The organism is Streptomyces sp. NPDC015171, from assembly GCF_043079545.1.
Taxonomy (GTDB): Bacteria; Actinomycetota; Actinomycetes; order Streptomycetales; family Streptomycetaceae; genus Streptomyces.
The window spans coordinates 328,531-384,974 of sequence record NZ_JBIBUO010000005.1 but is presented as its reverse complement, the minus strand read 5'-3'; the positions used below and the strand labels follow the sequence as shown (position 1 = coordinate 384,974).

55 protein-coding genes, 1 tRNA gene and 1 pseudogene (2 of these 57 only partly in view) are annotated in these 56,444 nt (G+C 71.0%); 22 read left to right on the top strand and 35 right to left on the bottom strand.

Annotated elements, in window-relative coordinates; genetic code table 11:
• On the top strand, nt 1-1,350 hold the 3' portion of the coding sequence (locus tag ACF073_RS17010) for a penicillin-binding transpeptidase domain-containing protein (RefSeq protein ID WP_392070639.1). The gene continues 315 nt to the left of window position 1, outside the view; the window shows 1,350 of its 1,665 coding nt (coding positions 316-1,665); the start codon falls outside the window, past its left edge; its stop codon occupies nt 1,348-1,350.
• A 10-nt stretch (nt 1,351-1,360) separates the two neighbouring features.
• Here the strand turns inward: ACF073_RS17010 and ACF073_RS17005 are convergent, their stop codons facing one another.
• Nucleotides 1,361-1,699: an SsgA family sporulation/cell division regulator gene (locus tag ACF073_RS17005; protein ID WP_392070637.1), complete on the bottom strand. Its 339-nt coding sequence runs from the start codon at nt 1,697-1,699 to the stop codon at nt 1,361-1,363.
• A gap of 191 nt (nt 1,700-1,890) precedes the next feature.
• Between ACF073_RS17005 and ACF073_RS17000 the strand changes: the two genes are divergently transcribed.
• The 4 genes from ACF073_RS17000 (at nt 1,891) to ACF073_RS16985 (ending at nt 5,748) form a co-directional block, all read left to right on the top strand.
• On the top strand, nt 1,891-2,946 hold the full coding sequence (locus tag ACF073_RS17000) for an energy-coupling factor ABC transporter permease (protein WP_392070635.1): 1,056 nt from the start codon (nt 1,891-1,893) through the stop codon (nt 2,944-2,946).
• A gap of 1 nt (nt 2,947) precedes the next feature.
• Nucleotides 2,948-3,709, top strand: coding sequence for a cobalt ECF transporter T component CbiQ (cbiQ, locus tag ACF073_RS16995; protein ID WP_392070633.1), 762 nt, complete (start codon nt 2,948-2,950; stop codon nt 3,707-3,709).
• Nucleotides 3,697-4,491 carry an energy-coupling factor ABC transporter ATP-binding protein gene (locus ACF073_RS16990; protein WP_392070631.1) on the top strand — a complete coding sequence of 265 codons (795 nt, stop codon included), beginning with the start codon at nt 3,697-3,699 and terminating at the stop codon, nt 4,489-4,491. Before cbiQ ends, ACF073_RS16990 begins: the two co-directional genes overlap by 13 nt.
• Before the next feature lie 96 nt (nt 4,492-4,587).
• Nucleotides 4,588-5,748, top strand: coding sequence for a serine hydrolase domain-containing protein (locus ACF073_RS16985; protein ID WP_392070630.1), 1,161 nt, complete (start codon nt 4,588-4,590; stop codon nt 5,746-5,748).
• A 33-nt stretch (nt 5,749-5,781) separates the two neighbouring features.
• Here the strand turns inward: ACF073_RS16985 and ACF073_RS16980 are convergent, their stop codons facing one another.
• The 8 genes from ACF073_RS16980 to ACF073_RS16945 form a co-directional block, all read right to left on the bottom strand.
• Nucleotides 5,782-6,057 carry a DUF1876 domain-containing protein gene (locus ACF073_RS16980; RefSeq protein WP_392070980.1) on the bottom strand — a complete coding sequence of 92 codons (276 nt, stop codon included), beginning with the start codon at nt 6,055-6,057 and terminating at the stop codon, nt 5,782-5,784.
• Nucleotides 6,058-6,147: 90 nt separating this feature from the next.
• Nucleotides 6,148-6,993, bottom strand: a complete 846-nt coding sequence (locus ACF073_RS16975) for an EamA family transporter (protein ID WP_392070628.1) — start codon at nt 6,991-6,993, stop codon at nt 6,148-6,150.
• Complete coding sequence (locus ACF073_RS16970; RefSeq protein WP_392070626.1) at nt 6,990-7,505, bottom strand: YbaK/EbsC family protein; 516 nt, start codon at nt 7,503-7,505, stop codon at nt 6,990-6,992. The genes ACF073_RS16975 and ACF073_RS16970 overlap by 4 nt, the downstream gene beginning before the upstream one ends.
• 58 nt (nt 7,506-7,563) lie before the next feature.
• On the bottom strand, nt 7,564-7,749 hold the full coding sequence (locus ACF073_RS16965) for a DUF397 domain-containing protein (protein ID WP_392070624.1): 186 nt from the start codon (nt 7,747-7,749) through the stop codon (nt 7,564-7,566).
• A gap of 36 nt (nt 7,750-7,785) precedes the next feature.
• A complete protein-coding gene (locus ACF073_RS16960) occupies nt 7,786-7,971 on the bottom strand; it encodes a DUF397 domain-containing protein (RefSeq protein ID WP_392070623.1) in 186 nt (61 codons plus the stop codon).
• Entirely contained in the window at nt 7,968-8,813 is an 846-nt protein-coding gene (locus ACF073_RS16955; RefSeq protein WP_392070621.1) for a helix-turn-helix domain-containing protein, read from the bottom strand. Before ACF073_RS16955 ends, ACF073_RS16960 begins: the two co-directional genes overlap by 4 nt.
• A 146-nt stretch (nt 8,814-8,959) precedes the next feature.
• Nucleotides 8,960-11,179: an MMPL family transporter gene (locus ACF073_RS16950; RefSeq protein WP_392070619.1), complete on the bottom strand. Its 2,220-nt coding sequence runs from the start codon at nt 11,177-11,179 to the stop codon at nt 8,960-8,962.
• 103 nt (nt 11,180-11,282) lie between these two features.
• Nucleotides 11,283-11,885, bottom strand: a complete 603-nt coding sequence (locus ACF073_RS16945; RefSeq protein WP_392070617.1) for a TetR/AcrR family transcriptional regulator — start codon at nt 11,883-11,885, stop codon at nt 11,283-11,285.
• A 152-nt stretch (nt 11,886-12,037) separates the two neighbouring features.
• Here ACF073_RS16945 and ACF073_RS16940 point away from each other — a divergent pair, with 152 nt between their 5' ends.
• Nucleotides 12,038-15,379 (top strand): S41 family peptidase, encoded by a 3,342-nt coding sequence (locus ACF073_RS16940; protein WP_392070615.1) that lies wholly within the window; start codon nt 12,038-12,040, stop codon nt 15,377-15,379.
• A 124-nt stretch (nt 15,380-15,503) separates the two neighbouring features.
• Here the strand turns inward: ACF073_RS16940 and ACF073_RS16935 are convergent, their stop codons facing one another.
• The 4 genes from ACF073_RS16935 to ACF073_RS16920 form a co-directional block, all read right to left on the bottom strand.
• Nucleotides 15,504-15,764 carry a hypothetical protein gene (locus ACF073_RS16935; RefSeq protein ID WP_392070613.1) on the bottom strand — a complete coding sequence of 87 codons (261 nt, stop codon included), beginning with the start codon at nt 15,762-15,764 and terminating at the stop codon, nt 15,504-15,506.
• Between the two features lie 88 nt (nt 15,765-15,852).
• Nucleotides 15,853-16,737, bottom strand: a complete 885-nt coding sequence (locus ACF073_RS16930; RefSeq protein ID WP_392070611.1) for an SDR family oxidoreductase — start codon at nt 16,735-16,737, stop codon at nt 15,853-15,855.
• The gene (locus ACF073_RS16925) at nt 16,734-17,741 is read right to left on the bottom strand and encodes an alpha/beta fold hydrolase (RefSeq protein WP_392070609.1); all 1,008 of its coding nucleotides are present in this window, start codon (nt 17,739-17,741) and stop codon (nt 16,734-16,736) included. Before ACF073_RS16925 ends, ACF073_RS16930 begins: the two co-directional genes overlap by 4 nt.
• The gene (locus tag ACF073_RS16920; protein WP_392070607.1) at nt 17,738-19,282 is read right to left on the bottom strand and encodes a flavin-containing monooxygenase; all 1,545 of its coding nucleotides are present in this window, start codon (nt 19,280-19,282) and stop codon (nt 17,738-17,740) included. Before ACF073_RS16920 ends, ACF073_RS16925 begins: the two co-directional genes overlap by 4 nt.
• Nucleotides 19,283-19,514: 232 nt before the next feature.
• Here ACF073_RS16920 and ACF073_RS16915 point away from each other — a divergent pair, with 232 nt between their 5' ends.
• A complete protein-coding gene (locus ACF073_RS16915) occupies nt 19,515-20,135 on the top strand; it encodes a MerR family transcriptional regulator (protein WP_392070978.1) in 621 nt (206 codons plus the stop codon).
• A gap of 27 nt (nt 20,136-20,162) precedes the next feature.
• Here ACF073_RS16915 and ACF073_RS16910 read toward each other — a convergent pair whose 3' ends face one another.
• Nucleotides 20,163-20,966, bottom strand: a complete 804-nt coding sequence (locus ACF073_RS16910; protein WP_392070605.1) for an exodeoxyribonuclease III — start codon at nt 20,964-20,966, stop codon at nt 20,163-20,165.
• 80 nt (nt 20,967-21,046) lie between these two features.
• Here ACF073_RS16910 and ACF073_RS16905 point away from each other — a divergent pair, with 80 nt between their 5' ends.
• Nucleotides 21,047-21,523, top strand: coding sequence for a GNAT family N-acetyltransferase (locus tag ACF073_RS16905; RefSeq protein ID WP_392070603.1), 477 nt, complete (start codon nt 21,047-21,049; stop codon nt 21,521-21,523).
• A 204-nt stretch (nt 21,524-21,727) separates the two neighbouring features.
• On the opposite strand, the gene ACF073_RS16900 is transcribed toward ACF073_RS16905, so the two are convergent.
• The 7 genes from ACF073_RS16900 to galU form a co-directional block, all read right to left on the bottom strand.
• Nucleotides 21,728-21,801: transfer RNA gene (locus tag ACF073_RS16900), tRNA-Ala, on the bottom strand.
• A gap of 196 nt (nt 21,802-21,997) precedes the next feature.
• On the bottom strand, nt 21,998-23,203 hold the full coding sequence (gene glpR / locus ACF073_RS16895) for a gephyrin-like molybdotransferase receptor GlpR (RefSeq protein WP_392070601.1): 1,206 nt from the start codon (nt 23,201-23,203) through the stop codon (nt 21,998-22,000).
• 178 nt (nt 23,204-23,381) lie between these two features.
• Entirely contained in the window at nt 23,382-24,077 is a 696-nt protein-coding gene (locus ACF073_RS16890; protein WP_392070600.1) for a GNAT family N-acetyltransferase, read from the bottom strand.
• 20 nt (nt 24,078-24,097) lie between these two features.
• Entirely contained in the window at nt 24,098-24,634 is a 537-nt protein-coding gene (locus ACF073_RS16885; RefSeq protein ID WP_392070598.1) for a molybdenum cofactor biosynthesis protein B, read from the bottom strand.
• A complete protein-coding gene (moaC, locus tag ACF073_RS16880; protein ID WP_392070597.1) occupies nt 24,631-25,110 on the bottom strand; it encodes a cyclic pyranopterin monophosphate synthase MoaC in 480 nt (159 codons plus the stop codon). The genes ACF073_RS16885 and moaC overlap by 4 nt, the downstream gene beginning before the upstream one ends.
• A 132-nt stretch (nt 25,111-25,242) precedes the next feature.
• Complete coding sequence (gene glp, locus ACF073_RS16875; protein WP_392070595.1) at nt 25,243-26,565, bottom strand: gephyrin-like molybdotransferase Glp; 1,323 nt, start codon at nt 26,563-26,565, stop codon at nt 25,243-25,245.
• Complete coding sequence (gene galU, locus ACF073_RS16870; RefSeq protein ID WP_392070594.1) at nt 26,562-27,473, bottom strand: UTP--glucose-1-phosphate uridylyltransferase GalU; 912 nt, start codon at nt 27,471-27,473, stop codon at nt 26,562-26,564. The genes glp and galU overlap by 4 nt, the downstream gene beginning before the upstream one ends.
• A 170-nt stretch (nt 27,474-27,643) precedes the next feature.
• Between galU and ACF073_RS16865 the strand changes: the two genes are divergently transcribed.
• The gene (locus ACF073_RS16865) at nt 27,644-28,189 is read left to right on the top strand and encodes a 5-formyltetrahydrofolate cyclo-ligase (protein WP_392070592.1); all 546 of its coding nucleotides are present in this window, start codon (nt 27,644-27,646) and stop codon (nt 28,187-28,189) included.
• A gap of 93 nt (nt 28,190-28,282) precedes the next feature.
• Here ACF073_RS16865 and ACF073_RS16860 read toward each other — a convergent pair whose 3' ends face one another.
• The gene (locus tag ACF073_RS16860; protein WP_392070591.1) at nt 28,283-31,138 is read right to left on the bottom strand and encodes a penicillin acylase family protein; all 2,856 of its coding nucleotides are present in this window, start codon (nt 31,136-31,138) and stop codon (nt 28,283-28,285) included.
• A gap of 213 nt (nt 31,139-31,351) precedes the next feature.
• Here ACF073_RS16860 and ACF073_RS16855 point away from each other — a divergent pair, with 213 nt between their 5' ends.
• From ACF073_RS16855 to mscL, 6 genes are all read left to right on the top strand, one after another.
• Nucleotides 31,352-32,857: a potassium/proton antiporter gene (locus ACF073_RS16855; protein WP_392070976.1), complete on the top strand. Its 1,506-nt coding sequence runs from the start codon at nt 31,352-31,354 to the stop codon at nt 32,855-32,857.
• 342 nt (nt 32,858-33,199) lie between these two features.
• Nucleotides 33,200-34,495, top strand: a complete 1,296-nt coding sequence (locus ACF073_RS16850; RefSeq protein WP_392070590.1) for an MFS transporter — start codon at nt 33,200-33,202, stop codon at nt 34,493-34,495.
• A gap of 67 nt (nt 34,496-34,562) precedes the next feature.
• Complete coding sequence (locus tag ACF073_RS16845; protein WP_392070588.1) at nt 34,563-34,892, top strand: FmdB family zinc ribbon protein; 330 nt, start codon at nt 34,563-34,565, stop codon at nt 34,890-34,892.
• 100 nt (nt 34,893-34,992) lie between these two features.
• Nucleotides 34,993-35,826, top strand: coding sequence for an S-methyl-5'-thioadenosine phosphorylase (locus ACF073_RS16840; RefSeq protein ID WP_392070586.1), 834 nt, complete (start codon nt 34,993-34,995; stop codon nt 35,824-35,826).
• Between the two features lie 251 nt (nt 35,827-36,077).
• On the top strand, nt 36,078-36,680 hold the full coding sequence (locus ACF073_RS16835) for a hypothetical protein (RefSeq protein WP_392070585.1): 603 nt from the start codon (nt 36,078-36,080) through the stop codon (nt 36,678-36,680).
• 138 nt (nt 36,681-36,818) lie between these two features.
• Complete coding sequence (mscL, locus tag ACF073_RS16830) at nt 36,819-37,313, top strand: large conductance mechanosensitive channel protein MscL (RefSeq protein ID WP_392070583.1); 495 nt, start codon at nt 36,819-36,821, stop codon at nt 37,311-37,313.
• 19 nt (nt 37,314-37,332) lie between these two features.
• Here mscL and ACF073_RS16825 read toward each other — a convergent pair whose 3' ends face one another.
• Nucleotides 37,333-37,509 carry a hypothetical protein gene (locus ACF073_RS16825; protein ID WP_392070582.1) on the bottom strand — a complete coding sequence of 59 codons (177 nt, stop codon included), beginning with the start codon at nt 37,507-37,509 and terminating at the stop codon, nt 37,333-37,335.
• A 292-nt stretch (nt 37,510-37,801) separates the two neighbouring features.
• On the opposite strand from ACF073_RS16825, the gene ACF073_RS16820 reads away from it, so the two are divergent.
• The 4 genes from ACF073_RS16820 (at nt 37,802) to ACF073_RS16805 (ending at nt 42,542) form a co-directional block, all read left to right on the top strand.
• Nucleotides 37,802-39,040: a low temperature requirement protein A gene (locus ACF073_RS16820; RefSeq protein WP_392070580.1), complete on the top strand. Its 1,239-nt coding sequence runs from the start codon at nt 37,802-37,804 to the stop codon at nt 39,038-39,040.
• Nucleotides 39,041-39,082: 42 nt separating this feature from the next.
• Nucleotides 39,083-40,108 (top strand): P1 family peptidase, encoded by a 1,026-nt coding sequence (locus tag ACF073_RS16815; RefSeq protein WP_392070579.1) that lies wholly within the window; start codon nt 39,083-39,085, stop codon nt 40,106-40,108.
• 309 nt (nt 40,109-40,417) lie between these two features.
• Nucleotides 40,418-41,638 (top strand): Ig-like domain-containing protein, encoded by a 1,221-nt coding sequence (locus tag ACF073_RS16810; protein WP_392070577.1) that lies wholly within the window; start codon nt 40,418-40,420, stop codon nt 41,636-41,638.
• A 157-nt stretch (nt 41,639-41,795) separates the two neighbouring features.
• A complete protein-coding gene (locus tag ACF073_RS16805; protein WP_392070575.1) occupies nt 41,796-42,542 on the top strand; it encodes a DUF6227 family protein in 747 nt (248 codons plus the stop codon).
• A 56-nt stretch (nt 42,543-42,598) separates the two neighbouring features.
• Here the strand turns inward: ACF073_RS16805 and ACF073_RS16800 are convergent, their stop codons facing one another.
• Entirely contained in the window at nt 42,599-42,850 is a 252-nt protein-coding gene (locus ACF073_RS16800) for a hypothetical protein (RefSeq protein ID WP_392070573.1), read from the bottom strand.
• A gap of 117 nt (nt 42,851-42,967) precedes the next feature.
• Nucleotides 42,968-44,065, bottom strand: a pseudogene (locus ACF073_RS16795) (PTS fructose transporter subunit IIC); the annotation flags it as partial.
• Between the two features lie 46 nt (nt 44,066-44,111).
• Here ACF073_RS16795 and ACF073_RS16790 point away from each other — a divergent pair.
• Nucleotides 44,112-45,737 (top strand): recombinase family protein, encoded by a 1,626-nt coding sequence (locus tag ACF073_RS16790; RefSeq protein WP_392070571.1) that lies wholly within the window; start codon nt 44,112-44,114, stop codon nt 45,735-45,737.
• Here ACF073_RS16790 and ACF073_RS16785 read toward each other — a convergent pair.
• The 6 genes from ACF073_RS16785 to ACF073_RS16760 all read right to left on the bottom strand — a co-directional run bounded on the left by ACF073_RS16785 (nt 45,731) and on the right by ACF073_RS16760 (nt 50,303).
• The gene (locus tag ACF073_RS16785) at nt 45,731-45,889 is read right to left on the bottom strand and encodes a hypothetical protein (protein WP_392070570.1); all 159 of its coding nucleotides are present in this window, start codon (nt 45,887-45,889) and stop codon (nt 45,731-45,733) included. The two genes, ACF073_RS16790 and ACF073_RS16785, sit on opposite strands and share 7 nt — an antisense overlap.
• The gene (locus tag ACF073_RS16780) at nt 45,880-47,367 is read right to left on the bottom strand and encodes a replication initiator (RefSeq protein WP_392070568.1); all 1,488 of its coding nucleotides are present in this window, start codon (nt 47,365-47,367) and stop codon (nt 45,880-45,882) included. Before ACF073_RS16780 ends, ACF073_RS16785 begins: the two co-directional genes overlap by 10 nt.
• Nucleotides 47,368-47,508: 141 nt before the next feature.
• The gene (locus ACF073_RS16775; protein ID WP_392070566.1) at nt 47,509-48,285 is read right to left on the bottom strand and encodes a DUF2637 domain-containing protein; all 777 of its coding nucleotides are present in this window, start codon (nt 48,283-48,285) and stop codon (nt 47,509-47,511) included.
• Nucleotides 48,286-48,334: 49 nt separating this feature from the next.
• Nucleotides 48,335-49,753, bottom strand: coding sequence for a cell division protein FtsK (locus tag ACF073_RS16770; protein WP_392070565.1), 1,419 nt, complete (start codon nt 49,751-49,753; stop codon nt 48,335-48,337).
• Nucleotides 49,750-49,929: a hypothetical protein gene (locus ACF073_RS16765; protein WP_392070563.1), complete on the bottom strand. Its 180-nt coding sequence runs from the start codon at nt 49,927-49,929 to the stop codon at nt 49,750-49,752. The genes ACF073_RS16770 and ACF073_RS16765 overlap by 4 nt, the downstream gene beginning before the upstream one ends.
• Complete coding sequence (locus ACF073_RS16760; protein ID WP_392070561.1) at nt 49,926-50,303, bottom strand: hypothetical protein; 378 nt, start codon at nt 50,301-50,303, stop codon at nt 49,926-49,928. The genes ACF073_RS16765 and ACF073_RS16760 overlap by 4 nt, the downstream gene beginning before the upstream one ends.
• Before the next feature lie 179 nt (nt 50,304-50,482).
• Between ACF073_RS16760 and ACF073_RS16755 the strand changes: the two genes are divergently transcribed.
• Nucleotides 50,483-50,893, top strand: a complete 411-nt coding sequence (locus ACF073_RS16755) for a GntR family transcriptional regulator (protein WP_392070559.1) — start codon at nt 50,483-50,485, stop codon at nt 50,891-50,893.
• Between the two features lie 1,896 nt (nt 50,894-52,789).
• Here ACF073_RS16755 and ACF073_RS16750 read toward each other — a convergent pair.
• The 4 genes from ACF073_RS16750 to ACF073_RS16735 all read right to left on the bottom strand — a co-directional run bounded on the left by ACF073_RS16750 (nt 52,790) and on the right by ACF073_RS16735 (nt 56,005).
• Nucleotides 52,790-53,590 (bottom strand): protein kinase, encoded by an 801-nt coding sequence (locus ACF073_RS16750; RefSeq protein WP_392070557.1) that lies wholly within the window; start codon nt 53,588-53,590, stop codon nt 52,790-52,792.
• A 7-nt stretch (nt 53,591-53,597) separates the two neighbouring features.
• Nucleotides 53,598-54,509: a radical SAM/SPASM domain-containing protein gene (locus tag ACF073_RS16745; RefSeq protein WP_392070556.1), complete on the bottom strand. Its 912-nt coding sequence runs from the start codon at nt 54,507-54,509 to the stop codon at nt 53,598-53,600.
• 116 nt (nt 54,510-54,625) lie between these two features.
• Complete coding sequence (locus ACF073_RS16740) at nt 54,626-54,799, bottom strand: hypothetical protein (RefSeq protein WP_392070554.1); 174 nt, start codon at nt 54,797-54,799, stop codon at nt 54,626-54,628.
• A 975-nt stretch (nt 54,800-55,774) separates the two neighbouring features.
• Entirely contained in the window at nt 55,775-56,005 is a 231-nt protein-coding gene (locus ACF073_RS16735) for a hypothetical protein (RefSeq protein WP_069779925.1), read from the bottom strand.
• Between the two features lie 123 nt (nt 56,006-56,128).
• Between ACF073_RS16735 and ACF073_RS16730 the strand changes: the two genes are divergently transcribed.
• Nucleotides 56,129-56,444, top strand: partial view of a helix-turn-helix domain-containing protein gene (locus ACF073_RS16730; RefSeq protein ID WP_392070552.1) — the start only. It continues 1,025 nt past the right edge of the window; only the first 316 of its 1,341 coding nucleotides appear in the window; it begins with the start codon at nt 56,129-56,131; its stop codon lies off the right edge, out of view.

The window sequence follows — 56,444 nt, the reverse complement described above, 5'->3', positions numbered from 1 at the left end:
CGCCTGAAGGACGTCACGCTCACCCCGGGGGCGGCGAAGGGCGCCGAGGTGCCCTTCTCCGTGAAGGCGACCGTGACCTACCAGCACATCAGCAAGCCGCTGACGTACCGCAGTTCGCTCACCGTCGTCCGCCGCGCGAGCGACGGCGAGCCGCTGGTCGACTGGCACGCGGCCGTGGTCCATCCGGACCTGAAGGACGGCGACACGCTGGTGACCGGCGCGTCCGGCACCCCGCCCGTCAAGGCGCTGGACCGCGACGGCGGCGAGCTGACGGCCGCCGCGTACCCGTCCCTGGGCACGGTGCTGGACGGGCTGCGCGAGAAGTACGGCAAGACGGCGGGCGGCACGGCGGGCATCGAGCTGCGCGTGGTGCGCGGCAAGGAGTCCAAGGCCGCCAAGCTGTCCGACAAGACGCTGCTGGAGCTGAGCAAGGGCTCCCCGGGCACGGTGAGGACGACGCTCAGCCCCGCGCTGCAGGCGGCGGCCGAGCAGCAGGTGTCCAAGCGCACCCGGGCCTCGGTGGTCGCCCTGCGCCCCTCGACCGGTGAGATCCTCGCGGTCGCCAACAGCGGGCACGGCTTCAACACGGCCTTCCAGGGCTCCCTGGCGCCCGGCTCCACGATGAAGGTCATCACGTCGTCGCTGCTGCTCGACAAGGGCCTGGCCTCGGCGGACAAGGCGCACCCCTGCCCGAAGACGGTCACCTTCGGCGGCTGGAAGTTCCACAACGACGACGACTTCGAGATCAAGGGCGGCACGTTCAAGGCGAGCTTCGCCCGGTCCTGCAACACCGCCTTCATCAGCCAGGCGAAGAAGCTGAAGAACGACGACCTGACCAAGCAGGCCCAGCAGGTCTTCGGGCTGTCGATGAACAACTGGGCGATCGGTGTGCCCACCTTCGACGGGTCCGTGCCGGTGCAGTCCGCCGCCCAGATGGCGGCCTCGCTGATCGGGCAGGGCGGGGTGCGCATGAACCCGCTGAACATGGCCTCGGTCGCGGCCACCGTGCGCACGGGCACCTTCCACCAGCCCTACCTGGTGGCGCCCTCCGTGGACCACCGCACGCTGGCGACCGCCCGGCGCACCATGTCCGCCAAGACGCTGTCCCAGCTGCGCGAGCTGATGCGGTACACGGCCGGGTACGGCACGGCCGCCGAGGCCATGGCGGGCCTCGGCCCGGACTACGGCGCCAAGACCGGCTCGGCGGAGGTCGACGGGCAGAAGAAGCCGAACGGCTGGTTCACCGCCTACCGGGGCGACCTCGCCGCCGCGGGCGTCGTCCAGGCGGGCGGGCACGGCGGCGACACGGCCGGACCGATCGTGGCCACGCTGCTCAAGAAGGGCGGCTGACCCCGGCGCCTCAGCTCGTCACGGGCTCGGCGGTGTACGTCCGGCGCAGAAACCTGACCAGCGCCTTCGAATCGAACTGCACGACCTCGACACCGTTGTCGGAATGGAATTCGACGACGGCCTGGACGCGCCCGCAGGGCCACACCCGGACCGCGCCGCTCTCGGCCGGTGCCCGCAGTCCCTCTTCGAGCAGCGCGCGGGCGAAGGTCCATTCGTGCGGGCCCGGCAGACCGACCCGTACCGAGCGCGGATCACTGTCGGGGTCGTACCGCAGCACCACCGGTACGGCCCCCGGGTCCTCCTCGTCCGTGACGATGTGGGCGCGCGCGTACTGTTCGACTACAGACATCGGATCGCCCTCTCACGCTGTGTGACCTATATGAAAGCTGTGCATCCGCTTTCCATCCAATGTCGCACATTTTCCCGTTCCCGCCCGGGGAAGTCCTCGATCTCGCTCCGATCTCGCTCCGGTCGCGCGAGCCGGAACAACCAGCGCCTGGTTCTTGCACATGCTTTGCAAGAGGCCCCTAAAATCGAACGGTGCACGTACCTGACGGATTCATCGACGCCCCGACCTCCGCGGTCACCGGAGTGGTCGCCGCCGGCGCCATCGCGGTGAGCCTGCGCGGCGCCCGCCGCGAGCTCGACGAGCGCACCGCGCCGCTGGCCGGCCTGGTGGCGGCGTTCATCTTCGCCGTGCAGATGCTGAACTTCCCGGTCGCCGCCGGGACCAGCGGGCATCTGCTGGGCGGGGCGCTCGCCGCCATACTCGTCGGCCCGTACACGGCCGTGCTCTGCGTATCGGTCGTGCTGCTCATGCAGGGCGTGCTGTTCGCCGACGGCGGCCTGACGGCGCTCGGCGTGAACATCACCGACATGGCCATCGTCACGACGGTCGTGTCGTACGCCCTCTTCCGCGGCCTGCTCGCCGTGCTGCCCCGCAAGCGGCGCTCGGTGACCGTGGCCTCCTTCGTCGCCGCGCTGGTGTCCGTGCCGGCCGCCGCGGTCGCCTTCACGCTGATCTACGCGATCGGCGGCACCACCGACGTCTCCCTCGGCAAGGTCGCGACCGCCATGATCGGCGTGCATGTGCTGATCGGCATCGGCGAGGCGGTCATCACGGCGCTCACGGTCGGTGCCGTCGTCGCCGTACGTCCGGATCTGGTGCACGGCGCGCGCGGCCTGCGGCAGCGGCTCCAGTTGCGCGTGGACGGCGCACTGGTGGACGCGCCGGCGTCCACGGCGCCCCTCGGGGTGCCCGTCCCGGCGCGCACCTCGCGGCGCACGCTCTGGGTGACGGGCCTCGTCACCTCCCTCGTCCTCGCCGGCTTCGTCAGCTTCTACGCCTCCGCCAGCCCCGACGGCCTGGAGAAGGTCGCGCACGACAAGGGGATCGACAGAAAGGCCGAGAAGCACGCCTCGGCCGACTCCCCGCTCGCCGACTACGGCGTCAAGGACGTCTCCGACGCCCGGCTGTCCGGCGGCCTCGCGGGCGTGATCGGCGTCGGCGTCACCGTCGTCGCGGGCAGCGCGGTGTTCTGGGCGCTGCGCAGGCGGCGCGGCCAGGACGTCTCCCCCGTGAACACCGGCCTCTGAGGTGGGCGCGGGGCACGCACACCGGCTCTACCGGCACGGGCACTCGCCCGTGCACACCCTGCCGCCGCACACCAAGCTCGCCGCCACGTTCCTGTTCGTGGTGGTCGTGGTGTCGACCCCGCGCGAGGCGATGTGGGCGTTCGCGGTGTACGCCGTGCTGCTCGCCGCCGTCGCGTTCCACGCGCGGGTGCCCGCCGGTTTCCTGCTCGCACGGCTGCTGATCGAGGTGCCCTTCGTCGCGTTCGCGGTGCTCATGCCGTTCGTGGCGGAGGGCGAGCGGGTGCACGTGCTGGGGCTCTCGCTCAGCGAGAACGGGCTGTGGGGCGCCTGGAACGTGCTGGCCAAGGGCACCCTCGGCGTCGCCGCCTCCGTCCTGCTCGCCGCCACCACCGAGCTGCGCGAGCTGCTGCTCGGGCTGCAGCGGCTGAAGCTGCCGCCGCTGCTCGTGCAGATCGCGTCCTTCATGATCCGCTACGGCGATGTCATCACCGACGAGATGCGGCGGATGCGGATCGCCCGGGAGTCGCGCGGCTTCGAGGCGAGGGGCGTGCGGCACTGGGGCGTGCTCGCCAAGTCCGCCGGTGCGCTGTTCATCCGCTCCTACGAGCGCGGCGAGCGCGTGCACCTGGCCATGGTGAGCCGGGGGTACGCCGGCGCGATGCCGGTCATCGACGAGTCGACCGCCTCCGGCGCGCAGTGGCGGCACGCCCTCACGCTGCCCTGCGCCGCCCTCGTCGTCTGTCTGCTGGGATGGGCGCTGTGACTACTGGGACGGGTGCTGTGAGTACTGCTACGCCTTCGCTGGAGGTCTCCGGCCTCGCCTTCGCCTACCCCGACGGGCACCAGGCCCTGTTCGGCGTGGACTTCTCGGTCGCGCGCGGCGAACGGGTCGCCCTGCTCGGCCCCAACGGCGCCGGCAAGACGACCCTGGTGCTGCACCTCAACGGCATCCTGAGCGGCGGCACCGGCACGGTGACCGTGGCCGGGCTGCCGGTCGGCAAGGAGCACATGGCCGCGATCCGGCAGAAGGTCGGCATCGTCTTCCAGGACCCGGACGACCAGCTCTTCATGCCGACCGTGCGGGAGGACGTGGCGTTCGGGCCGGCCGCCGCCGGGATCAAGGGCGCCGCGCTGGAGGAGCGGGTGCGCACCGCTCTGGAGCGGGTCGGGATGCAGGACTTCGCCGGCCGGCCGCCGCACCACCTGTCCTTCGGGCAGCGCCGCCGCGTGGCGGTGGCCACCGTGCTCGCCATGGAACCGGAGATCCTCGTCCTGGACGAGCCCTCCTCCAACCTGGACCCGGCCTCCCGCCGGGAACTCGCCGACATCCTGCGCTCCCTGGACGTCACGGTCCTCATGGTCACGCACGACCTGCCCTACGCCCTCGAACTGTGCCCGCGCGCCCTCGTCCTCAGCGAGGGCGTGATCGCGGCGGACGGCGGGACGGGCGAGCTGCTCTCCGACGACGCGCTGATGCGGGCGCACCGGCTGGAGCTGCCGTTCGGCTTCGACCCGCGCTCGGTGGCCCGCGCACAGGGGCACTGAGAGACACCTCACGCCCGCCCCGTCCCCGCCGAGGAATCGCAGGCGAACGGCCACTGTTGCACCCACTGTCTCAGGCGATCGGAAGGGACGGCGGACGTGGACGTGCACGGCACAGTGGCCGAGGGCTTCGAGCCGGTCAGGGAGGCGTTCGCCGCGAACTTCGCGCGGCTCGGCGAGCGCGGCGCGGCCGTCGCCGTCTACCGCGACGGGCACCGGGTGGTGGACCTGTGGGCCGGCACCAGGGACATCGACGGTACGGCGCCCTGGGAGCCCGGGACCGCGCAGATCGTGCGCTCCGCCACCAAGGGCGTCGTCGCCGCCGGGCTGCTGCTCCTGCACCAGCGCGGCGAGCTGGACCTGGACGCCCCGGTCGGCACGTACTGGCCGCAGTACAAGGCGGCCGGCAAGGAGCACACGCGCGTACGGCACCTGCTCGCGCACCGCGCCGGCGTGCCCGTGCTGGACCGTCCGCTCACCCCGGCCGAGGCCGCCGACCCCGAGCTCGGTGCCGCGGCCGTCGCCGCCCAGGCGCCGGTGTGGGAGCCGGGAACGGACCACGGCTACCACGCCCAGACCTACAGCTGGCTCACCGGCGAACTGCTGCGCCGCGTCACCGGCCGGCCGGTCGGGCAGTGGCTGGCCGACGAGATGGCCGGGCCGGTCGGCGCCGGCCTGTGGCTCGGCCTGCCGGAGCCGGAGCGCACGCGCGCGGGCCGGGTCGGCCCGGCGGACGAGCCCGAGGCCGCGGGCGGTCTGAAGACGCGCCCCAAGCGCGCGGTGGCCGAGGCCTACGCCGACCCGGACTCCCTCACCCGGCGGGCGTTCGCCGCGATCACCCCGCTGCCCGACGAGAACGACCCCGCTTACCGCGCCGCCGCCCTGCCGGCCTCCAACGGGATCGCCACGGCCGACGGACTGGCCCGCTTCTACGCCTCGCTCATCGGCGAGGTGGACGGCGGCATCCGCCTGTTCACCCCGGAGACGGCCGGCCTCGCCCGTGTCGAGCAGTCCGCCGGCCCTGACCGGGTGCTGGTGGTCAACACCCGCTTCGGCCTAGGCCACATGCTGCACGGTGCCGCGTCCCCGCTGCTCTCCCCCGGCTCCTTCGGCCACCCCGGCCGCGGCGGCCCCCTCGCGTTCGCCGACCCGGAGACGGGCGTCGCGTTCGGCTATGTCACCAACGGCTTCCGGAAGAGCGTGACGGCGGACCCGAGGGCGCAGGCGCTGGTGCGAGCGGTGCGCACGGCGCTCGCCTAGGCGCGGGCGCCCGCGGCGCCCGCCGGGCGCGGCTCACACATGGATCGGATGCGAGATCCGCCCGGACTCCGCGTCGATCTCCTCGTGGGCCTTGGTCAGCAGTTGCATGGCGAGTTCGTTGAGGGCGCGGGCGCCGGCGATCTCCTCGCCGACCCGGGGCTGGTGCGTGTCGATGCTGTGCCTGCTGGCACGGCCGTGCGCCCGTACCTCGCTGCCGTCGGGCAAGCGCACCAGGGCCACCGCGCGCGTGTGCTGATCGTCCTCCATGAACTCCATCTCGATGTGCCACCCGACCGTGGTGTGCATCATGACGGTCACCTCCAAAATCGCTGCTTCCAGGGTGCGCCAGAGCACCCTGCGCGTCATGTCGGCACCGGGAGCGGCGGCACGCGCCGCGCACTACCCCGCGCGCAGCATCAACCCGATCCCCACGACCAGCAGCCCCGCCGCAGCGATCCGGGGCGCCCCGAAGCGTTCCTTGAAGAACAGGGCGCCGATGGCCGCGCCGACGATGATGGACGATTCGCGCAGGGCGGCGACCGGGGCGAGCGGGGCGCGGGTCTGGGCCCACAGGACCAGGGCGTACGCGGCGACGGACAGGGCGGCGCCGAGCAGGCCGAGGGCGGCGTACGGCCGGAGCAGCCGTACCGTGCCGCCCCGCGCGCGTGCGCACATGTACGCGGGGACGAAGGCGCCCTGGACGGCCATGAGCCAGGCGATGTACCCGAGGGACGTGTCCGCGGCGCGCACGCCGATGCCGTCGAGGACGGTGTACACGGCGATGGTCACGCCGGTCGCCAGGGCCGCGCCGATCGCCGCCCAGTCGGGCCGGCCGCCGCGCAGCCCCCACAGGCTGACGCCGCTCAGGCCGAGGCAGGAGACGGCGATGCCGGCGCCGGCCCAGGCGCCGGGCACCTCGTGGGCGAAGACGGCGGCGAGGACGGTGACCACGAGCGGGGCGCTGCCGCGGGCGATGGGGTAGGCCTGCCCGAAGTCGCCGAGCCGGAACGAGGTCATCAACAGCGCGTAGTAGGCGATGTGCACGGCCGCCGAGGCGAGGAGATACGGCCAGGCGGGCCCCGCGGGGAACCCCACGAACGGTGTCGCGGCGAGTCCGATCAGCAGCCCGCCGCCGGATATCAGGGTGAAGCCGACCAGCTTGTCGGTGATGCGGTGCGCGATGGCGTTCCAGCTCGCGTGGGTGACGGCGGCGAACAGGACGGCCACCGCGACCAGCGGCGTCACGACGTCCGCTCGCGCACGTCCACCAGCGTCGCGCCCGCGAGGGCGACGAGTTCCTCCGGCTCCGCGGGGAAGACGGTGTACGGCGTCCCGGCCGCGGCCCACACCAGGTCGTGCGCGAGCAGCGAGCGGTCGGCGAGGACCCGTGTGCGGGTGCGGTGCCCGAAGGGCGGTACGCCGCCGATGGCGTACCCGGTGGCCTCGCGGACCAGACCGGCGTCGGCCCGGGTGACCTTCCCGGCGCCCAGCTCCGCCCGCACCCGCTCGACGTCCACGCGGGAGGCGCCGTCCATCAGGACCAGTACCGGTACGCCGTCGGCGGCGAAGATCAGGGACTTGCAGATCTGGCTCAGCGCGCAGCCGATCGCGGCGGCGGCCTCGGCCGCGGTCCGGGTGGCCTCAGGGAAGCGCCGGGTGCGCGCGAGGACGTCGTCGAGCCCGAGCGCCCGCAGCGCTTCGGCGAACCGGGGGTGGGCCCCGTACTCATCGGCGTCGCTGCCGGCTGTCGTCGTCATGAACGGCACGCTACGACATGGCCCGAGCCGCGCTCACGGGATTTCGCCCTCCTGCGGATCACCGCACGGCGTGTGCGAGGAACTCCGTCCAGGCGGAGGGGGCCACCCTCAGGCGACCGGTGTCAGGGGTCTTCGAGTCGCGGATGTGGATGGTGGTGGAGGTGGTGGCGACCTCGACGCAGTCGTTGCCGTTGCTGCTGTCGCTGTAGCTGCTCTTGAACCAGCGGAGTTCCGGGGTGCTCATAGTTCTCCCAGCGCTTGCTCGATGAAGGTCAGCAGCTCACTTGACGGTGTGCGTGAGGAAGTGGGTCCAGGCGGAGGGGGCCACCCTCAGGCGGGCGGTCTCGGGGGTCTTCGAGTCGCGGATGTGGATGGTGGTGGGGGTGGTGGCGACCTCGACGCAGTCGCCGGGCTCGTTGCTGCTGCTGTAACTGCTCTTGAACCAGCGGAGTTCCGGCGTACTCATAATCTCCCCAGCGCTTGCTCGATGAAGGCCAGCGACTCCCTTGGCGGGAGCGCCTGCGCTCGGATCATTCCATAGCGCAACTCAAGGATCCGAAGATCCCTTGGGCTTTCAACCGGCCGCCCGTTGAAGGCGCCTTCGGAACGGCCGATTGCGGTGCCGTCGACGAATTTCAGCAACTCGGTCAGACCATGCATCCCGGCGTGTTCTTCCCGTTCAGTAGGCATGACCTGGATCGAGACGTTGCGCAACTGGCTTACCTGCAAAAGATGTTCAAGCTGCCTACGCAGCACCATCTTCCCACCGATCGGCCGCTCCAGCGTGACCTGCTCCTGGACAAAGCTGAGTAGGGGGGCCGGTTCACGCTCGAAGACCAACTGGCGCCCCAAGCGCCCGGCGACCTCGCGCTCGATGACGTCCTTCGTGAGCGGAGGCTGTCGCACCTCGTAGAGCGCCGCCATGTACTCGGACGTCTGCAGCAGGCCATGGATGTTGTGGTTGCTGTAGAACAACAGCTCCACGGCCTTGTCCTCCAGCTCTTTCAGCCGCCGCACCTTCTTCGGGTACCGGGCCTTCCTCATGTCCTCCATGAAGGCGCGAAGGTGCCCCTGCGCCCGCAGCACCTGATCCGCCCGGTCCAGGAACTCCGGTCGGGGAATCCGCGCTCCGCTCTCCATCTTGCGGATCATGTCCTCGCCGTAGCCCGTGACCTCGCCCAGGTCCGCGACCCGCATCCCCGCCGACTCCCGGCACACCTTCAGCAGGCGCCCCACCGCCTGCACCACCGGTTCGATCTCGTCGCCGGGCTCCACGTCCCAACCAGCCTCGTCCACACCCTGGTTCACGTCCCACCTCCCGTCGCAGCCGTACCCGTACAACGCACCGAAGAGCCGGGACAGCACGGGACAGGCCCCGGACAAGACAAAGCCGGTGAGGGTGCAGCCCCGTCCCCACGGGCACCCTCACCGGCCGCTCTGTCAGAAGCGGTGCGTCAGACGCGTACCAGCTCCCGCTCCCCCTCCGTGCCGTCCGCGGCGGCGTGCTCGCGCAGGCCCTCGCCCTCGACGTCCACGTTGGGCAGCGCGCGGTCCAGCCACTTCGGCAGCCACCAGGCGCGCTTGCCGAGCAGGGCGAGCACCGCCGGGACGATGGCCATGCGGACGATGAACGCGTCGAAGAAGACGGCGATCGCGAGGCCGAAGCCGATCATCTTGACCATCGCCTCGCTGGAGCCGATGAATCCGGAGAAGACAGCGATCATGATGACGGCGGCGGCGGTCACGACCCGTGCGCCGTGCTTGAAGCCCGTCACCACCGCCTGGTTGGGCTTCTCGCCGTGGACGTACGCCTCCCGCATCCGGGTCACGAGGAACACCTCGTAGTCCATCGCGAGGCCGAAGACGACGCCCACCATGAAGATCGGCATCATCGACATGACGGGGCCGGTCTCCTCGACGTTCATCAGTCCCGACAGCCAGCCCCACTGGAAGACCGCCACGACGGCGCCGAGAGCCGCCATCACGCTGAGCAGGAAGCCGAGGGCCGCCTTCAGCGGGACGAGGATCGAGCGGAAGACCACGATCAGCAGGAGGAAGGCCAGGCCGACCACCAGGGCGAGGTACGGCAGCAGCGCGTCGTTCAGCTTCTGCGAGACGTCGATGTTCATCGCCGTGGAGCCGGTGACCAGCACCTTCGCATCGGTCGCGGCGGTGATGTCCGCGCCCTTGTCGCGGATCGCGTGGACCAGGTCCTCGGTGGTGGTCGAGGACGGCTTGGAGTTCGGGACGACGGTGATCGTCGCGGTGTCGCCGGCCTTGTTGGGCGCGGCCGGGGTGACCGTGCCGACGTCCTTCAGGCCCTTGATGTCGTCGCCGACCTTGGTGAAGGCGGCCTTGGGGTCGGCACTGCCCTTGGCGTCGACCACGACCATCAGCGGGCCGTTGAAGCCCGGTCCGAAGCCCTCGGAGAGGAGGTCGTAGGCGCGGCGCTGGGTGGTGGAGACCGGCTGGGAGCCGTCGTCGGGCAGGCCCAGTTCGAGGGAGGCGGCCGGGATGGCCGCCGCGCCGAGGCCGATCACACCGAGCAGCAGGACGGCGACCGGGCGCCGTACGACGAAGCTCGCCCAGCGGGTGCCCATGTTCGGACGGCCCTGCTTCGCGGCGCTCTTGGCCCGGCCGCCGCCGAGCAGCTTGCTCTTCTCGCCGGTCGGCTTGATCTTGCGGCCCGCGTAGCCGAGCAGCGCCGGGATCAGGGTGAGGGCGATGAGGACCGCGATGGCGACCGTGCCCGCGGCGGCGACGCCCATCTTGGTCAGCATCGGGATGTTGACCACGGACAGGCCGACCAGGGCGATGACGACGGTGAGACCGGCGAAGACCACCGCGGAACCCGCCGTGCCGACGGCGCGGCCGGCCGCCTCCTCGCGCTCGCGGCCCTCGGCCAGTTCGGAGCGGTAGCGGGAGACGATGAAGAGGGCGTAGTCGATGCCGACGGCGAGGCCGATCATCGAGGCCAGGGTGGAGGTGGTGGTGCCCAGGTCCAGGGCGCTGGCGAGCGCGGTGATCGTGGAGACGCCGATGCCGACGCCGATGATCGCGGTCAGCAGCGGGAACCCGGCCGCGAGCAGCGAGCCGAAGGTGATGACGAGGACGACGGCGGCGATCGCGATGCCGATGACCTCGCTGGAGCCGGTCTCGGGCGTCGCGCTGAGCGCGTCACCGCCGACCTCGACGGTCAGCCCGGCGTCCCGCGCGTCCTGCGCGGCCCCCTTCAGGGCGTCCCGGGAGGAGTCCTCCAGCTCCATGCCGGAGACCTTGTACTTCACCGAGGCGTAGGCGACGGAGCCGTTCTTGCTGACGGCGTGCCCGGTGTAGGGGTCGGCGACGGAGGCGACCTCGGAGCCGCCGCGCAGCTCCTTGACGGTCTTCTCGACGGCGGCCTTGTTGGTCGCGTCGGTCATCTTCTCGCCGACGGGCGCCTTGAAGACGACCCGGGCGGTCGCGCCGTCGGCGCTCATGCCGGGGAAGCGCTGTTCCAGCAGGTCGAAGGCCTTCTGCGCTTCGGTGCCCGGGATGGAGAAGGACGTGTTGCCGGCGGTCGGCGCGGAGGCGGCGCCCACCCCGGCGAGGGTGAGCAGCGCGACCCATATGAGGGCGACGAAGTGCCGTCGCCGGAAGGCGAGGCGGCCGAGCTTGTAGAGGAACGTGGCCACGGAGGCGTACTCCCGGTCAGGTCGTGGGGTTCATCAGGGCAGGGGTGATCAGCCCGACGACGTGAGCGGTGACGTCAGAAGATGGGCTTGTCGGGGAGAGGTGTCAGCTGGTGGGTGCGCCGAGGGCGGGGAGGACCACGGCGTCGATGTACGAGGTGAGGAAGGCCTGGGTGGGCGGCTGGTCGTCCAGCAGGGCGCGGGTGGCGAAGCCGCCGACCATCATGTGCAGCAGGAAGTCGATCGCGGGACAGTCCGGGCGGACCTCGCCCCGGTCGATCGCCCGCCGGATGATCTGGTGGAAGCCGCCCATCTCGGGGTCGATCATCTGCTCCCGGAACGCCTTGCGCAGATCGTCGTTGTGGTGCATCGCCATGGCGACGCCCCGCATCAGCGCGGAGTTCCGCTCCATGGCGCAGTCGTCCTCCATCGCCACGAGGGCGTGCAGGTCGCCGCGGAGCGAGCCGGTGTCGATGTCCTCGCCGTGGCCGGGCTTGCTGTGCCGCAGGGCCTTGACGACCAGTTCGGCCTTGCCGCCCCACTGGCGGTAGAGCGTGGCCTTGCTGGACCGGGTGCGGGCGGCGACGGCGTCCATGGTGAGGGCGTCGTAGCCGACCTCCCGGAGCAGGTCGAGCACGGCCTCGTACAGCTCGGCCTCGCGCTCGGGCGTGATCCGGCTGCGACGTGTCGTCGCGACGGCTTCCGCCATGCCCGTCACCTTCCCGCTCCGGATTCTTCTTCGTACTCCCCTGAAGATACCCCCACCCTGTGCGAAACGAAACCGTTTCGTACGTGTGTTGGGTCACGAAGGTGAAAGCCCCATAAGTTGCTGGCACCGTTTGAGCGGAAAAGCATGGGGAGGTGAGCTATCTGCGTCTTCCTCACCTCAGCGACGATCTGCTGTGCTTCGTGGCCGAGGACGATCTCTGGCTGTCCCCTCTGGACACCCCTGGCCGCGCCTGGCGGCTCACGGCGGACCGCACGAAGGAGGGGCACCCGCGCTTCTCGCCCGACGGCCGCCGGATCGCGTTCACGAGCTGGCGCAGCCTCGTCCCCGAGATCTATCTCGTCGACGTCGACGGCGGCCCCGCCCGCCAGCTGACGTACTGGGGCAGCACCGACACCCAGGTCTGCGGCTGGACCCCGGACGGCGACATCCTCGCGGTGGCCTCGCACAGCCAGCCCTTCTCCTACTTCACCTGGGCCTACAAGGTGCCCACCGACGGCGACCCGGGCGGCCGGCTGCCCTGGGGCCCGGTCACCGACATCCAGGTCGCCGACCTCGACGGGGAGCGCAAGACCCTGCTCCTCACCGGCACCCCGCCGCACGAACCGGCCTCCTGGAAGCGCTACCGGGGCGGCGCCATGGGCCGTCTGTGGCTGCACGGGCAGCGCCTGCTCCCGGACATCGACGGCCACCTGGCCTGCCCCATGTTCGTCGCCGGCCGCATCGCCTTCCTCTCCGACCACGAGGGCGTCGGCAACCTCTACTCCTGCGCCTACGACGGCACCGACCTGCGCCGCCACACCGACCACGACGCCTTCTACGCCCGGCACGCCTCCAGCGACGGCAGCAGGGTCGTCTACCAGTGCGCGGGCGACCTGTGGCTGGTGGACGACTTCTCCCCGCGCGGCGAACCGCGCCGGCTGGAGATCCGGCTCGGCGGCCCGTGCACCGGACGCCGCCCCTACCAGGTGCCGGCCGCGCAGAACGTCGACGGCATCTCCGTGGACGAGACCGGCCGGGCCAGCGCGGTCGTCGTCCGCGGCAGCCTGTACTGGCTCACCCACCGCGACGGCCCCGCCCGTACGATCACCGACACGCCGGGAGTCCGGGTGCGGCTGCCGGAGATGCTGGGCTCCACCGGCCAGGTCGCCTACGTCACCGACGCCGGGGGCGCCGACGCCGTCGAGATCGCCCAGCTCCCCCGGGCCAGCGGCGACCGCGCCCCCTTCCGGCTGGCCTCCGGTGAGCTGGGGCGGGTCCTGGAGCTGGCCTGCGACCCGTCCGGCGAACGCCTCGCCGTCGCCTCGCACGACGGGCGGCTGCTGCTGATCGACGTGCCGGAGGAGGGGGCGGCGGCGGCCGGGGACACGGGGAACGCCGGGGACACCGGCGCCGGCGCCGGTGACGACGCCGCCGCCGCCGAGGAGCCCGCCGTCGTCGACGCGCCCGGCACGGTGACCGAGCTGATCCGGTCCGTCAACGGCCCCGTCCGCGACCTCGCCTTCTCCCCCGACGGCTCCTGGCTCACCTGGTCGCACCCCGGCATCGGCCGCTCCCTGCGCCAGATCAAGCTGGCCCGTATCCAGGACCGGCTGATCGTGGACGTGACGAACGGCCGCTTCGAGGACGAGAACCCGGTCTTCACCCGCGACGGCCGCTATCTCGCCTTCCTCTCCTGGCGCGGCTTCGACCCGGTCTACGACGTGCACACCGGCGACCTGTCCTTCCCGCTCGGCTGCCGCCCGTACCTCGTCCCGCTCTCCTCGGCGACCCCCTCCCCCTTCGCCCTCAGCCCGGAGGGCCGCCCGGCCGCCGGCGGGCTCGATCCGCTGGAGGACGAGGACAGCGGCGAGGCCGGCACGGTGATGGTCGAGGTGGAGGGGCTGGCCAGCCGGGTCACACCGTTCCCGGTCATCGCCTCCAAGTACTCCGCGCTGCACCCGGTCGCGGGCGGCGGCCTGGTCTGGATGCGCTGGCCGATCTCCGGCGCGCTCGGCGAGACCTTCGTCAACCCGGCCGACGTCAGCGGCCGGCCGACACTGGAGTACTTCAACATCACCAAGGCGAAGAAGTCCGAGCTGGTCGACCACCTGGACTGGTTCGCGGTGAGCGGCGACGGCACCCGGCTCGTCGTCGTGGACGAGGGCGACCTGCGGGCGGTGCCGTCGACCGAGCCCGGCGACGGCGACACCACCGTCTGGATCGATCTGCGCCGCATCCTGCACGAGGTCGACCCGCCCGCCGAGTGGCGCCAGGCGTTCGACGAGGCGGGCCGCCTGATCCGCGCCTACTTCTGGGACCCGGGCATGTGCGGCAGCGACTGGGACGCGGTGCTCGACCAGTACCGCCCGCTGGTCGAACGGGTCGCGTCCCCCGACGACTTCGCCGACCTGCTCCGCGAGGTCCTCGGCGAACTCGGCACCTCCCACGCCTATGTCACCGCCGCCCGCCGCAACGAGGGCCCGCCCCACTACCAGCGCCGCCAGGGCCTCCTCGGCGCCAACCTGGTCCGCCGCGACGGCCACTGGGTGGTCAAGCGCATCCTGCCCGGCGACTCCTCCGACTCCAAGGCACGCTCGCCGCTGGCCGGCACGGGCATCCGCGAGGGCGCCGTCCTCACCCATGTCGACGGCCGCCCGGTCGACCCGGTCACCGGCCCCTATCCGCTGCTCGCCGGCTCGGGCGGGACGACCGTGGAGCTGACGTTCACCCCGGCGGAGGGCTCCGCAGCGCGCCCCCGCCGGGTCGCCGTCGTCCCGCTCTTCGACGAACGGCCGCTGCGCTACCAGGACTGGGTGGCCAAACGCCGCGAGGTCGTACGGGAGTTGAGCGGCGGCAAGTGCGGCTATCTGCACATCCCCGACATGGGCGGCTCCGGCTGGGCCCAGTTCAACCGCGACCTGCGCATGGAGGTGTCCCGGCCCGCGCTGATCGTGGACGTGCGCGGCAACGCGGGCGGCCACATCAGCGAACTCGTCATCGAGAAGCTGACCCGTACCATCCTGGGCTGGGACCTGACCCGGGACGCGCAACCGGTGTCGTACACCTCCAACGCCCCCCGGGGGCCGGTGGTGGCGCTGGCCGACGAGGCGACCTCGTCGGACGGCGACATGATCACCGCCGCGTTCAAGCTGCTGAACCTCGGGCCGGTCGTCGGCTCGCGCACCTGGGGCGGCGTGGTCGGCATGACCGGCAGGCACCGCCTGGGCGACGGCACGGTCATCACCGTCCCGATGAACGCGGCCTGGTTCGACGCCTACGGCTGGTCCGTCGAGAACCACGGCGTCGCCCCCGACCTGGAGATCCTGCGCACCCCCCTGGACTGGGCGGAGGGCCGCCACGCGCAGATGGACGACGCGATCCAGCTGGCCCTCGACCTGCTGCGGTCCACACCCGCCGCGACCCCGCCGGACTACAGCGAGGTGCCCAACCGGGCACGGCCCAAGCTCCCCCCGAGGGCGACGGGCGAGACGTGACACACCCCGGCCCGCCGGCGGGCCGGGCGTCGGGCCGGGGTGCCGCTCCGGGGACGCGACGCGGGGCGCCCTTCGCGAAGAAGGACGCCCCGACATCGATCCGGCCGCCGGCCGAACGCAGCGGCTACGCGTCGTAGTCGCGGTCGAACCGGTCTTCCACCTGCTGCTTCGAGTCCTCGATGTCGCGGTGGTTCTGGCCGCCGCGCTCGGACTGCGGCCGGCCCTGCCCGCCCTGCCCGCCCTGACGGCTCTGCTGGCCCTGGTGGCCCTCGTGGCCCTGCCCCTGCTGGCCCTGCTGGCCGCGCTGGCCGGCCTTCTCGCGGGCCTGGCCCATCTTCTCCTTGGCCTGGTCCTGCATCTGGTTCGCCTTGTCCTTCATACCCATGTGGGTTCACTCCCGTAGTGGAGGTGGGGGTCGGCCCTCGGTGGGGCCTCGACCAGATTCACACGGGCGAACACGGGCTGCATGTCGATCAGTTACGGTGCGTAGCGCGCGCGGTCTCGTCGGCCTCCCCGCCCGCACCGACGAGCCCGGAGCGCATGCCCTGCAACCGGGGCGCGAACCGCCGCATCTCGCGCTGCCCGACCGTGCCGATGAGCGCCGGCAGATATCCGCGCACCCCCTGCATGCCGCGCAGCCACCACTGCCCGTACACGTGCGGCGAGCGCCGCTCGATCCCGGCCACGATCCGGTCCACCGCGGGCCCCAGCGGATACGTCTTGTTCGACGGCCACGGCAGCCGCTGCCGCAACTCCCGCATGACGTCGTCCTGGTCGGCGCCGCGCACCATGTCCGTGTCGGTCCAGGACAGATACCCGACGCCGACACCCACACCCTGGTAGCCGACCTCGGCACGCAGGCTGTGCGCGTACGCCTCCACGCCCGACTTGGACGCGCAGTACGCCGTCATCATCGGCGCCGGCGTCATCGCGGCGAGCGAGGCGATCTGCAGCAGATATCCGCGGCTCTCGACCAGCACCGGCAGGAACGCGCGCGCCGTCACCGCCGAACCGATCAGGTTCACCTCGATCACGCGCCGCCACGCCAGCGGATCGGAGTCGGCGAACGGACCGCCCGTCGCCACACCGGCGTTGGCGACCACGATATCGACCTTCCCGAACCGCTCCTTCACCTCCCGCGCGACCCGGCTCATCGCCTCGTGGTCGGTGACATCGGCGTACCAGTGGGCGCTGTCGCTGTGCAGCCTTCCGGAGACCTCCTTGAGCGCCTCCTCCTCCAGGCCGACCAGCGCGACCTTCGCCCCGCGCGCGGACAGCTTGCGCGCCAGCAGCTCACCGACGCCGCGCGCCGCCCCCGTGACGACCGCGACCTGTCCTTCGAGGCTGACCCTGCTCATGCGCCCTCCTTGATCTGCGCCGGGGTGGACCCGTCCGCGTGCGCGTCCCCGGGCCCCGCGCCCGTGACGTATGTGGTGACGAGTTCCCGGATCCGGCCGGTCACCAGCTCGGGAGCCTCGATCGGGGTCATGTGGCCGATGCCGGGCAGCTCGGTGAGCCCGACGCACCGCGGCAACGCGTCGGCCAGCGCCCGGGCGTGCACCGGGGGCGTGAGCCGGTCGGACGCGCCCTGCACCACCGCGGTGGGCGCGTACAACTCCCGTACGCCGTGGTCGAGATCGAGCGCCGCGAGCACCGCGCTCCACGCGTGCCGTACGGCGCGCGGACAGGCGTGCACGATCCGCGCGCACGCCTCCACCCGGTGCGGGGCGGAACCGGCGCCCATGGTGGCGTACTTGAGGACGCTCCGCGCGACCGGCGTGACCGGCCCGAGGGGCGCGCGCGATCCGAGGACGCGCCCGGTGATCCAGGTGCGCACGCGCCCGGCCCGCAGCGGCACCACGCGCGCCTCCGCGACCAGCCGCGAACTGCCCGTGCTGCACAGCAGGACGGCGCCGGCGTGCTCCCGGAACCGGGGGCGCCCGGCCGCGGCCATGATCGTCATACCGCCCATGGAGTGGCCGGCGATCAGCGCCCTCTCCTCGCGCGCGAGCGTCGCCGCGAGCACCGCCTCCAGGTCGTCCGCCAGTGCGCCGGGCGTGCACGCGGGGCTGGCGGGGCTGCGCCCGTGCCCCCTCTGGTCGTAGGCGATCACCCGGTGATCGGCCGCCAGGTCCCGTATCTGGGCCGCCCAGAAGGCCGTCGAGCAGGTCCAGCCGTGGGAGAGGACGACCGGGGGCGCGTCCTCGGGGCCGTGCACCTCGACATGCAGCCGCGCGCCGTCGGCGGAGGCGACGGTGAGCGTGCGGGCGGGGACGGGCGGGGCGTACGGGCCCGAGGTGACGGCGCCGCGCGGGCCGGAGGCGACGGCGGCGCCGCGCGGGCCGGAGGTACGAGGGCTCACGCGCTCGCCCCGCTCCGCCGTCCGGCCGCGGCGGACTCGCCCGTGCCGCCCGGCACGGCCCGCTCCACCACCGGCCTGCGGACGACCTCGTACTCCGCCAGGTCCACCCGCCGGGTCGCGCGCCGGAACTCGGTCGTCGTACCGGGCCAGACGGTGGTGTTGCGGCCGTTCGCGTCCAGGTACCAGCTGGTGCAGCCGCCGGTGCTCCACACGGTCCGCCGCATACGCTCCTGGACCTGCTCGTTCCAGTCCTCCACGGCGCTGGGCCGGGGATCCAGGGCGGTGCGCCCGCCCAGGACGTCGAGCTGGCGCAGATAGTCGGCCATGTAGTTCAGCTGGGACTCGATCATGAGGATCATGGAAGAGTTCCCGAGGCCGGTGTTGGGCCCGATGATCGTCATCCAGTTCGGGAACCCCGCCGCCGTCGCGCCGCGCAGCCCCCGCATGCCGTCCTTCCAGGACTCGGCGAGCGTGCTGCCGTCCGCGCCGATCACGCGCTCGGCGATGGGCATGTCCGTGACGTGGAAGCCCGTACCGAAGATGATCGCGTCGACCTCGGCCTCGGTGCCGTCGGCCGCGACGACCGTCGAGCCGCGGATCTCGCGGAGCCCGCTGGCGACGACGTCCACATTGGGCCGGGCCAGCGCCGGGTAGTACGTGCTGGACAGCAGGATCCGCTTGCAGCCGATGCGGTAGTCCGGGGTCAGCTTGGCGCGCAGGGCGGGGTCCTTGACGGCGCGGGCCATGTTGCGCCGGGCGAGCTGCTCGACCAGGCCCAGTTCGTCCGGGTGCTTGGTGAACGCCTGCACCTGCAGCTCCCGGATGCCCCACAGCAGTCCGCGCCGGGCCTGGGCGGTGACCGGCAGCCTCCGGTGCAGCCACCGCTCGGCGCCGCTGATGGCGCGGTCGACGCGGGGCATCACCCACGGCGGGGTGCGCTGGAAGAGGGTGAGCCGGCCGACCTGCGGCTGGATGGCCGGCACGATCTGGATCGCTGAGGCGCCGGTGCCGACCATGGCGACCCGCTTGCCGCGCAGATCGTAGTCGTGGTCCCAGCGGGCGGAGTGGAACACCTTGCCCGGGAACGAGTCGAGCCCCGGGATCTCGGGGACCTTCGGGTCGGACAGCGGGCCGGTGGCGGAGACGACGACGTCCGCGGAGAGCGAGCCACGCGTGGTCTCGATGTTCCACCGCAGGTTCTCGTTGTCCCAGGTCATCAGCTTGACCTCGGAGTCGAGGCGGAGATGCGGGCGCAGGCCGAAGAGGTCGGTGACGTGCTCCAGGTAGGCGCGGATGTGGCGCTGCCCGGAGAAGGTGCGCGGCCAGTCGGGGTTGGGGGCGAAGGAGAAGGAGTAGAGGTGGGAGGGCACGTCGCAGGCGCACCCCGGGTAACTGTTGTCCCGCCACGTACCCCCGACGCTGTCGGCCCGCTCCAGGACGACGAAGTCGGTGATCCCTTCGCGGCGCAGCCGCACGGCGGCACCGAGGCCGCCGAACCCGGACCCGATCACCGCCACCCGTACATGCTCGTGCTCGGCCATCCCGAAGCCTCCACGCCTCACCTAGGAACTCTGCCAGTGAACACTGGCGCAATGGGACTGTAGAACAGCTCCGTACCGAGCGGTAGGGGGCGCGGGAAGGAAAGTTACCGGCGGTACGCCTTAGGCTGCGGGCGTGGCAGAGGACGCAGAACACCCGGAGGCACGCCCGGAGCCGGCCGACCCGCGCACGCGCCCGGGACCGGCGCGTCCCGGGACCCCGCGCGAGTACCGCATGGAGGAGCTGGCCCGGCTGGCCGGCATCACCGTGCGCACCCTGCGCTTCTACCGCGAGCGCAAGCTGCTCCCGCCACCCCGCCGCGAGGGCCGTATCGCCTGGTACGACGACCACCACCTGGCCCGGCTGCGCACCATCGCGGCCCTGCTGGAGCGCGGCCACACCCTGAACGGCATCGCGGAACTCGCCGAGGCGTTCGACCACGGCCGGGACGTCGCCGACCTGCTGGGCGTCGGCACCCCGACCGAGGAGGAGCCGGTCCGCCTCACCCCCGAGGAACTCGCCGCCCGCTTCGAGGGCGAGGTCACGCCGGAGAACCTCGCCGCCGCCATGGAACTGGGCTACCTCGGCACCGACGGCGACGAGATCGTCCACATCAGCCGGCGCCTGCTGGACGTCTCCTCCGAACTGGTCCGCGAGGGCATCCCGCTCGGCGCCGTCATGGCGGCCGGCGCCCGCGTCCGCGAGCACGCCGAGGCCCTCGCCGACCTCTTCGCCGACCTGGTCCTGCACCACGGCCCCGAGGACGACCTGCGACGCCTGCGCCCGCTGGCCCGCAGCGTCGTGGAAGCGGAACTCTCCCTGGCCCTCGACCGCCGGCTCAGCAAGCCGGAGTGAGGCAGGGGGGCGGGACGCCCGGTCGGCTCAGACGTCGTAGACGACGGTCACCGGGGCGTGGTCCGACCACCGCTCGGCGTGCGTGGCCGCGCGCTCCACGAACCCCTTGACCGCCTTGCCGGCGAGCCCGGACGTGGCCACGTGGTAGTCGATGCGCCATCCTGAATCGTTATCGAAGGCCCGTCCGCGGTACGACCACCAGGTGTAGGGGCCTTCGACGTCCGGGTGCAGGGCGCGGACGACGTCGACGTACCCGCCGTCGCCGGCGGCGAGGACCTGGCCGAGCCAGTCCCGTTCCTCGGGCAGGAAGCCGGAGTTCTTGCTGTTGCCGCGCCAGTTCTTGAGGTCGGCCTGCTGGTGGGCGATGTTCCAGTCGCCGCAGACCAGGACCTCGCGCCCGTCGGCGGCGGCCCGCTCGCGCAGCTCCTTCAGATGGACGAGGAACGCGTCCATGAAGCGGATCTTCTCGTCCTGCCGCTCGGTGCCGACCTCGCCGGAGGGCAGATAGAGGGAGGCGACGACGACGCCGGGCAGCTCGGCCTCGACATAGCGCCCGCTGCCGTCGAACTCGGCCGAGCCGAAGCCGACCCGGACCCGGTCGGGCTCGCGCCGCGTATAGAGGGAGACGCCCGCGCGGCCCTTGGCGGCGGCCGGGGCGTGCACGACGTGCCAGCCGTCGGGCTGCCGGACCTGCTCGGGCAGCTGGTGCGGCTCGGCGCGCACCTCCTGGAGGCAGACGACATCCGCGTCCGTCCCGGCGAGCCACTCCACGAAGCCCTTCTTCGCGGCGGCCCGCAGCCCGTTAACGTTCACCGAGGTCACAGTCAGCACCAGGGCACGATACCGGCACACTGGTCGGGGTCCGCAAAATCCGGGACCTCCGCCGATTGCATAGAAGTACGATACTCAGCATGAATATACGCCGTGTTCGTTTCGATCATCCTCACGCCGTGCAGCTCAACGACGAGGTCCAGGCCGAGTACCACCTGCGCTACGGCGACGGCGGCGACGCCACCGCGCTGGACGCCGCCGACTTCGAGCCGCCCCGGGGCGTGTACCTGATCGCGTACGACGAGCACGACCGCCCGGTGGCCACCGGCGGCTGGCGCCGCCAGGACAGCAACGGCGAGGGCAACGAGGACGGCGACGCCGAGCTCAAGCGCATGTACGTCGTCGACGCGATGCGCGGCCGGGGCCTGGCGCGGCTCATGCTCGCGGCCCTGGAGGAGGACGCCCGCACGGCCGGCCGGGTCCGCATGGTCCTGGAGACGGGCACCAAGCAGCCGGAGGCCATCGCCCTGTACACCTCCAGCGGCTACGCGCCGTGCACGAAGTTCGGCTACTACCGCGAGTACGAGGAGAGCCGCTGCTTCGCCAAGCCGCTCTAAGCCGGAGCCCGGCGAGGACGGCGGTCCGGGCCCTCACCGACGGCGCCGGCGGGGGCCGTCGCTCCGCATGGCGCACGCGATGTGATCCCTGTCACCATCCGGCGAGCGACCGCGCCCCGATGCGGCGGGGCGCTCGCGCCGCTCCTCCCGGAAATGACGAAGATCCCGTCCGATCGTGATGATCGGCGGGATCTTCGTTGTGCGTGGACCTGAGGGGATTTGAACCCCTGGCCCCCTCGATGCGAACGAGGTGCGCTACCGGACTGCGCCACAGGCCCTTGCAACGAGTGAAACTTTAGCATCCCGATCGGGGTGCTTGGAAATCCGCTCCGTGACTGGTCAGGACGGGGGTTGTCGAGCAGGTCCGGGGCGGGGGGTGCCGGAGGTGGCGGCGGGTGCCGGCGGGTCCGTGCCGAAAAGCGGCTCCCCGGCGGCGCCTTGTCGGGCGCGCGCCGGGGAGCCTGCGATCCGGTGCTACTCGTTGGCCGCGCGCGGACGCTCGCCCTCTTCGTACTGATCGAAGAGGGGCGTGCGTCCCCGCTCGCGTGCCCGGCGCGCGGAAGCCGCGCGGCGTGCGTCGCTGCGGCCGTCCGCCGGCTTGTCCTCGGACGCCGGTACGGGCTCGCCCGCCTCGCCTTCCGGCGCGTGCCCCGCCTCCTGCTCCGGCACGACCGCGCTGGAGCGCGCCGAGCTCCAGGTGTCCGGTGCCCCGAGATCCACATCGGAGGTGGCGCGCGGAGCGACGGGCGCGGTCACGTAGGTCGGCAACGGCACCGGGACCGGATCCCAGCTGTCCCCGTGCCCGGGCCGCCGCTGCCGCTCCCGCTGCTGGTCGACCCACTCGGCGTGGTCGGTCTGCTCGACGAGCGCACGCCGGTCGGCGGCGAGCGCGGAGAGGCCGGTCTCGGAGTCCACGCCCCGTCCCTCGTCCGCCTCGTCCGCGGCGAGGCCCTCGTCGAGGGGGGCACGCCGGCGCGGCTGGCGTTCGCGCAGACGCTGGGCGGCGACCTCGGCCCGCCGGCGGTCCATCTGGTAGGCGAAGCGCCGCCGCTCCTGCGTACGCAGGTAGGCGATGTATCCGCTGAGCATCGCGGCCGGCACGCCGGGCACCCAGAGGAAGGCCAGCCCGCCGACGGCGGCGACGATCGCGCCGAGCGTGAAGCCGAGGAAGAGCATCACGGTGGTACGCCGACGGCGCGCGAGCACCTTCGAGCGTCGGGCGCGCGCCGCGGCGGCCTGGGCCGAGGGATCGCGCCGCGCGCTCGGTTCACGCCGCTGGGCGGGCGCGGGGCCGGACGCGTGCACGGGTTCGGGGCCGGACGCGGGGGCCGGCGGGGCGCCCTCGTCACGTGCTGGTTCCGCGGTACGAGGTGTCTCGGGTTCGGCCTCCGCGGTGACCTGACGGCGGGTCGGAGGCATGGCGAAGGCCCGGACGTCCACCGAGTCGGTGACGGCGTCCGGATCACTGCCCGGCTCCCCCTCCTGGGCGGAGCGTGCCCGCAGGTCCCTGGCGTATCGGCGCTCCATGCCCGCCCGTCCGGAAAGCAGCCGGATGGCGGTGCTGAAGCGTTCCGTCGGACGGGCCTCGTTCAGCTCGTCCTGCCTACGGAGCCACATCGGCACCAAGTAGGCGGCCCAGGCCCCGACAATGACTGCGTAGATGAGGCCGCTGCTGCTCACGTCTCACACGGTAGAGGGGTTTGCACGAGGCCATCCGCCAATTGGGCCGGTGTGTCGCACGATCTGGCTGATATTTCCAGCATTTTTTGCGACCGATGCGATCGCGGGAGCACTCCGGTCGCGAATTTCAGTGCCCGGAGACGGTCAGCGGCCGATCAATTTCGAACATGTATTCAATTCAGGGACGCTCGGCGGGATTCCCCGGCGCGTTCCGCGGATTCCGCCCCGCCTCCGGTGCCCCCGACGCGCCCCCGGGGCCGGCCGGCCGCTCGGCGCGCTGGTCCCCCCGGGGATGTGCCCGCCGCCACCGCGCGAGCAGCCCGTCGGGCACCTCTTCCGCCGTGAGCGCGTAGACGAGGTGGTCCCGCCAGGCGCCGTCGATGTGCAGATAACGCGGCCGGAGCCCCTCCTCGCGGAATCCGAGTTTCTCCACGACCCGGCGGCTGGGCCGGTTCTCGGGGCGAATGCAGACCTCGATGCGGTGCAGGCCGACGGTGCGGAAACAGTGGTCCACCACGAGCGCGACGGCCGTCGGCATCACGCCGCGTCCGGCCACGGACTCGTCCACCCAGTAGCCGACATGTCCCGAGCACATCGATCCCCAGGTGATCCCGGCGACCGTCAACTGCCCGACCAGCCGTCCCTGGTACTCGATGACGAAGGGCAGCATCCGGCCCGCGCCCGCCTCGGACCGCAGATGCCGGACCATCTGCCGGTAGGTCGGCCGGTGCGCGATCGGGCCGCTCGGCGTGGGCGGCGGGATCGTCGCCTCCCAGGGGCGCAGCCAGTCGCGGTTGCGCCGGTTCACCTCGCGCCAGGCCCGCTGGTCGCGCAGCTTTATCGGCCGGAGGACGACATCGCCGTCCGCCAGCACGACGGGCCAGGAAGGGCTGTTCAGCTCGCACCCCCACTGCCGGGTCTGGGGTGGTCACCGCCGCGGATCTGGTCGACGGCGTGGATCAGCAGGGGCTCCAGCACGGCGAGGCCGTCCCGCACCCCGCCGGTCGACCCGGGCAGGTTCACGATCAGCGTGCCCCCGCCCACCCCCGCGAGGCCCCGGGACAGCGCGGCGGTCGGCACCTTCTCCCGCCCGTACGCCCGGATCGCCTCGGCGATGCCCGGCACCTCGTGGTCGATCACCGCGCGGGTCGCCTCGGGGGTGCGGTCCGTGGGCGAGACACCGGTGCCGCCGGTGGTCACGACGACGTCGTACGCCGCCTCCACCGCCGTCCGCAGCGCCGCCTCCACCGGGTCACCGTCCGGCACCACCCACGGCCCGTCCACGGCGAACCCGAGGCCCTCCAGGCCCTTGACGATCAGCGGGCCGCCCCTGTCCTCGTAGACACCGGCGGCGGCCCGGTTGGAGGCGGTGACGACCAGCGCGGCGTACGGCGCCGTCAGAGCGCCCCCGAGGATGCCGTCCGACGTCATGACCGACTCCAGTCGCCCGACTTGCCGCCCGTCTTCTCCTCCACCCGTACGTCCGTGATGACCGCTCCCTTGTCGACCGCCTTGACCATGTCGATCACGGTGAGCGCGGCGACCGTCACCGCGGTGAGGGCCTCCATCTCGACGCCCGTGCGGTCCGTCGTCTTCACGGTGGCCAGGATCTCCACGGCGTCGTCCGCTACCGACAGATCCAGTTTCACACCGGACACCGACAACGGGTGGCACAGCGGGATCAGATCCGGGGTGCGTTTGGCGCCCATGATCCCGGCGATGCGCGCGGTGGCCAGGGCGTCGCCCTTGGGCACCCCCTCACCGCGCAGCAGCTCGACCACGCGGGGTGACACGAGGACCCGGCCGCTGGCACGGGCGGTGCGCGCGGTCGCGTCCTTTCCGGATACGTCGACCATGCGGGCCGCGCCCGCCTCGTCGATGTGGGTCAGCCGTTCCTGCGTACTCATGGTGTGTGGCGCTCCCGGTCCGGGCCCGGCGCGGTGCGGAGTGCGGGCCTGCTGTGCGCGACACGGTACCGCCAAGCGGGCAGGCGCAGCGGACGAGGATCATCCAGCGGACGGGCACGCGCGCGGGCGCCGTCAGCCGAGGAGCACGACCTCGATCTCGCTGCCGGGCTCGACGGACTCGGTGTCCTCGGGGACGACGATCAGCGCGTCGGCCTGCGCGAGTGCGGCGATCAGGTGGGAACCCGCGCCGCCCACCGGCGTCACCTCGCCGTCGGTGTAGGCGCCGCGCAGGAACTGGCGGCGCCCCTTGGGCGAGCTGAGCGCCGCGTCCGCCTTCAGGACGGCCCGCGCGCGGGGCCGGTGCAGGTCCGTGACGCCCAGCAGGGCGCGGATGGCGGGGCGGACGAACAGTTCGAAGGAGACGTACGACGACACCGGGTTGCCGGGCAGGGCCAGCAGCGGTGTGTGGTCGGGACCGATGGCACCGAAGCCCTGGGGCTTGCCGGGCTGCATGGCGAGCTTGCGGAACTCGACACCGCTGCCCGCCTCGTCCTCGTCGCCGACGTGCGCGAGCGCCTCCTTGACGACGTCGTACGCGCCGACGCTCACCCCGCCCGTGGTCACCAGCAGGTCCGCGCGGATCAGCTGGTCCTCGATGGTGGAGCGGAGGGTCTCCACGTCGTCGGCGACGGCGCCCACCCGGTAGGCGATGGCACCCGCGTCCCGCGCGGCGGCGGTCAGGGCGAAGCTGTTGGAGTCGTAGATCTGGCCGGCGGCCAGCTCCTCGCCGGGCTGGACGAGTTCGCTGCCGGTGGACAGGACGACCACGCGCGGGCGCGGGCGCACCCGGACCGTGCCGCGGCCGATCGCGGCGAGCAGCGCGAGCTGCGGGGGCCCGAGCACCGTCCCCGCCTCCAGGGCCAGGTCGCCGGCCCGCACGTCGCTGCCCTTGGCCCGCACGTGCGCGCGTGCCTCGGCCGGGCGGTACACCTGCACATGCCCTTCGGCGCCCTCGGGAGCCAGGCTGCGCGCCCGCATACCGCTGACCGGGCCCTCGCCGAGCCCTCCGTCGGTCCACTCGACGGGGACGACGGCCTCGGCGCCGGGCGGCAGCGGCGCACCGGTCATGATCCGCGCGGCCTGTCCGGGGCCGACCCGCACCGGATCGGCCGCGCCCGCCGCGACGTCCCCGACGACCTCAAGGGCCGCCGGGAATTCCTCGCTGGCGCCGGCCACGTCCGCGACCCGTACCGCGTACCCGTCCATGGAGCTGTTGTCGAACGGCGGCAGGGACACCGGCACCGTGACGTCGTCGACCAGGACGCAGCCCTGGGCGTCGAGCAGTTGCAGCTCGATGGGTTCGAGGGGGCGGACGGTCTGGAGGATGTCCTCAAGATGCTCGTCCACCGACCACAGGTCGTCCGGGCCTGCGGGGCGGGTCGCGGCGCTGCTCAAGATTGCTGCATCTCCTCGGCTACGTAACTGCGAAGCCAGGTCCGGAAGTCCGGTCCCAGATCTTCACGTTCGCACGCGAGTCTGACAATGGCACGCAGATAGTCGCCACGGTCTCCGGTGTCATAGCGGCGGCCCTTGAAGACGACGCCGTGCACGGGGCCGCCGACCTTCTCGTCCTGCGCGAGCTGCTGGAGGGCGTCGGTCAGCTGGATCTCGCCGCCGCGGCCCGGCTCGGTCTTGCGCAGTATGTCGAAGATGTGCGGGTCGAGGACATAGCGGCCGATGACGGCGTAGTTCGACGGGGCGTCCACCGGGTCCGGCTTCTCCACCAGTCCGGTCACCTTCACGACGTCGCCGTCGGCGGTGGCCTCCACGGCCGCGCAGCCGTAGAGGTGGATCTGCTCGGGCGCGACCTCCATGAGCGCGATCACGCTGCCGCCGTGCTGCTCCCGGACCTCGATCATGCGCTGGAGCAGCGGGTCCCGCGGGTCGATCAGGTCGTCGCCGAGCAGGACGGCGAAGGGCTCGTGACCGACGTGCGGGGCGGCGCAGAGCACGGCGTGGCCGAGACCTCTGGGGTCGCCCTGGCGCACGTAGTGCATGGTGGCCAGGTCGCTGGACTCCTGCACCTTCGCGAGCCGGCCCGCGTCGCCCTTCTTCTGAAGAGCGGACTCCAGCTCGTAGTTGCGGTCGAAGTGGTCCTCGAGAGGGCGCTTGTTGCGTCCGGTGATCATGAGGACGTCGTCGAGCCCCGCCGACACGGCCTCCTCGACCACGTACTGGATCGCCGGCTTGTCGACGACCGGCAACATCTCCTTGGGAGTGGCTTTGGTCGCCGGCAGGAACCGGGTGCCGAGGCCGGCTGCGGGAATGACAGCCTTGCTGATCGTGGGGTGGGACTGAGTCATGCCCGCAACCATATCCGGTGCCTTTGCGGGGATTCTGTGGCTCCGGCTGCTTGACGCTCATATGACATGCATTAAGAAGGGTGCGAGGACGACCGGTGGAACACGTCGGACCCAGGGGTGACCCTGACAAGCGCACATTGCGGCGAGGCTTCCTCTCGGTGAGGAACAGGTTGACGGCGGATGACGTCCGCGAGGCGGGCCGCGCGCTGGCGGAACGCGCCCTGGAACTGCCCGAGCTGGCCGGCGGGCGCACGGTGGCGGCGTACGTCTCCGTCGGGACCGAGCCCGACACGCTCGCGCTGCTGGACGCCCTGCGCGCGCGAGGGGTGCGCGTCCTGCTCCCCGCGCTGCTGCCCGACAACGATCTGGACTGGGGCGAGTACGCCGGCCCGGACTCCCTGGTGCTGACGCGGCACAGCGGGAAGATGACGCTTTTCGAGCCCTCCGGCACGCGTCTCGGCCCGGACGCCGTGACGGCGGCGGACGTCGTGCTGCTGCCCGGACTCGCGGTGGACGCGCACGGGATGCGCCTGGGGCGCGGCGGAGGCTCGTACGACCGCGTGCTGGCCCGTCTGGAGCGCGCGGGCGCCCGCCCCCGGCTCGTCGTGCTGCTCTACGACACGGAGGTCGTCGCGCACGTCCCGGCGGAGCCGCACGACAGGCCGGTGCACGCGGTGGTGACGCCCTCGGGCGTGCGCCGCTTCGCGCACCCCTGACCGAATGCCCGGCCGCCCGTCGGCCCGGGCCCGCAGCCGAAACGGCCCTCCACGCACGCGTGGAGGGCCGTTTCGGCATGTGCCGTCAGCGGATCACGGCTTGAGGACGAGGGTGTCGCTCGTGCTCTTGTCGACCGCCTTGCCCGTGAACGACCAGGGCAGCAACTCGCCCTTGGCCCACTTGCCGGTCTGGTCGGTGTAGTGGGCGCTGAAGGCGTGCCCGGAGGCGCCGGTCAGGTTGATCCACTTGGACTTGTCGAGGTCGGCGAGGTTGACGACCATCCGCATGGACGGCACCCAGAGCACGTTGTAGCCGCCGGCGGCGTTCCAGCCGCTCGCGTTCACCGTGGCCTCGCCGCCGCTGAGCTTCCAGGGGCCGCGGTTCAGGATGTACTGGACGGCCTTGGGGCCCTCGGTGCCGAGCGTCTGGTTCTTGAGGAACAGCCGGTGCAGCCGGCCCCAGCTCCAGGTGTCGATGTCCTTGCCGAGCTTGGCGGTCAGCTCCCAGCGGGCGTCGATCATGGCGCGGCGGAAGAGCTGGTCGCGGTTCTCGGCGGCCGGCCGGGTGCCGGACTTGGGGGTCTTCCACCAGTCGCTGTCCGGCTTGTCCATCAGGGTGCGCACGACCTCGAACCAGCGGTCGCCGCCGTCCGGCTGGGCCTGCTCGGGGTCGCGCTGGCCGCACTCGCGCACCTTGGTGTCGTCGTCCACCGGGCCGGTGCTGTCGATCTTGTCGACCCACAGGCACTGCCCCTTGACGCGCAGCTCCTTGGGGAGCTTGTTGCCGAAGGCGAGCTTGAGGATGTTGCGCCAGACGGCGTTGAAGTACGCGGCGGCGGCGGAGTCCGCCTCCTGCGTGTAGTCCCAGCCCTCCAGGAGCTTCTGCGCCTGGCGGACGTCCGGGTCGTCGAGGTTGATCTTCAGCAGCTTGGGCACCAGGAGCTTGGCGATCTCGCTGCTGTTGTCCAGTTGCATCTGCCGCATGTCGTCGGTGGAGACCTTGCCGCCGCCCTTGATCTTGGACTCGATCAGGTCGGTGATGCGCTGGCTGCGGGTGCCGTAGCCCCAGTCGGCGGTCAGTGTGTACGGGTACTTGTCCTGGTCGACCACCTCCTGGTTGGCGGTGACGATGTAGCCGCGCGCGGGGTCGTACTCGGAGGGCAGCTCGTCCGGCTTGATGAAGCCCGTCCAGCGGTACTTCGACTCCCAGCCCGGCACCGGCACGGACCCGTCGTCCTTGGCGGAGCGCGTGGGGATCTTGCCGGGCAGCGTGTAGCCGATGTGGTTGTCCGTGCTGGCGTAGACGAGGTTCTGCGAGGGCACGTCGAACAGGGCAGCCGCCGCGCGGAAGTCGCTCCAGTCGGCCGCCTTGTCGAGGGCGAACACGGCGTCCATGGAGGTGCCCGGGTCGAGCGCGGTCCACCGCAGGGCGATGCCGTAGCCGTCGCCCCGGTCGGGCGCCGCGGAGTTCACGGTGGCCTTCTTGCCGACCTGGACGAGTTCGTCGTCACGGTCGGACAGCAGGGGCATGCCGTCCTGGGTCTGGCGGACGACGATCGACTTGGACTCGCCGCCGGCGACCTTGATGGTCTCCTCGCGGGTCTTGAAGGGCCGGACCTTGCCGTCGTACAGGTAGCCGTTCGCGCTGACCTTCTCCAGGTAGAGGTCGGTGACGTCGACCCCGGAGTTGGTCATGCCCCAGGCGATCTTGCCGTTGTGGCCGATGATCACACCGGGCATGCCGGCAAACGTGTAACCGCTGACGTCGTACTGGCACTTGCCGGAGACGGTCCGGCAGTGCAGGCCCATCTGGTACCAGACGGAGGGCAGGGACGGCGACAGGTGCGGGTCGTTGGCGAGCAGGGGCTTGCCGGTGATGGTGTTCTTCCCGGCGACCACCCACGAGTTGGAGCCGATGCCCTGGCCGTTCACTCCGACGGCGGTGGGCAGACCGTCCAGGACGCGGTAGAGGCCCCCCAGCTGGCCCGTGAGGGCCGAACCCGAGCCGGCCGACGCGGAGGAGCCGGTCGTGCCCGTCGTGCCCTGAGAGGAGCCGGAGGAGCCTGTCGTGCCCGTCGTGCCGGTAGTGCCCTGCGAGGAGCCGGAGGAGCCGGTCGTGCCCGTCGTGCCGGTAGTGCCCTGCGAGGAGCCGGAGGAGCCGCCCTGCCCGAAGGCCTTGGTCAGCTCGTCGTACTGGCCTTCCTGGACGATCGGCTTGTTGCGGTCGGCCGGGTACGCCGGGTACAGGTCCTGGATCTGCTGCGGGCCGAGGCGGCTGGTCATCAGGGCGCGGTCGATCTCGTCCTGCATGTTGCCGCGCAGGTCCCAGGCCATCGCCTTCAGCCAGGCGACGGAGTCGGCCGGCGTCCACTTCTCGGGCTTGTAGTCGTTGGTGAAGCCCAGGGCGGCGTACTCCAGGGAGATGTCCTTGCCGTCCTTGCCCTGGAGATAGGCGTTGACCCCCTTGGCGTAGGCCTGGAGGTACTTCTTCGTGGCGGGAGACAGCTTCTCGGCGTACTCCCGCTGCGCGATCCGGTCCCAGCCGAGGGTGCGCAGGAACTCGTCGTTCTTGACCTGGCCCTTGCCGAACATCTCGGACAGGCGCCCGGAGGTCATGTGCCGGCGCACGTCCATCTCGTAGAACCGGTCCTGCGCCTGGACGAAGCCCTGCGCCATGAACAGGTCCTCGTCCGAGGAGGCGTAGATCTGCGGGATGCCGTTGCCGTCCCGCTTGACGTCGACCGGCCCGGAGAGGCCGTCGAGCTTGATCGAACCGGTGGTCTGCGGGAAGGAGGCGCGGACGGTGCTGATCGACCAGTACGCCCCGTAGGCAACGCCTCCGATGATGGCCAGAACCAGTACGAGCACGACCAGACGGGCTTTGCGCCCCTTCTTCCTGCCGGACTTGCCAGGCTTGTCACCCGATGTGGCGGTGGTGTTGGGGGGCATCGCTGTCCTTGCTGTCCTAACGCGAGCGGCAGGTCGGGCTGTGACTTTGAATGAGCGCTGGAGCAACCATAGGCGCAGGGTCCTGTGCCGCTTGACGCGGAGTCGGGAACCAGCACGCACGAGCGTTCGATCTTGCCTCGCCGAACGTCAAGAAAGCGTCAAGAGTTAGGTAAGGTAACGAAGTAACCGGAGTTCTTACAGAGGAGGCGCCCGCTGACCGTCCACCACCTCAACCAGCTCCTGCTCGTCTGCTCCCTCGTCCTGCTCGTCGCCGTCGCGGCCGTCCGGATCTCCTCACGCAGCGGGCTCCCTAGCCTGCTCGTCTACCTGGGGATCGGCGTCCTCATGGGCCAGGACGGCATCGGGAACATCCACTTCAACAGCGCCGAAGTGACCCAGGTCATGGGATACGCGGCCCTGGTCGTGATCCTCGCCGAGGGCGGCCTCGGCACGAAGTGGAAGGAGGTCAGGCCGGTCCTCTCCTCCGCCTCCGTGCTGGCGACCGCGGGCGTCGCGGTCAGCGTGGGGGTGACCGCGGCGGGCGCGCACTACCTGGTCGGGCTGGAATGGCGGCAGGCGCTCATCATCGGGGCGGTGGTCTCGTCGACGGACGCGGCGGCGGTCTTCTCGGTGCTGCGCAGAATTCCCCTCCCCGCGCGCGTGACCGGCACGCTGGAGGCGGAGTCCGGCTTCAACGACGCCCCGGTGGTCATCCTGGTCGTCGCCTTCTCCACGGCAGGCCCGGTGGACCACTGGTACGTCCTGCTCGGCGAGATAGCCCTGGAGCTGGCCATCGGCGCGGCCATGGGGCTCGCGGTCGGCTGGTTCGGCTCCTGGGGGCTCAGGCACGTGGCCCTGCCGGCGTCCGGCCTCTACCCGATCGCCGTCCTGGCGATCGCCGTCACCGCGTACGCCGCCGGCGCCCTGGGGCACGGCAGCGGCTTCCTCGCCGTCTACCTGGCCTCCATGGTCCTGGGCAACGCGAGACTTCCCCACTGGCCCGCCACCCGCGGCTTCGCCGAGGGGCTCGGCTGGATCGCCCAGATCGGCATGTTCGTCGTGCTCGGCCTGCTGGTCACCCCGCACGAGCTGGGCGACGACGTCTGGCCGGCCCTGGTCATCGGGCTGGTGCTGACCATGGTGGCCCGGCCGCTGAGCGTGGTGCTCAGCCTGGCGCCGTTCCGGGTGCCGTGGCGGGAGCAGGCCCTGATGTCGTGGGCGGGGCTGCGCGGCGCCGTGCCCATCATCCTGGCGACCATCCCGATGGTGAACGGCGTCGACGCGAGCCGCCGCATCTTCAACATCGTCTTCGTCCTGGTCGTCGTCTACACCCTGATCCAGGGGCCGACCCTGCCCTGGCTCGCGCGCGTCCTGCGGCTCGGCGAGCAGGGAGAGGCCTCCGACCTCGGCATCGAGTCGGCGCCCCTGGAGCGGCTGCGCGGACACCTGCTGTCCGTCACCATCCCCGAGGGGTCGCGGATGCACGGCGTCGAGGTCGGCGAGCTGCGGCTGCCGCCGGGTGCGGCCGTCACCCTGGTCGTGCGCGAGGGGAAGTCGTTCGTCCCGGGGCCCACGACCGTGCTGCGGCGAGGCGACGAACTGCTCGTCGTGGCCACCGACCCGGTCCGTGACGCGGCGGAGCGGCGGCTGCGCGCGGTCGCCCACGGCGGCAAGCTGGCGGGCTGGCTGGGCACCGACGGGGCGGGCGCCGGGCGGTGAGCGCCGGCGGCGCGGGCCCCGGCGGACGGGCGCCCGGGGCGGCACCGCGCGCGTGAGCGGGGAACACGCGCGGTACGGCGGCATTTCGCACTGTTCGCACCCTCGCCAATCACAGGCGAACAGGCCCCGCGGTGCTCCTTTTCACAGGTGCACAAGGTTTCGCCCCCTGTAGTATGAAGGCACCCTGATCGAACCAACTCTGCCTGATGCAGAGCTGGCGCGACCGTATGGCGGCCGGAAAGTCCTGTGTAGCGACCCCGGTATCTACCGCAGTTCTGCGCAAGAGGACAGCTCTCGGCGCCCCGCACGGGCGCGCTACCAGGTGGAAGAAAGGCATGGGCCGTGGCGCCCACGGTCACCACCGAGTCGGCGGAGAACCCGCCGGCGACGTCCCGCCCCGGATACGGACAGCTGCTGCGCACCCGCGGCGCCTGGACGTTCCTGCTCCCCGGCTTCGCGGCACGCCAGCCGTTCGCGATGCTCACCCTCTCCATCGTGCTGCTCGTCCAGCACACCACGGGCTCCTACGGCGCAGCGGGCGCCGTCGCCGCCGCCACCGGTGTCTCCATGGCGCTGTTCGCGCCCTACAGCGGCCGCCTCGCCGACCGCCACGGCCAGCGCGCCGTGCTGGTTCCCGGCGTGCTGCTGCACACGGTCGCCAGCCTGTCGCTGACGGCGCTCGCCCTGGCGCACGCCCCGCTGTGGGCGCTGTTCCTCGCGGCCGTCCCGACCGGCGCCTCGGTGCCGCAGGTCGGCCCGATGGTGCGGGCCCGCTGGGGTGTGAAGCTGCAGGGCTCGCCCCTGATGACCACGGCGGCGGCGTTCGAGTCGGTCACGGACGAGCTGACCTTCGTCTTCGGCCCGCTGCTCGCGACCGCTCTGTGCACCACCGTGACCCCGGCGGCCGGCCTGGTCACGGAGGCCGCGCTGACCCTCGTCGGCGGTCTGCTGTTCGCCGCGCAGAAGGGCACCCAGCCGCCGGTGACCGCCGGGAGCGGCCACGCGCGCGTGGAGCACGCGTCCGCCCTGCGCATCCCGGGCGTGCGGGTGCTGATCGTGACCTTCCTTGGCATCGGTTCGGTCTTCGGCGGCATGCAGGTGTCGCTGGCGGCCTTCACGGAGTCGATCGGCGAGCCCGGTCTGAACGGCGTCCTGTACGGCACCTTCGCCGCCGGAAACATGCTGTCCGGCATCGTCTGCGGCGCGATCGTCTGGAAGGTGGCTCCGCACAGGCGCCTGGTGGCCGGCTACACGGCCCTCGCGCTCGCGGCGTCCGCCCTGTGGACGGCCCACTCGGTTCTGCTGCTGGCCGCGCTCGGCCTGCTGGTCGGCATGTGCATCGCGCCGGCGCTGATCACGGGCTACACGCTGGTCGAGGGCCTGGTCCCGGCCGGCGCCCGCACCGAGGCGTTCACCTGGCTCACCGGCGCGGTCGCGCTCGGCCAGGCCGCCGCCGTCACGATCGCGGGCCAGCTGGAGGACCGGCTGTGGGGCGGCGCCGGATTCCTGGTGCCCATGGCCGGCACCGTGCTCGCGCTGGCCACCCTGGTGGCCCTGCGTTCGCGGCTGCTCCCGCCCCAGCGGAACCGCACGGTCGCGCGTGGCGTCGGTCACCGCGTCCCGGTGACGGTGGACTGATCCCCGGGAATACGTCACTATGGATCGTCGTTAGCACTCATTGAGTGAGAGTGCCAGGAGGAAGACAGTGCCGACCTACCAGTACCAGTGCACCGAATGCGGCGAGGGCCTCGAGGCGGTGCAGAAGTTCACCGACGACGCTCTGACCGAGTGCCCCAACTGCAAGGGCCGCCTGAAGAAGGTGTTCTCCGCGGTCGGCATCGTTTTCAAGGGCTCGGGGTTCTACCGCAACGACTCCCGCGGCTCCTCGTCGAGCAGCTCCCCGGCGTCGAAGCCGTCCGGCTCGTCGTCGGCCGGCTCGTCGACGAGTTCGTCGTCCGGCTCGTCCGCCGACTCGAAGACGTCCTCGTCGGCGTCCTCGTCCTCGGCGAGCTCCGCCAGCACCTCCGCCGCCTGAGACCTCTCACCCGGACCCTGCCGTCGTACGACGGCGGGGTCCTCGGCGTTCTCCGGCGCCCCCTCGTCCCGCGCTTTCGCGGCCCGCTAGGGTGCTGGTCATGGCGAACGCAGAGATCGGCGTAATCGGCGGCTCGGGTTTCTACTCCTTCCTCGACGACGTGACCGAGGTCCAGGTGGACACCCCCTACGGGGCGCCCAGCGACTCCCTCTTCCTCGGCGAGATCGCCGGCCGTCGGGTCGCTTTCCTGCCCCGGCACGGCCGTGGCCATCATCTGCCGCCGCACCGCATCAACTACCGCGCCAACCTGTGGGCCCTGCGCTCGGTCGGAGTCCGGCAGGTGCTCGGCCCGTGCGCGGTGGGCGGGCTGCGCCCCGAGTACGGCCCGGGCACACTGCTCGTGCCGGACCAGTTCGCGGACCGTACGAAGTCCAGGACGCAGACATACTTCGACGGGCTGCCGCTGCCCGACGGCACCGTGCCGAACGTCGTGCACGTGTCCATGGCCGACCCCTACTGCCCCACCGGGCGGGCCGCCGCGCTGAAGGCGGCCCGCGGACGGGACTGGGAGCCGGTGGACGGCGGCACGCTGGCCGTGGTCGAGGGGCCCCGCTTCTCGACGCGCGCCGAATCGCTGTGGCACCAGGCGCAGGGCTGGTCGGTGGTGGGCATGACGGGCCACCCCGAGGCGGCCCTCGCCCGGGAGCTGGAGCTCTGCTACACCTCCCTGACCCTGGTCACCGATCTCGACGCGGGCGCCGAAACCGGGGAGGGCGTCTCCCACGAAGAGGTGCTGCGGGTGTTCGCGGCCAATGTGGACCGGCTGCGGGGCGTGCTGTTCGACGCGGTGGCGGCGCTGCCGGAGACCGGGGCGCGGGACTGCCTGTGCGTGAACGCGCTCGGCGGGATGGACCCGGGCTTCGAGCTGCCGTAGTGCGGTAGCGCGGCGGGAGCCGAGCGGGAGTGCCGTGATACGGGACTGCCGTAGTTCGGGACCGCCGTAGTACGGGAGCGTGGGGGTGCGGCAGCGCGGCGGGAGCCGAGCGGGAGAGGTGGGCGGAACTCCTCGTTCGGGTGGGCGAGTTATCCACAAGCCGTCCGTCGTCCACCGGCCCCGGCGGGATCCGGCGCGAGACGTCATCGTGGCATCGCAAGCCGAATTCCTCGTCGCAGGCGGTGATTCCCATGCCTTCGTCCTCGTCGACCCCGACGCCCTCCTCACCCTCCCCCCTCCCCCGGCCCGCGTTCCCTCCTCCCCTCCGGCGTCCGCGCCCGCTGGGCACGGACGCGCCCCCGACCTGCGAGGTGCCCGCGTTCGATCCCGTGCGGGTGCGCGGCGGGCGGTATCGACTGCACCGGCTCTCACGGCACCGCAGGCGGGCCGTCGCGGCCGGCCTCGCGGTCACGGCGGCGGCGCTCGTGGCCGCGGGGCCCCGGACCGGGACGGAACCGCACGGCCCGGGGCACGGCCGTGGGCACCGGATCGCGGAACCCGTACGACGGCCCGCGGCGGTGCACAGGGTGACGGCACCGGTGCGTATCGCCGACGCCGCCACGGTGCGGCTCCTGCGGCCCGGTGACCGTGTCGACGTCATCGCGGCCGAGGACCCGTCGGCCGGCGGCGGCGCACGGGTGCTCGCGCGCGGTGTGCGGGTGACGAAGGTCCCGGAGCCGCTGGACGGGGCTGCCGAGGGGGGCGCGCTGGTCGTGCTGTCGGTGCCGCGGACCACGGCGGCACGGCTGGTCGGCGCGAGCGCCACCGCACGCCTGGCGGTGACGCTGTGCTGAACCGATGCGTGCGAGGTCTTGGCGACTCGCTGTCAAGTCCCTCGATCGAGGGAAAGAATTGGACACAATGGCCGCACCGTGCCGTAGGTTGCGGAGCGTTTCGTTCCACACCCTGTGCATGCGAGGAGAGTTCCCGAGGTGAGCGCGAAGAAGGACCCGAGCGTCTGGCAGGGCTTCAAGGCCTTCCTGATGCGCGGCAACGTCATCGATCTTGCGGTCGCGGTAGTCATCGGCGCGGCCTTCACCAACATCGTCAACTCGGTGGTGAAGGGGATCATCAACCCGCTGGTCGGGGCGATCGGCACGCAGAACCTCGACAACTACAGCTCCTGCCTGAAGGACCCGTGCGAGGTGGCCTCGGACGGCACGGTCAAGAGCGGCGTGCCGATCCTGTGGGGCTCCGTCCTGGGCGCCACGCTCACCTTCGTGATCACCGCGGCGGTGGTGTACTTCCTGATGGTCCTGCCGATGTCGAAGTACCTGGCCCGGCAGGCGGCCCGGAAGGAAGCGCAGGAGAGCACCAAGGAAGTCATGGAAGTGAGCGAGCTGGAGGTGCTCAAGGAGATCCGCGACGCGTTGGTCGCGCAGCGCGGCTCCGGACCCGGGTCCGGACCCGGACTCGACAAGCGCTAGCGGCGCTGTCGCGGGCGGCTCAGAGGTGGTGGGGCGGCTTCTCGTCGAGGAAGCGCTTCAGGTCCGCGGCGCTGTCGCGGTCCGAGCGCTCGCCCCAGCCGCGATCGGTGTCGTCCGAGGACTGCTGGTCCAGCGGGTCGTCGAAGACCAGCGCGGGCTTCGGGTCGCGCGGCTCGGGTGCGGGGGCGGTGCTCATGCCACCAGGGTACGGCTCCCACTGGAGCGGCCCGGCCGGGCGCTCGCCCGTCGCACCGGCCGCCACACGGCATCCGGTCGTCCCCCGGCGTGCGACCGTCGCACGCCGTCCGGCCGTCGCACAGCGTCCGGTCGTCCCACGCCGTCCGGTCGTCGCGCGGCGTGCCCCGCGCTCCTCCGCCCGAACGGAGGAAGCCCCGGCTGACCTGCGGATTTCGCAGGGCGTTGATCCCCTCCCCCCTTGTGAATCCACTCACAAGATTTTGCGGCGGTTTTCTGCTGTGCTGGGACCCATGACGTCGAGTTCCGCTCCGGCGCCCGCTTCCCCGGGCGCACCACAGCCTTCCGGCCCCCTGCGACGCCTCACCGCGCGCGGGCGCGACGAGACGCACCGCGTCGCGTCCTCCCTGGAGCTCTTCTTCGACCTGTGCTTCGTCGTGGCGGTCGCGCAGGCGGGCGTGCAACTGGTGCACGCCGTCGCGGAGGGGCACGTGGGCGAGGGCATCCTCAACTACGCGATGGCGTTCTTCGCCATCTGGTGGGCCTGGATGAACTTCAGCTGGTTCGCCTCGGCGTACGACAACGACGACGCGCTCTACCGGGTCGTCACCCTGGTGCAGATCGCCGGCGTTCTGGTGCTGGCCGCCGGCCTCTCCCGGGCCGCCACGCAACACGACTTCCTGCTGGTCTGGCTCGGCTATGTGATCATGCGGCTGGCGATGGCGGCGCAGTGGCTGAGAGCCGCGAGATCGGCCCGGGGCGCGGAGCGGACCATGGCCCGGCGCTACGCGGTCGGCGTGCTGCTCTGCCAGGTGGGCTGGCTCGGGCTGGTGGTCCTGCCCGAACCGGCACGGCCCTGGGTGTTCCTCGTGATGGCGATCGCCGAACTGTGCGTGCCGCTCTACGCCGAGAAGGACCACGGGACCGCCTGGCACCCGCACCACATCGCCGAGCGGTACGGCCTGTTCACGATCATCGTGCTCGGCGAGACGATCGCCGCGGCCACGGTCGCGGTGAAGTCGGCCGCGGACGAGCACAACGCGCTGGCGGAGCTGCTGCCCATCGCGGCGGGCGGGCTGCTGATCGTCTTCTCCGCGTGGTGGATCTACTTCGTGGTGCCCATCCACGGTCACCTGCGCTCCAGCGCGCGGGCGTTCGTCTGGGGCTACGGCCACTACCTGGTCTTCGCCTCGGCGGCGGCGATCGGCGCGGGCCTGGAGGTGGCCGTGGAACAGGCGGTCGGCAAGGCGCACATCTCCACCCTGTCCGCCTCGGCCGCCGTCACTCTGCCGACGGCGCTGTACCTGCTGACCGTGTGGGCGCTGCACGCCCGCCATTTCAAAGTGGGCGTCGCCCAGCAGCTGGTGCTCCCCGTCACGGCTCTGCTGGTGATCTGCTGCAGCTTCCTCGGCGACTGGGCCGTGTTCGCGGCCGGGCTCGTGTCCGCCGCCGCGGTGGCGATCGGGGTGACCTTGGCGGCGCGTACGGCCCGCCGGGAGCGCGCGGCCGACGCCACCGCGGCGGCCGGCTGAGACCTTCGGGGGAAGCGCGCCCACTGGGCCACACTGGCGTCCATGACAGCTGACGCATTGACGGATGTCGCCGGGCTGCGGGTGGGGCACGCCACTCGCACCGGCGACGGCTGGCTCACCGGCACCACGGTCGTCCTCGCGCCCGAGGGCGGCGCCGTCGCCGCCGTGGACGTACGCGGCGGCGGCCCCGGCACCAAGGAGACCGACGCGCTCGACCCACGCAATGTGGTGCAGAAGGTCGACGCGGTCGTACTGACCGGCGGCAGCGCGTACGGGCTCGACGCCGCGTCCGGGGTGATGGCCTGGCTGGAGGAGCGGCGGCGGGGCGTCCGGGTGGGGACCGACCCGGCGCACGTCGTACCGGTGGTACCCGCCGCGTGCGTCTTCGACCTGGGGCGCGGCGGAGACTTCCGGGCACGTCCGGACGCGGCGCTGGGGCGCTCGGCGGTGGAGGCCGCCTCGGTGCGGCCGTCGGGCGCGCGGGTGGCGCAGGGGTGCGTGGGGGCCGGCACCGGCGCGGTCGCCGGGCGGCTCAAGGGCGGGGTGGGCACCGCGAGCACGGTGCTCGACTCGGGGATCACCGTGGCGGCGCTGGTGGTCGCGAACGCCGCGGGGGCGGCGATGGATCCCGAGACGGGGGCGCTGTACGGGGAGTTGTTCCAGGGGCGGATGGAGTACCCGGAGGAGCGCGTGCACGAGGCCGCGCGCCGGCGCCTCGACGAGGCCGGCTCCAGGAACGCGCCGCCGCCGCTCAACACGACACTGGCGGTGGTAGCGACGGACGCGGACCTCTCCAAGGCACAGGCGCAGAAGCTGGCGGGCACGGCGCACGACGGGATCGCCCGCGCCGTGCGCCCGGTCCACCTCCTGCACGACGGGGACACGGTGTTCGCGCTGGCGACCTGCACGCGCTCGCTGGACACGCACCCCTTGGCGCTCAACGACATCCTGGCCGCCGGCGCCGATCTCGTGACGCGCGCGATCGTACGGGCCGTGCGCGCCGCCGAGTCGGTCGACGGGCCGGGCGGGGTGTGGCCGTCGTACGGGGAGTTGTACGGGAAGGGGTAGAGGTCGGCCGCGGGTGCGGCTGCGGCTGCGGGTGCGGGTGAGTGTGAGTGTGAGTGTGGGCTTGGCGGGGCGGGGCGGGGCGGTGGGCGCCGGCGCTCGCCGTCACGGCGGCCAAGGGCGGGGCGGCGACACTCCGTTCGGACCGCTCGGGCGGAGGGGCCGCAGGGGCGGGCCCCGCAGGTGGGAATGTCGCGGTTCTGTCACGTGATCGCGTTCTCGGGCGTCGGAGGGAACCTTCCCCGGTGCCCGAGCCCTCTTTCTTGACGCACTGGAACGGATCACGCACATCACATGAACCTGGAGCAGCCCGTGACAACGCCGGACATTACAGCGCGGCGCGCACTCGGGGCCTGTGCCGCCCTGATGGTCGGCGCCCTCACCCTGACCGCCTGCGGCGGCAGCGCCAACGCGACGAACGACGACGGCAAGGGCGGCAAGGACTCCCCGAAGACGTCGACCGCGAAGATCGCGATCTCGGCCAAGGACGGCTCCACCGGAGCCTCCATCAACGCCACCGGAGTGAAGGTCAGCGACGGCAAGCTGACCGCGGTGAAGATGAGCCTGGCGGGGTCGGGGCAGGAGGTGCCCGGGGCGATATCGGCGGACGGCAGGGTCTGGAAGCCGAAGCAGCAGCTGGAGCGCGGGACGAAGTACGAGATAAACGCGACCGCGAAGGACTCCGACGGGCGCACGGCGGCGGCCAACTCCATCTTCACCACCGTCACCTCGGGCAACAGCTTCATCGGCACCTACACGCCGGACAACGGCGCGACGGTCGGGGTGGGCATGCCGGTGTCCTTCACCTTCGACAAGTCGATCAGCGACAAGAAGGCCGTCCAGTCGCACATCACGGTCAACTCCAGCAGCGGCCAGCAGGTGGTCGGCCACTGGTTCGGGGACCGGCGCCTGGACTTCCGGCCGCAGGAGTACTGGAAGGCCGGCTCCAAGGTCACGATGAACATCGACCTGGACGGAGTCGAGGGCGCGAAGGGCGTCTACGGGGCGCAGAAGAAGACCGTCTCCTTCACCGTCGGGCGGTCGCAGGTCTCCACGGTCGACGTCAACACGCAGACCATGACGGTCGTGCGGGACGGCAAGACCTTCAAGACGGTGCCGATCTCGGCGGGCAGCCCGGAGCACACGACGTACAACGGGCAGATGGTGATCTCCGAGAAGTTCGTGCAGACCCGTATGAACGGCTCGACGGTCGGCTTCGGCGGGGAGTACGACATCCCGGACGTGCCGCACGCGATGCGCCTGACGTCGTCGGGGACGTTCCTCCACGGCAACTACTGGTACAACAAGGGCAACCCGCCGTTCGGGCGGCAGGGCACAAGCCACGGCTGCGTCGGCCTCGCCGACGTGCAGGGCGCGCAGGGCGACACGTCGGCCAAGTGGTTCTACGACAACTCGCTCATCGGGGACGTCGTGATCGTGAAGCACTCCCCCGACACGACGGTCGCTCCCGACAACGGGCTCAACGGGTGGAACATGGCATGGAGCGCCTGGACCGCGGGAAGTGCTTCCTGAGCGACGGGTTTTGACAGGACGGCGGGTCACGCGGGAACTTTTCGCGTGGCCCGCGCGTTTTCCCGGCGTACGTTTTCTCGGTTCCCGGACATGATGTCCGACCGAGGGGCTACGGTATGCACCCACAAGGTGACATGCAGCAACGCCGGGAGATGCCTTGAGCGTTCCGTACGAGACCGCAGCGTACGAACCAGCCGAGTCGCCCGAGTCTCCGGAGGAGCATCTCGCGCGACTCCTCGGCCGTGCCCTGAACTCCTTCGAGCTGCCCGACGAAGTGATACGGCGGCTCGACTGCGCGCTGGCGCAGGACAGTTCGCTGCACTCCGCGTACCACAGCGCGGGGCTGCACCGTGAGACGTACCGGCACACCTGGCTGCTCGCCGACGGCTCGGCCGTCACGCTGTGGGAGCTGGTGCACAACCCCACGCCCGGCAGCGCCCCGGAGCACGAGGTGTACGTCGACGAGGAGGAGCTGCAGGCCGCCACGGCGCGGCTCGGGGTTCCGCCGGACACGAGCGACTTCGAGCTGCCGGCGCTGATGCGCCTGTGGGCGATCCCCGAGCCCAGGCACGTGTTCGCCTCCGACGACTCGGCGGACCACGCACGTCGGCTGCTGCGCCGCGCGGAGAACTCCGACCGGCCCGGCGCGGAGACGGCGGCGCTGCTGGCGACGTCGACCGCGCACGAGATCACCCAGGCGTTCGGCCGACCCGGACGGGCCGGCCGGCTGGGGCTGAGCTACGCGCTGTACGAGCACGCCTTCCTGCTGCCGGACGGCGCCGAGATCTCCCTGTGGGAGGTCGAGCACACGGCCACGCCCGACGGGCGGCACATGTGCGAGGTGTACATGTCGGAGGACGCCGCCCGGGACGCGATGGAGCGGCGCGCGGCGCGGCAAGGGTAGACAAGGCGGAGTCACCGGACTCGGCGGAGCCGCCGGACTAGGCGGGCCCGGCGGACTCAGCCGTTGGCGAGTCGGCGTATCAGGCCCGCGAACGCGTCCTGTTCCGCGGGAGTCAGCTCGACGGACTCCTGCGCAGGCCCGACCCGGTTCTGCCGCGGCAGGGCCGGAAGCTGTCTTGCGGGGCGCCGGACGACGGTCCGGAGACCGGGGCGGCGGAGCAGACGCAGAAGGACGACGGTCCACGCGACGGCCGCCGCCGCGAGGACGGCCACGCCGATCAGCTGGAGAGTCGGGGCGTGCTCAAGCATACACCCCAGTACACACCACGGTCCGGGACTTTGGTCCCGGACCGTGATGTATCTCGCAGGTGCCGTGAACAACTCACAGCGAACTAAAGGGATAAGACGCCGGCCGGGGCGGGCCGGTCAGGCCGATATCGGCTGCCTGGTCCCGTCCGGGGCGGCGCCCGCGGTGGCCGGGTTCGCGGCGGGGCCGGCGGCCGTCGGTTCGGGGGTCTGCTTGCGCATCCCCTTGAGGAGAACCACCAGGGCCGTGGTGACACAGACGCCGGCCGCGACGGCCACCAGGTAGAGGAACGGGTTGCCGATGAGCGGGACCACGAAGATGCCGCCGTGCGGGGCGCGCAGGGTGGCACCGAAGGCCATCGACAGGACGCCGGTGAGCGCGCCGCCCGCCATGGCGGACGGGATGACCCGCAGCGGGTCGGCCGCCGCGAACGGGATCGCGCCCTCGGAGATGAAGGACGCGCCCAGGACCCAGGCGGCCTTGCCGTTCTCGCGCTCGGTCTGCGTGAACAGCTTGCCGCGCACGGTGGTGGCCAGGGCCATGGCCAGCGGCGGCACCATGCCGGCCGCCATCACCGCGGCCATGATCTTCATGGCGGAGTCGCTGGGATTGGCGACGGCGATGCCGGCGGTGGCGAAGGTGTAGGCGACCTTGTTGACCGGGCCGCCCAGGTCGAAGCACATCATCAGGCCGAGCAGGGCGCCGAGCAGGACGGCGTTGGTGCCGGTGAGGCCGCTCAGCCAGTCCGTGAGTCCCTTCTGGGCCGTCGCGATGGGCTTGCCGATCACGACGAACATCAGGAACCCGACGATCGCCGTGGAGATCAGCGGGATCACCACCACCGGCATGATGCCGCGCAACGCCGCCGGGACGCCGGCCTTCTGGATCGCCGTCACCACACAGCCGGCGATCAGTCCCGCCGCCAGGCCGCCCAGGAAACCGGCGTTGATGGTGGAGGCGATCATGCCGCCGACGAAGCCGGGGACCAGGCCCGGCCGGTCCGCCATGCCGTAGGCGATGTAGCCGGCCAGGACCGGGACCAGGAAGCCGAAGGCCACGCCGCCGATCTGGAAGAGCAGCGCGCCCCAGCTGTCCGCCTGGGTCCATATGAAGTGGTCCATGACCGACGGCGCGCTCTTGACCTTGTAGCCGCCGATGGCAAAGCCCAGGGCGATGAGGAGACCGCCCGCGGCGACGAACGGGACCATGTAGCTGACGGTGTACCTTTGGCCAGACACTTGACCTGGGGAGGGAAGGCTAGCAGTGGCCAAAGCGTCTTCCAAGTGGCAGTTGCACCCGGACCTACAACGGGCACTTGCCGATGGACGAACCTTCGAGGAGTGGCTTGGGGACCGGCGTCCCTGCTGCTCATACGCCCGCATCACGCTGGACAAGCGGAACGAAGTCGGCGTGGGACGCCAGCACCGGAACTGCGACGAGTTCGCCGAGCAGCACGGGTGCGCCATCGTCTATCGATACACGGACAACCACATCACCGCGGCCGACCCGGACATCGAACGGCCGGCATTCCTGCGACTGGTGCGAGATCTCCGCGCCCGCCGGGTGGAGGAAGGCTTCCCCGTTCACGGCGTGTTCGTAGTCGAGGAAGAGCGGGTGGTACGTCTCCCCGAGGACTACCTGAAGTTGCACCGCGCACTCACCGTGGACAATCGCGGCCTGTACGCCGTGACCGACACGAAGACCATCCTCGACGTTCACAGCGATGCCGAGATGATCCGGGGTCTGCTCACCTCCGCCATGGGTGAGCGCGAAGTGGCCAAGGTCAAGCGCCGGGTCAAGCGCAACGTTCGCGACCAGGCGCTAGAGGGAGCCCCGATCGGGCCGCGCCGGTTCGGCTGGCTGGGAGCGGACGCCAGGACAGGACGCAAGGTCAACGAGAAGTTGCACCCCGAGGAGTCCCCGATGCTGCGCAAGGCGCTGGACATGGGCCTTGAGGGCAAGCACTGGTCCACCATCGTGGAGTACCTCGACAAGAGCGGCTTCCTCACCGTACGCGGGAACCGCTGGTCGACTACGCCAGTGCAGTACATGCTGACGAACCCGGCGTTGTGCGGCTACCGCGTGATCAACGGCGAGTTGGTACGCGACCGCCAGACCGGCGAACCGGTCAAGGGCAAGTGGGAGACCATTGCTACGCCGGAAGAGTGGTTGAAGATGGTGAGCCGCTGTCCCGTGTGGTTCAACCTCGACGGCGACACGGCCAGCACCCGCTACCGGGAGAAGGTCAAGCGGGAGGGCAAAAAGGACTACCGGGGACTGGCCGAGGCTACGCGGCGGTTCTTCCTGACGAACCTTGCTCGCTGCGGGTACGTGGACGCCGAGGGCAACATTTGCTACGCGAAGATGAAGGGCAACCCGCCCAGCGGGACGAACAAGCAGGACCGTTACCGGTGTGGTGACCCACGTTGCAATAAGGTCAGCCGACGCGCCGACTACGTGGACAAGGCCATAGAGGAACTGGTGATCAAAATTCTGGAAGCCCAGTTCGCCGCTCTAGTGCCGGATGAGCGTACGTGGTACGGCGAGGAGACCTTGAAAGCGCTGGTGGCCCAGCGTGAGGAGTACAAGCAGCTCCACAAGGATGGCAGGCTGAGCGTCGCGGAGTATCTGGAGTTCCGGGACAAGATCGAGGAGCAGATCAGCGAGTCCCAGAAGGACCGGGACGCCTTCTATGCCGAGCAGGCCGCCAAGAACTTCCTTGCCGGGTTCACCCGGAAGAGGTGGAAGGATTTCGACATGCGGCAGAAGCGCAAAGCGGCGGCCACGGTCCTACAGGCGGTGATCATCCACCCGATTCCGGAAGGCCGCTCGCGCAGCGCGGAGTTCGACCCTGACTTGTTGGAACCGGTGTTCCGCCCGTCTCACTGAAATAGGTCACGCAGGATCTCAAGCTGCTCTTCGCCCAGGCGGGGGGCAGCTTTCGCGTGCCGTGCAGCCCAGGCGTCGAGGCGACGCATGATGGGGTCCTCATCCTCCAGGCGAGGGCGGTCGTCCACGATGACGGGGGCGGTCACAGCCATGGGGATCCCTCCGTCTTGGCGCGTTCGGCTAGGTCGATTTCGTGGCGTACCTGGGCGGCGAGGAGTTCTTCGCCGGGGCGGTAGCCGGAGGCCAGGTAGGCCCAGGAGGAGTCGGTGACGAGGGTGGTGTTCTCGTCGGGTGCGGGGAGGCCGGCACGTTCGCGGGCGGCTTGGGCTTGGGCGAGGCGCCAGGCGCGGCGTACGTCGCGCAGAGCGCCGAGGGTGGTGGAGTAGGCGCGGCTTTTCGTGGAGAAGTGGCCCCGGAAGCCGAGCATGTGAGCCCATTTCCAGAGCTTGAGGTGGGCGAATTCCGGTAGGTGCCCGAGCGCCCAGGCGGTGCGTATCATCTGCCGTACGTGCCGTTGGACCTTGAGGTTTTTGATGGGTTCTGCCTGTCCGGTGCCGTCGCAGTCGTGGCACAGGTCGCGGAAGCCGTCGGGGCCGCGTGTGTAGCCTCGTCCGGTGCAGGGGCGGCATATCAGAGTGCGGTCTACGGTGCCCGATCCTTCGGCGCTCTTGGTGGCGTACTTGGCCACGTATCCGGCGACCTTGGCGTCTGTGTACTCGGCAACGCGGGCGTCGGTGAGTTCGCCGTCGCCCAGGGCGGTGATGGGGTCCACCTTGAACCGGCCGCCCCAGGCGATGACGCGTTCGCCGATGGCGTCGGACTCGACAGTGAACCGGGCCCGCTCGACCGCCAGGCCCACGGCGGTGCTCAGGGCGTCGAAGGTGGCCCAGGACGGGGGCGGGGTGGTATGCCCGTCGGGTCCGTCGAAGCGGATCACGGCGTGGAAGTGGACCAGGCCGCGCTGCTGGTACTCGGCGACCTTGGCGAAGGAGACGCGCAGGGCGGCGTTCAGCGCCTTCTGCGTCATGCCGAGATGGGCGGCGAGTTCACGTCGGAGGTAGATGGTGAAGCGCCGCCACAGATCGCCCGTGTGGGCGTTCCACAGCACGGCGCCCGCGTAGTCGTAGGTGGCCGGGTTCAGCGGCGTACCGAGTTCCGGGGCGCCCTCGTGGTGGCGTTCGCCGCAGCGGCAGTCCAGCACCTTGCCCGCGCCTGTGGTGGGGCGGTTGTGGACGGGGCCGAAGGAGGGGGCGGTGAGGGTGACGAAGGCGCGCGGGTGGCTGCGGACGGTTTCGGCGACGTTCTTGCCGCCGGACAGTCCGGCCTTGATCAGGTGGTAGGTGTCGGCGGCGTAGACGCGGGAGCAGGACGGGCAGCGCGAGGCGCGGCGGTTGCCGCAGGCGGTCAGCAGGCGGCCCGTGGGCTCGTCAGCGGTCGTGTACGAGCGCAGCACGGTCTTCGTGGTGGCGTCGAGGGTGGCCGTGTGGCCGACGAGGTTGACCGGGCGGGAGCATCCGCGAACGTTGCGGACCTGCTCAACCACGCGATCGAAGTCTTGGGTGTTGGCCAGTTCCACCAGGTCCCGCAGGGCGGGGCTGATGACGTGGCGCAGGTCCAGGAGGCGTGTCATCGGGGTGTCCTTCCTGGAGTGTGAGGGGGGGCCTGCGGGCAGCGGTCGCGGGCGAAGGCGGTGCTGCCCGCAGGCATGGCGGACCGAGCCCAGGCGCGGGCAGCGGTGCGGGAGGGGTGCCGGAAAGGCCGGCGGGGAGGGTCAGGCCGTGACGGCCGCGTGAAGAGCGGTGGCCATGGGGAGGCCGACGCCGAGTCGCCGCTTGAGCTGGGCGACGGTGATCAACTCGCCGTGTTCCGCTTGGTGGGCGTCCGCGATGGATCGGGCCTCGTTGAGCAGGGGCTCAGGGACCTTGACCGCAGGCGCGGAGGCAACCGCGGAATCGGGTGCGACCGGGCGAGGAGCCACCGAGGCCGGGGCCGGGGCGGGTGCCGGTTCGGCGACCGGAGCGGCGGGGGCCGGGTCCTGTCTCGGGGCCGAGGCGACCGGGACAGGGGCCGGTTCGTCGGCCGGGGACGAGGCCCGTTCGTGCTCGTCGGCCAAGGCCGGGGCCGGGGCGGGGTCCGTGCCGGGGACGGTGACGGTGTGGAAGGCCCGGAGGAGCTGGGGGCCGACCGCGCCCCATCCGAGCAGGAGCAGGGGTGCCACGGCGTCCACGGCAGCCCGGCCGTAGTGGTGGGCGGCGAGGGGTTCGGCGACGTTGAGGGCCAGGGTCAGCAGGCCGGAGACGTGCATGAGCCGGGTGGCCGCTTTCATCTGCTCCGGCCGGACGCCGCGCAGGGAGAGGTAGCGCAGGGCGACCAGGAGCCCGACCACCGACAGATCCACCATGGGAGCGATCAGGGGCGCGATGGGGGCGGGGACGCCCAGACGCAACGCGAGGGCCCAGACGTTGCCGAAGGAGAAGACGAACGCCAGCGCGGCGATCACGCCCATGACGACAGTTACGGTCCGCTGAGTGATCCGGTCCTCAGACATAGGATTCACCTCCCTTCCAAATGCCTTGTGACTTGCGGGTGTTGGGGGTTCAGGCCGCTTCGGGGGTGCCGTCGGCGGGGTCGCGCTTGATCAGCAGGACGCGGCGCACGTCGCCGCCGGGAAGCTGATCCATGAGCAGGTCAGCCGGGTCGCGCGTCAGGTGTGACGTTTCTTCGGCGATGCGGCGGGCGTCAGCGGCGGACACGTACGGGGTGCGCACCCGCAGGAAGCCGGGGCGTTCGTTGTGCTTCATCGCGGCCACGCCGACGTAGGCGGGGTTTTGCAGGTCGGTGGGGTTGGCGTCGGGCCAGTTCCGGATGTCGTCGCCCAGGGCGGCCACGGCGGCCTCAGCGGTCTTCTGCGCGAAGGACAATCCGACCGGGCACACGTCCCGGATGGCGGTGGGCAGGGCGTCTCCGGTGGCCTTCTGCGTGAGCAGGATCACGACGATGCCGACGGAGCGGCCCTTCTTCACCAGGTCCCCCACGAGGCGGGCGTTCTCCGCCGCCAGCGCCGCGAGTTCCTTGGTCTTCTTGTCCGAGCCCCGGTGATCGGCGAAGTAGGTGTGTGCCTCATCGATGATGGCGATGACCAGCGGCCATTGTTCGGTGGGGCCGACGTCCCAGAAGTTCGTCACGCCGAGCACGGACTCAATCGAGGTGGACCGCGCGGAGCGCAGGTTCACCAGCCGCTTGAAGATGGCGTTCGCTTCGGCCAGGTCGTCACCGGCGAAGGCGAACATGCGCTTGGACAGGTGGGCGTAGTCGCCCTCACGGGCGGTGGAGACCTTGCCGTCCACGGTGACGAACTGAATCGCGGGAGAGGGCGCCCAGTCGCACACGAGGCGGTTGATCAGGGAGGTTTTGCCGTAGCCGGGCAGGCCGGCCACGGTGATGCCAGGGACGTTGGACAGGTCCACCTTGACCGGCTGGTGATACTCGTCCACCCCGACATGCCAGGTCGGCAGATCGGCCGGCACCTCTCCCGTGGGCACGTGCCGTGTCTTGTGACGCAGCGGGTCCGTGCGCACGCCACGGATGATGACGCGGCCCGGTCCGTCGGGGGTGACGGAGACCCGTTCGCAGCCCCAAGCGTCCGCCAGGTAGGGGGCGGCCTTCTGGAACTCCGCCAGGCTGACCTTCGGCAGGCACCTCGCCCGCGCGACGATCCCGTACCGGTCCGGCTTCACCTTCAAGAGGGGGGTGAGGACGCGGGGCTTGGGGGGCTTGCCGTCGGTGTTGGCCAGCGAGGCAAGCGCGGTGGGCATTTTGTCGGTGACCGACAGCCCCGCCATCTGCGCGAGCCGCTTCCAGCCCCGGCGGACCCGCACGGCCTGCCGGATACTGACGCGGGTGTCCTTGTCCGCCCGTATGTAGCGGACGACCCAGAGGACCGCCCACAGGGTGATCAGGGCCAGGGCGGCCCCGGCCGCAGCCGGGGCGTAGCCCATCACTTCGTTTGGTGTCACTTGATTGCCTTCCTTCGGGCATAGGCACTGGCCACGCGGACGCTCCAGGGGACCGAGGGGCCGAAGACGACCAGCAGCAGTTCCGCGCGGAACATCGCTTCCACGGGTTCGAATCCCTCGCGTACCAGCAGTTCCGTCAGCGCCCAGTGCTTTTCCTCAGCCGTGGGTTCGCTCATGCGGCCAGGTCCCCGGCCTCGTCGGCGACCGGCGCGGCCGGGGAGTCGAGTTCGAGGCGGGTCGCGCGGTAGGCGACGCCGTCCGAGAGCTGGCCGTTGAAGATGCGCGCCCAGGGGGTGGCGAACAGGTCCACCGGCTTGACGAACATGCCGACGTTCAGGCCGTTGGGCAGGCCGTCCTTCGGAACGGTGATCTTCATGGCCTCCGCCCGCTCGTCCTCCATCACGAAGACGGTCACGGTGTAGAGCGGCTGACCGGTCTCACGGTCGGTGGCCAGGGTGGTCTTCTCCTGATCCGTGAACTTGGCCACCGCCTGCATGCCGACCATGTAGCGGGTGGACTCCGTCTGACCAACGCGAATACGCGACGCCATGGGTGAACTTCCTTTCGATCAGTGCCGCTCGGTGCGGCGTGGTCACAACAGTGCACTATGTACGCCTAGCGCGTCAAGCACCTAGCGCACTCTGGCAAGCAGGCGCGCTAGCGCGCATGGGCCAGCGGCGTGCGCCCGTTCTAGTGCGATGGGTGGGCTAGGCGGGCTACCCTCGGCGTATGAGCCTGCCGAGGGATTCCCACACTCCGCCGTACCGCCTGGTCGCCGACGAGCTGCGCCAGCAGATCCGCTCCGGTCGCATAAAGCCGGGCGAACGCGTTCCGTCCTCCCGCGACCTCGAAGCCCAATACGAGATCGCGAACATGACCGCCCGCAGCGCGCTGCGCGTGCTACGCGACGAAGGGCTGATCTACTCCACGCCCGGACGGGGCAACTTCGTTATTGACCCCCTGCCGCCCGAGACCGGCCCGAAGGCCAGCCAGGGCGAACCGGAAGGGCAACAAGGCATGCCCACGCCCGAATACGCGGAACTGTCCCAGCGTCTCGACGCCCTCAACGCCAAAGTGGACAGCCTGTTGGGCATCTTCGAGCAACTGCGCTCCCTCACCGAGCCGCCCAAGAAGAAGTAGCGGTCAGGTTCTCCGCTATCTGACGCGCCAGCTCCTCCAACTGCCCGCACTTTCCTTCGAGTTCGGCCAGCCGAGCCGCAATCTCCGCCGTCTCGTGCGCGTTCATTCCCGCCCCGTTCATACCGTGTAGCTCCTTGCCTTCACACCCAAGGCCCGCGAAGGGCCGCGCCCGCATCTGTCCGGGGCTTGGCCATTGCACCCCGCGAACCGGACACCCCACCGGACAAGCCCGCGAGGCGTGACCGCCGCTCTCACAGCAGCCTGTAGCAGCGCGGCCGACGAGTTCGGCACGAGCGCCAGCACGCGCCACCTGCCGGGACGCGACCTCTGGGACCCTCCCGCCTGACGGACTCCCAAGCCCGGCCCCGCCACTCGTCACCCGCACGGCACACCGCCCTCTCCTTGCTCGCGCCGGGCCGTCCGGCACACCCACCACTGTCCGCGGAAAGGCCGGTTTTGCTAACCGGCGATCGTCGGCTATGTTGCGCCCGGCATCCCCGCGCCGGCCCTTCCGGCGATGCCCTCACCTGACCACCGATCCACGGTTTGGACAGGCCGGAATTGCGTGATAGCGGCAGGCCCGCGAACCCGTGGGATGCAGTGTGCACCCACCCACAGGACGTATAAAAAATCGCTGCGGTGTGACATCCAGGCCCCGTGATGCTGGTCTCTTCTGACGGGTTGATGCCGTCCGCCCGGCGCATTGCCGAAGCCACCCGGACACGCTGAGCACACCCCTCCCTGTGGACAACTTTTCGCCGCCACGCACCCGGCAGCGGGCAGCACGGCGTAGGGGTCAATTCCCGTGCGGTGCTTGGGAAGCCTGGACCCATGAACATTCCTACCGGCAAGCTGCGGACATCTCGAATGGTCATGAAAATCAGTCTGCAATGGCGTGCCTGTGGATAGTTTCCGGCGAACCGCGAGACGAACCAGGCAAATCAGTGTGCTTCGTGAGATAACGACATGAATCCGCGCAAGCGTGGCCCGCAGGGGCGCGAGCGCCGGGAACGTGGCAGCCAGGGGCGGAACGGTTCACCAGAAGCGGCCAAGTAGGACCAGCAGCCGAGCTGTTACGAGTTTCTTTACTGGATCAAGGGCGGCCCGCTGACGCGGGCCGCCGCGCGCTGGCGGCGGTTTCCGCCGCCCGCTCCATGTCTACGCCACCGCTACACGGCGGCCTCCGCCACTCAGCGCGCAAAGCCGAACAAGCGCGACGACCAGGCCCCGGAAGCAACCCGAGCAGCCCCGCAGCAGCACCACCAGGCCGACACCAGCGAAAGCGACCTCCCAGGCCCCACGATCGGGTGCAGCGACCAGCAGCCCAGCCCTGCCGGAATTCGCGGTGACCCCCGCAGACAGCCGACAGCCCCGAGCACCAGCGCGGCCGGGCGAAGCAGACGCGGCACTCGGGGCTACCACGGTCACCCACAGCCGACCGTCGCACCATGACAGCGGAGCGGAAGCAGCCGGAAAGCCGACCCACCAGCACCAACGACCGAGCCCGCCGCCGGACACGAGCGGCACCAGGAGCACGCCACCGGGCCGAGGCGCCCCACCACCGCAACGGCCGGCACCGGGCGCACGCTGTGACGTCAATGGAGCGTGGCTGAGCCGGGTGGGGGGTTGCTGGAAACACACGTGACGGATGCTCGTACGGCGCACCCGCCATCGTGGCTGGCTTTCGGTGGCTCAGGCCAGAACGGGGGTTCAGACCACCGGATCGCAACAGTGAACCTCTCTAACTCTGCGACAGGGAGAGGGGGTAGCATCCGCACCCGGATTCGAGCACGCCGACCACCCCGGTACCATCGGCACCGGGGTCCTGAACTGGGATTCCGTGACCGGACCACCCGGGATGCTGTCCAGGCTGAGGGGTGGTCCGGTCTTGCGTTGCTACTCCGCAGGGACCCCTCTGTGATCGGCCCACGCCCGACACGCCTCGACCATGGCCTTCAGCCAGTCCTCATCCGGCTTCCGCGCGGCAGCGGCCCGGTACATGCGCAGGTTGGCGGCAGCGAAGGCGTTGATCGCCCCCGGAGCGGCCTTGTGCCAAGCGGGCAACTGAGTGGCCCACTTCTCTGCACTCGCCGGAGTGTGCCCGGCCGCGATGAGCTGGACGACCAGAAGCGCAGAGTCGATGAATCCGGCGCCGACGGTCGGCCATGCCCAATCCACGGCCCAGGCTCGATGCCCACCTACAAGGAAGTTGTCCGGGTTGATGTCGGTGTGCAGCAGCGAGTCACCCCGGAACAGTTCAGCTTCCTCACTACTGGCGGCGAACCGATCCCAACGGGCTTCCTTCCAGTCTCGGGCGAATGCCGGAAGAGGAACGCGGCCGATCTGCGCCACCGTGTCCACCACCAACGGCAGGTCCGGTGAGCCGGGGGCGAAGTCAGCCGACCGGCCGTCGACCACCTCGTATCCCAAGACGAGCCAGCCGTCTTCCTCCACGTCCCACAGCAGGGGGGGCGCGATGTGGACAAGGGCGGCATCGACCTCCCGTTCCCTGATGAGCGAGTCACGCGGGCCGCCGGGACGATCCCGAACGGCCTTGATGAAGAAGGGGCCCTTCTCGCACTCAACGATGGCCGTCAGGTCCGAGCTGTTGCCGTGGGCGGTCCGCCGGATCTCGGCGACCGGGCCCGTGTGCTCCCGGATGAGAGGACGGATCGCGAATTCGGGGTCAGTGTCCATGTGCCTTTCAGTTCCTCGGAGAACACGAACTACCGGGGAAGCCCGGAGAGCACTCCCCGTTGTCGGGTTGGGGTTCGGGCTGGTTGTCGGGGCCACAGGGGCTGTCCGGCCCACATCCGAAGGAGGGGCGCAGGCTCACGCTCTGCCGGATCACCGCGTTGGCCTGAGCCATCTCGGGGCCGCCGAGGATAGCGCCGAGCGGCGCATCCTTGACGTTCCCCACGCCGAGCCAGGTGGAGAACACGCACGGCGATACCTTGCCGTCCGGAGCGACGGATGCCCGCCCGTCGCCGCACTGCCCGCACAAGCCGTCCGTGCACGGCTTCTGCCCGTCCGCCGCGCGCCCGAAGGGCCGAACGTGGTCGACGCGAACGGTCTTCACGCCGAGGGCCTTCAGCTCGTCACAGGCGGCCTGCCCCGTGTCGGCGGGATCGGAGACGATCACGGACACGCGAATCGGGATCGCGGCCTTCACCGCCTTCAGGATGTTCGCTCGTGTATGGGCGTGACTGGGGCGCCGGGTGACTTCATTGTGCGCGTCCTTCGGGCCGTAGTACGAGGTTGCCAGGGTGACGCCCTCACCCCGGAACAGCTTCCACCAGTCCTCGTCCACGTGGACGAGATTGCTGTACACCTCGACCGCCAGGCCGAGCGTCAGCGCGTGCTTGATCAGGTGCGGGGCGTCGGGGTGCATGGTGACCTCACCGCCGGTGAACTGAACGCCGGGGATGCCGGCCGCAGCGGCTTCGTTCAGGACGCGCGTCCAATCTTCGGCGGTCATGGTGCCGTGCGTTCCGTCCGGCCCGGAGCCGTTGTGGCAGTGCCCGCATTCGAGCTGGCACTTCCGGGTGAGGTCCAGCCATACGAAGCCAGTGTTCCGAGCGGATTGGATGACCGGTGTTTCTGCGATGACGGTCACTCGCCTACCTCTTTCGCTGGTCGTTGTCGAACAGAGGTGTTGCGTGGTGCAACCCGCTCCCTACCGCCTCCCAGGGGCGTGAGGGGTGCCAGGACGGGCGCGATAGGGAGCGGGGTTCAGGGGTGGTCGCGCAAGGCATCGCGGGCGTGGGTGAGGCCCATTTCCTTCACCAGCTGGTCGGCCTGCGCGAGACCGGCCATGTACTCGGGGTCGATGTACTCCCAGTCACACCGCCCGGGGTGGCCCTTGAAGATCGTGCATCCCGTGCCCAGCTCGGTGCGTCGGGCCATGCAGCACTCAAGGTCCGCCAGGCCCTGGCTCGAAGAGTCGTCCGTCCAGCACACAAAGACGTCCGAGTCCGGGGCGGTACGCGCGCCCGTGCGGAGGAAGGCCGCGTGAAAGTCGTGGGGCACGTCTTCCACCAGGCACTGAAGCTCTGTGTGCGACGTCCACTCAACAGAGGAGTGGGGCGTAGGGATCTGCTCGGCAAGAGCTCGAACGTCGTCGTCCAGCTCAACCCTGGCAGCACATCGGAAGGTCACCTCAAGCCCCCCGTAGCCGCCTCAGCGAGCGTCCACCTACACAGGGCGTAGACCAGAAGCCCGATCCAACCGTACGAGAGCCGACGCCGGACACGATTGACCATCCGCAAGGCCGTACCTTTCCCCCGCGCAGTCGGACGGCGGGTGTGCTTCAGCGGTCGAATGGGGAACAGACCCGCCCCCACACTGGGGGGAACCAGGAAAAGCGCGGGGGCGGGAGTCATCGGAACGCGCGCCGCCCTCGGGGTCTTCGATGGCGACCCGTCCCCGCCGCGGAGTGTGACGAGCACCGGGCGGGGACGGGAGTTTGCGGGGGCGCAGGTCGGCGGGTGGGCAGCGGGTACACCCGGAGGGAGTACCGGGCGTCGTAGTCCGTCACGGTGAACTGGAACGCACGGCCCATGGCAAGGGCGCGGAGCGCGTGCTCGTACGCGTGGTCGCTGTCGGCCCAGGCACGAAGCTCAGCATCCGGACGAGGTGCATCCGGCCCTGCGGTGGTGAGTGGAGCGTCCCGAAGGGACAGAGCCGCAGGGTTCGGAGCCAGCAGCCGGGCAAGGTGGTGAGCCTCCGCGCGAAGCCAGCGGGCGGCGAGCCGTGGGGAACGGCCACGGTAGGTGGCGAGCAGGACCTCACGGGAGCCGCTGAGGTCATGGGCGGTGACCTCACAGCGGAAGGCGATAGGCGTCCGCGTTGCGGCGCGTGCAGAGGCCGGCGGGGCGAGCATCACAGGCCGTCCCGACTGTTGCCGTTCTTGATGGCCAGGCGGGCGGTCAGTTCCTCCCGCGCCGTGAGCGCCACCACGTTGTCCGGTAGGGCGTCCCACTCAACGCCGCCGCCCACGGGCCTTATCTGCACCCGAGCGCCGACCTCACCCATGACGACGCCGATTCGCCCACTGGCAGTGTCCTTTGCCAGTTCACCGATGCCTGGTCTGGTCTGCTGGTTGCTCGCCATGGAAGGAGCATCGCGAGCCGAGGGAGCTGCCCATAAGGTCAGGCTGATTACCCAACTTGGGTAACATCGCTGCAAGTAGAAACCCAGCGACGTTGCGTAGCCCTCGCAGTGGGGAGCGTGTCAATGCCCGACGCCGAACGACCGCAGGAGTTGCCCGCCAGGCTGCTCACCGATCCCGAGATGATCGACGCGTGTCGGCTGCGGGATTTCGCCCGAGTCTTCCGGATGGTCAAGACGCGGGCAGGCATCTACCCGTCGATGATCGCCCGACGCTGCGACCTGACCCCGAGTCGTATTGGCGAAGTCATCGCGGGGCGACGTCAGTTGCTGCACATGGACGTGGTCGAGCGCATTTCTGACGGCTTGCGGATCCCAGGACACATGCTGGGCCTTGCCCGACGGCCTTGGGAGACTCCTCAGGCCCTTGCCGTCACCGAGC

Coding starts and splice junctions, on each gene's coding strand:
- ACF073_RS16980 (WP_392070980.1), bottom strand. CDS start 6,057: ATGATGCACACCACGGTCGGGTGGCACATCGAGATGGAGTTCATGGAG.
- ACF073_RS16860 (WP_392070591.1), bottom strand. CDS start 31,138: ATGCCCCCCAACACCACCGCCACATCGGGTGACAAGCCTGGCAAGTCC.
- ACF073_RS16935 (WP_392070613.1), bottom strand. CDS start 15,764: ATGGGTATGAAGGACAAGGCGAACCAGATGCAGGACCAGGCCAAGGAG.
- ACF073_RS16815 (WP_392070579.1), top strand. CDS start 39,083: ATGACAGCTGACGCATTGACGGATGTCGCCGGGCTGCGGGTGGGGCAC.
- ACF073_RS16760 (WP_392070561.1), bottom strand. CDS start 50,303: ATGGCGTCGCGTATTCGCGTTGGTCAGACGGAGTCCACCCGCTACATG.
- ACF073_RS16920 (WP_392070607.1), bottom strand. CDS start 19,282: ATGGCCGAGCACGAGCATGTACGGGTGGCGGTGATCGGGTCCGGGTTC.
- ACF073_RS16740 (WP_392070554.1), bottom strand. CDS start 54,799: ATGGCCCGACGCACCGAGCTGGGCACGGGATGCACGATCTTCAAGGGC.
- ACF073_RS16960 (WP_392070623.1), bottom strand. CDS start 7,971: ATGAGTACGCCGGAACTCCGCTGGTTCAAGAGCAGTTACAGCAGCAGC.
- ACF073_RS16970 (WP_392070626.1), bottom strand. CDS start 7,505: ATGACGACGACAGCCGGCAGCGACGCCGATGAGTACGGGGCCCACCCC.
- ACF073_RS16820 (WP_392070580.1), top strand. CDS start 37,802: ATGACGTCGAGTTCCGCTCCGGCGCCCGCTTCCCCGGGCGCACCACAG.
- ACF073_RS16755 (WP_392070559.1), top strand. CDS start 50,483: ATGAGCCTGCCGAGGGATTCCCACACTCCGCCGTACCGCCTGGTCGCC.
- ACF073_RS16825 (WP_392070582.1), bottom strand. CDS start 37,509: ATGAGCACCGCCCCCGCACCCGAGCCGCGCGACCCGAAGCCCGCGCTG.
- ACF073_RS16735 (WP_069779925.1), bottom strand. CDS start 56,005: ATGGCGAGCAACCAGCAGACCAGACCAGGCATCGGTGAACTGGCAAAG.
- ACF073_RS16965 (WP_392070624.1), bottom strand. CDS start 7,749: ATGAGCACCCCGGAACTCCGCTGGTTCAAGAGCAGCTACAGCGACAGC.
- ACF073_RS16835 (WP_392070585.1), top strand. CDS start 36,078: ATGCCTTCGTCCTCGTCGACCCCGACGCCCTCCTCACCCTCCCCCCTC.
- ACF073_RS16765 (WP_392070563.1), bottom strand. CDS start 49,929: ATGAGCGAACCCACGGCTGAGGAAAAGCACTGGGCGCTGACGGAACTG.
- ACF073_RS16930 (WP_392070611.1), bottom strand. CDS start 16,737: ATGAGCAGGGTCAGCCTCGAAGGACAGGTCGCGGTCGTCACGGGGGCG.
- ACF073_RS16785 (WP_392070570.1), bottom strand. CDS start 45,889: ATGGCTGTGACCGCCCCCGTCATCGTGGACGACCGCCCTCGCCTGGAG.
- ACF073_RS16780 (WP_392070568.1), bottom strand. CDS start 47,367: ATGACACGCCTCCTGGACCTGCGCCACGTCATCAGCCCCGCCCTGCGG.
- ACF073_RS16945 (WP_392070617.1), bottom strand. CDS start 11,885: ATGGCGGAAGCCGTCGCGACGACACGTCGCAGCCGGATCACGCCCGAG.
- ACF073_RS16775 (WP_392070566.1), bottom strand. CDS start 48,285: ATGTCTGAGGACCGGATCACTCAGCGGACCGTAACTGTCGTCATGGGC.
- ACF073_RS17005 (WP_392070637.1), bottom strand. CDS start 1,699: ATGTCTGTAGTCGAACAGTACGCGCGCGCCCACATCGTCACGGACGAG.
- moaC (WP_392070597.1), bottom strand. CDS start 25,110: ATGAGTACGCAGGAACGGCTGACCCACATCGACGAGGCGGGCGCGGCC.
- ACF073_RS16800 (WP_392070573.1), bottom strand. CDS start 42,850: ATGCTTGAGCACGCCCCGACTCTCCAGCTGATCGGCGTGGCCGTCCTC.
- galU (WP_392070594.1), bottom strand. CDS start 27,473: ATGACTCAGTCCCACCCCACGATCAGCAAGGCTGTCATTCCCGCAGCC.
- ACF073_RS16905 (WP_392070603.1), top strand. CDS start 21,047: ATGAATATACGCCGTGTTCGTTTCGATCATCCTCACGCCGTGCAGCTC.
- ACF073_RS16915 (WP_392070978.1), top strand. CDS start 19,515: ATGGAGGAGCTGGCCCGGCTGGCCGGCATCACCGTGCGCACCCTGCGC.
- ACF073_RS16750 (WP_392070557.1), bottom strand. CDS start 53,590: ATGGACACTGACCCCGAATTCGCGATCCGTCCTCTCATCCGGGAGCAC.
- ACF073_RS16885 (WP_392070598.1), bottom strand. CDS start 24,634: ATGACGTCGGACGGCATCCTCGGGGGCGCTCTGACGGCGCCGTACGCC.
- ACF073_RS16990 (WP_392070631.1), top strand. CDS start 3,697: ATGGGCGCTGTGACTACTGGGACGGGTGCTGTGAGTACTGCTACGCCT.
- ACF073_RS16840 (WP_392070586.1), top strand. CDS start 34,993: ATGGCGAACGCAGAGATCGGCGTAATCGGCGGCTCGGGTTTCTACTCC.